This is a genomic window from Campylobacter sp. S4:11 (genome assembly GCF_024723695.1).
Taxonomy (GTDB): domain Bacteria; phylum Campylobacterota; class Campylobacteria; order Campylobacterales; family Campylobacteraceae; genus Campylobacter_D; species Campylobacter_D jejuni_C.
This window is the reverse complement of record NZ_JANQDC010000004.1, coordinates 57459-105761: the sequence shown is the minus strand read 5'-3', so window position 1 is coordinate 105761 and position 48303 is coordinate 57459. Positions and strand designations below refer to the sequence as shown.

General features: G+C 29.8%; 57 protein-coding genes and 3 pseudogenes (1 of these 60 cut by a window edge). 44 read left to right on the top strand and 16 right to left on the bottom strand.

All coding sequences use genetic code 11. The features are described 5' to 3' along the window. Window positions 1-594 (bottom strand): annotated as a pseudogene (locus CAMP5053_RS02460) (hypothetical protein); the annotation flags it as partial. Window positions 595-634: 40 nt separating this feature from the next. Further along, window positions 635-1669: a pseudaminic acid synthase gene (gene pseI / locus CAMP5053_RS02455; protein ID WP_337217202.1), complete on the bottom strand. Its 1035-nt coding sequence runs from the start codon at window positions 1667-1669 to the stop codon at window positions 635-637. A gap of 117 nt (window positions 1670-1786) precedes the next feature. On the opposite strand from pseI, the gene CAMP5053_RS02450 reads away from it, so the two are divergent. The 3 genes from CAMP5053_RS02450 to CAMP5053_RS02440 are packed head-to-tail and all read left to right on the top strand — an operon-like array spanning window position 1787 to window position 3257. Further along, a complete protein-coding gene (locus CAMP5053_RS02450) occupies window positions 1787-2209 on the top strand; it encodes a hypothetical protein (RefSeq protein ID WP_087699344.1) in 423 nt (140 codons plus the stop codon). After that, entirely contained in the window at window positions 2206-2502 is a 297-nt protein-coding gene (gene fliN, locus CAMP5053_RS02445) for a flagellar motor switch protein FliN (protein ID WP_087699346.1), read from the top strand. The genes CAMP5053_RS02450 and fliN overlap by 4 nt, the downstream gene beginning before the upstream one ends. Then, entirely contained in the window at window positions 2499-3257 is a 759-nt protein-coding gene (locus CAMP5053_RS02440) for a hypothetical protein (RefSeq protein ID WP_337217201.1), read from the top strand. The genes fliN and CAMP5053_RS02440 overlap by 4 nt, the downstream gene beginning before the upstream one ends. Here the strand turns inward: CAMP5053_RS02440 and CAMP5053_RS02435 are convergent. The 5 genes from CAMP5053_RS02435 to plsY all read right to left on the bottom strand — a co-directional run bounded on the left by CAMP5053_RS02435 (window position 3254) and on the right by plsY (window position 6783). Next, window positions 3254-4750 (bottom strand): Ppx/GppA phosphatase family protein, encoded by a 1497-nt coding sequence (locus CAMP5053_RS02435; RefSeq protein ID WP_087699350.1) that lies wholly within the window; start codon window positions 4748-4750, stop codon window positions 3254-3256. The genes CAMP5053_RS02440 and CAMP5053_RS02435 overlap by 4 nt on opposite strands. Next, on the bottom strand, window positions 4750-4995 hold the full coding sequence (locus CAMP5053_RS02430) for a YfhL family 4Fe-4S dicluster ferredoxin (RefSeq protein ID WP_012660922.1): 246 nt from the start codon (window positions 4993-4995) through the stop codon (window positions 4750-4752). The genes CAMP5053_RS02435 and CAMP5053_RS02430 overlap by 1 nt, the downstream gene beginning before the upstream one ends. Before the next feature lie 122 nt (window positions 4996-5117). Next, a complete protein-coding gene (gene hsrA / locus CAMP5053_RS02425; RefSeq protein WP_087699351.1) occupies window positions 5118-5792 on the bottom strand; it encodes a homeostatic response regulator transcription factor HsrA in 675 nt (224 codons plus the stop codon). A gap of 77 nt (window positions 5793-5869) precedes the next feature. Next, window positions 5870-6187 carry a dihydroneopterin aldolase gene (locus CAMP5053_RS02420; protein WP_214099809.1) on the bottom strand — a complete coding sequence of 106 codons (318 nt, stop codon included), beginning with the start codon at window positions 6185-6187 and terminating at the stop codon, window positions 5870-5872. Continuing rightward, window positions 6172-6783 carry a glycerol-3-phosphate 1-O-acyltransferase PlsY gene (plsY, locus tag CAMP5053_RS02415; RefSeq protein WP_087699355.1) on the bottom strand — a complete coding sequence of 204 codons (612 nt, stop codon included), beginning with the start codon at window positions 6781-6783 and terminating at the stop codon, window positions 6172-6174. Before plsY ends, CAMP5053_RS02420 begins: the two co-directional genes overlap by 16 nt. Window positions 6784-6982: 199 nt before the next feature. On the opposite strand from plsY, the gene CAMP5053_RS02410 reads away from it, so the two are divergent. The 28 genes from CAMP5053_RS02410 (at window position 6983) to recO (ending at window position 27817) form a co-directional block, all read left to right on the top strand. Beyond that, the gene (locus CAMP5053_RS02410; RefSeq protein ID WP_087699357.1) at window positions 6983-8017 is read left to right on the top strand and encodes a cytochrome-c peroxidase; all 1035 of its coding nucleotides are present in this window, start codon (window positions 6983-6985) and stop codon (window positions 8015-8017) included. A gap of 151 nt (window positions 8018-8168) precedes the next feature. Beyond that, window positions 8169-8477, top strand: coding sequence for a 50S ribosomal protein L21 (rplU, locus tag CAMP5053_RS02405; protein ID WP_039617324.1), 309 nt, complete (start codon window positions 8169-8171; stop codon window positions 8475-8477). 10 nt (window positions 8478-8487) lie between these two features. Then, window positions 8488-8742 (top strand): 50S ribosomal protein L27, encoded by a 255-nt coding sequence (rpmA, locus tag CAMP5053_RS02400; RefSeq protein WP_039649045.1) that lies wholly within the window; start codon window positions 8488-8490, stop codon window positions 8740-8742. A 95-nt stretch (window positions 8743-8837) separates the two neighbouring features. Beyond that, window positions 8838-9881, top strand: coding sequence for a GTPase ObgE (gene obgE / locus CAMP5053_RS02395; protein ID WP_087699361.1), 1044 nt, complete (start codon window positions 8838-8840; stop codon window positions 9879-9881). Then, window positions 9881-10348: a DUF6194 family protein gene (locus CAMP5053_RS02390; RefSeq protein WP_337217200.1), complete on the top strand. Its 468-nt coding sequence runs from the start codon at window positions 9881-9883 to the stop codon at window positions 10346-10348. The genes obgE and CAMP5053_RS02390 overlap by 1 nt, the downstream gene beginning before the upstream one ends. Further along, window positions 10345-11256, top strand: coding sequence for a methionyl-tRNA formyltransferase (fmt, locus tag CAMP5053_RS02385; RefSeq protein WP_337217199.1), 912 nt, complete (start codon window positions 10345-10347; stop codon window positions 11254-11256). The genes CAMP5053_RS02390 and fmt overlap by 4 nt, the downstream gene beginning before the upstream one ends. Then, window positions 11237-11872, top strand: a complete 636-nt coding sequence (locus tag CAMP5053_RS02380; protein WP_337217198.1) for a biotin--[acetyl-CoA-carboxylase] ligase — start codon at window positions 11237-11239, stop codon at window positions 11870-11872. The genes fmt and CAMP5053_RS02380 overlap by 20 nt, the downstream gene beginning before the upstream one ends. Beyond that, entirely contained in the window at window positions 11869-12651 is a 783-nt protein-coding gene (locus tag CAMP5053_RS02375; RefSeq protein ID WP_087699369.1) for a ParA family protein, read from the top strand. The genes CAMP5053_RS02380 and CAMP5053_RS02375 overlap by 4 nt, the downstream gene beginning before the upstream one ends. A 3-nt stretch (window positions 12652-12654) precedes the next feature. Beyond that, a complete protein-coding gene (locus CAMP5053_RS02370) occupies window positions 12655-13506 on the top strand; it encodes a ParB/RepB/Spo0J family partition protein (RefSeq protein ID WP_087699371.1) in 852 nt (283 codons plus the stop codon). Between the two features lie 62 nt (window positions 13507-13568). Then, window positions 13569-13994, top strand: a complete 426-nt coding sequence (locus CAMP5053_RS02365) for a FoF1 ATP synthase subunit B' (RefSeq protein ID WP_087699373.1) — start codon at window positions 13569-13571, stop codon at window positions 13992-13994. Between the two features lie 9 nt (window positions 13995-14003). Continuing rightward, on the top strand, window positions 14004-14516 hold the full coding sequence (locus CAMP5053_RS02360) for a F0F1 ATP synthase subunit B (protein ID WP_087699375.1): 513 nt from the start codon (window positions 14004-14006) through the stop codon (window positions 14514-14516). Beyond that, window positions 14516-15037, top strand: a complete 522-nt coding sequence (locus CAMP5053_RS02355) for a F0F1 ATP synthase subunit delta (protein WP_214126067.1) — start codon at window positions 14516-14518, stop codon at window positions 15035-15037. The genes CAMP5053_RS02360 and CAMP5053_RS02355 overlap by 1 nt, the downstream gene beginning before the upstream one ends. Window positions 15038-15046: 9 nt before the next feature. Further along, the gene (atpA, locus tag CAMP5053_RS02350; protein ID WP_087699379.1) at window positions 15047-16552 is read left to right on the top strand and encodes a F0F1 ATP synthase subunit alpha; all 1506 of its coding nucleotides are present in this window, start codon (window positions 15047-15049) and stop codon (window positions 16550-16552) included. A 9-nt stretch (window positions 16553-16561) separates the two neighbouring features. After that, window positions 16562-17446, top strand: coding sequence for an ATP synthase F1 subunit gamma (gene atpG / locus CAMP5053_RS02345; RefSeq protein WP_087699381.1), 885 nt, complete (start codon window positions 16562-16564; stop codon window positions 17444-17446). Window positions 17447-17460: 14 nt separating this feature from the next. Then, a complete protein-coding gene (gene atpD, locus CAMP5053_RS02340; protein WP_039617358.1) occupies window positions 17461-18858 on the top strand; it encodes a F0F1 ATP synthase subunit beta in 1398 nt (465 codons plus the stop codon). Between the two features lie 2 nt (window positions 18859-18860). Beyond that, the gene (gene atpC, locus CAMP5053_RS02335) at window positions 18861-19253 is read left to right on the top strand and encodes an ATP synthase F1 subunit epsilon (protein ID WP_039625212.1); all 393 of its coding nucleotides are present in this window, start codon (window positions 18861-18863) and stop codon (window positions 19251-19253) included. After that, the gene (locus CAMP5053_RS02330) at window positions 19253-19813 is read left to right on the top strand and encodes a MotA/TolQ/ExbB proton channel family protein (RefSeq protein ID WP_214099815.1); all 561 of its coding nucleotides are present in this window, start codon (window positions 19253-19255) and stop codon (window positions 19811-19813) included. Before atpC ends, CAMP5053_RS02330 begins: the two co-directional genes overlap by 1 nt. Before the next feature lie 3 nt (window positions 19814-19816). Further along, window positions 19817-20203 (top strand): ExbD/TolR family protein, encoded by a 387-nt coding sequence (locus CAMP5053_RS02325; RefSeq protein ID WP_214099816.1) that lies wholly within the window; start codon window positions 19817-19819, stop codon window positions 20201-20203. A 3-nt stretch (window positions 20204-20206) separates the two neighbouring features. Then, window positions 20207-20986, top strand: coding sequence for a TonB C-terminal domain-containing protein (locus CAMP5053_RS02320; RefSeq protein ID WP_087699389.1), 780 nt, complete (start codon window positions 20207-20209; stop codon window positions 20984-20986). After that, window positions 20983-22182 (top strand): Tol-Pal system protein TolB, encoded by a 1200-nt coding sequence (gene tolB / locus CAMP5053_RS02315; protein WP_214099818.1) that lies wholly within the window; start codon window positions 20983-20985, stop codon window positions 22180-22182. The genes CAMP5053_RS02320 and tolB overlap by 4 nt, the downstream gene beginning before the upstream one ends. 70 nt (window positions 22183-22252) lie before the next feature. Next, a complete protein-coding gene (gene pal / locus CAMP5053_RS02310; protein WP_087699394.1) occupies window positions 22253-22738 on the top strand; it encodes a peptidoglycan-associated lipoprotein Pal in 486 nt (161 codons plus the stop codon). A gap of 12 nt (window positions 22739-22750) precedes the next feature. After that, window positions 22751-23740 carry a tetratricopeptide repeat protein gene (locus CAMP5053_RS02305; RefSeq protein WP_087699396.1) on the top strand — a complete coding sequence of 330 codons (990 nt, stop codon included), beginning with the start codon at window positions 22751-22753 and terminating at the stop codon, window positions 23738-23740. 13 nt (window positions 23741-23753) lie between these two features. Continuing rightward, the gene (locus tag CAMP5053_RS02300) at window positions 23754-24335 is read left to right on the top strand and encodes an FKBP-type peptidyl-prolyl cis-trans isomerase (protein WP_214099819.1); all 582 of its coding nucleotides are present in this window, start codon (window positions 23754-23756) and stop codon (window positions 24333-24335) included. Next, window positions 24335-25255, top strand: a complete 921-nt coding sequence (gene fabD / locus CAMP5053_RS02295; RefSeq protein WP_087699400.1) for an ACP S-malonyltransferase — start codon at window positions 24335-24337, stop codon at window positions 25253-25255. The genes CAMP5053_RS02300 and fabD overlap by 1 nt, the downstream gene beginning before the upstream one ends. Continuing rightward, the gene (locus CAMP5053_RS02290) at window positions 25252-25938 is read left to right on the top strand and encodes a 5'-methylthioadenosine/adenosylhomocysteine nucleosidase (protein WP_087699402.1); all 687 of its coding nucleotides are present in this window, start codon (window positions 25252-25254) and stop codon (window positions 25936-25938) included. Before fabD ends, CAMP5053_RS02290 begins: the two co-directional genes overlap by 4 nt. Next, a complete protein-coding gene (locus CAMP5053_RS02285) occupies window positions 25935-26696 on the top strand; it encodes an ATP-binding protein (RefSeq protein ID WP_337217197.1) in 762 nt (253 codons plus the stop codon). The genes CAMP5053_RS02290 and CAMP5053_RS02285 overlap by 4 nt, the downstream gene beginning before the upstream one ends. Beyond that, the gene (locus CAMP5053_RS02280) at window positions 26689-27201 is read left to right on the top strand and encodes a cysteine hydrolase family protein (RefSeq protein WP_087699403.1); all 513 of its coding nucleotides are present in this window, start codon (window positions 26689-26691) and stop codon (window positions 27199-27201) included. The genes CAMP5053_RS02285 and CAMP5053_RS02280 overlap by 8 nt, the downstream gene beginning before the upstream one ends. Window position 27202: 1 nt before the next feature. Beyond that, on the top strand, window positions 27203-27817 hold the full coding sequence (gene recO, locus CAMP5053_RS02275) for a recombination protein RecO (RefSeq protein ID WP_087699405.1): 615 nt from the start codon (window positions 27203-27205) through the stop codon (window positions 27815-27817). Here recO and CAMP5053_RS02270 read toward each other — a convergent pair. From CAMP5053_RS02270 to bamA, 7 genes are all read right to left on the bottom strand, one after another. Further along, a complete protein-coding gene (locus CAMP5053_RS02270) occupies window positions 27801-28121 on the bottom strand; it encodes a hypothetical protein (RefSeq protein WP_039617382.1) in 321 nt (106 codons plus the stop codon). The genes recO and CAMP5053_RS02270 overlap by 17 nt on opposite strands. Before the next feature lie 61 nt (window positions 28122-28182). Next, the gene (locus tag CAMP5053_RS02265; protein ID WP_337217196.1) at window positions 28183-29109 is read right to left on the bottom strand and encodes a tRNA dihydrouridine synthase; all 927 of its coding nucleotides are present in this window, start codon (window positions 29107-29109) and stop codon (window positions 28183-28185) included. Further along, window positions 29106-30089, bottom strand: a complete 984-nt coding sequence (locus tag CAMP5053_RS02260; RefSeq protein WP_337217195.1) for a hypothetical protein — start codon at window positions 30087-30089, stop codon at window positions 29106-29108. Before CAMP5053_RS02260 ends, CAMP5053_RS02265 begins: the two co-directional genes overlap by 4 nt. Then, entirely contained in the window at window positions 30086-30442 is a 357-nt protein-coding gene (gene dksA, locus CAMP5053_RS02255; RefSeq protein ID WP_047207931.1) for an RNA polymerase-binding protein DksA, read from the bottom strand. Before dksA ends, CAMP5053_RS02260 begins: the two co-directional genes overlap by 4 nt. Before the next feature lie 8 nt (window positions 30443-30450). Beyond that, window positions 30451-30906: a 23S rRNA (pseudouridine(1915)-N(3))-methyltransferase RlmH gene (locus CAMP5053_RS02250; protein ID WP_214099823.1), complete on the bottom strand. Its 456-nt coding sequence runs from the start codon at window positions 30904-30906 to the stop codon at window positions 30451-30453. Between the two features lie 3 nt (window positions 30907-30909). Continuing rightward, complete coding sequence (accD, locus tag CAMP5053_RS02245; protein WP_214099824.1) at window positions 30910-31752, bottom strand: acetyl-CoA carboxylase, carboxyltransferase subunit beta; 843 nt, start codon at window positions 31750-31752, stop codon at window positions 30910-30912. Between the two features lie 50 nt (window positions 31753-31802). Then, a complete protein-coding gene (bamA, locus tag CAMP5053_RS02240; RefSeq protein ID WP_337217194.1) occupies window positions 31803-34019 on the bottom strand; it encodes an outer membrane protein assembly factor BamA in 2217 nt (738 codons plus the stop codon). A gap of 77 nt (window positions 34020-34096) precedes the next feature. Between bamA and CAMP5053_RS02235 the strand changes: the two genes are divergently transcribed. The 13 genes and pseudogenes from CAMP5053_RS02235 (at window position 34097) to ribD (ending at window position 47119) form a co-directional block, all read left to right on the top strand. After that, a complete protein-coding gene (locus tag CAMP5053_RS02235; protein ID WP_214099826.1) occupies window positions 34097-34924 on the top strand; it encodes a prephenate dehydrogenase in 828 nt (275 codons plus the stop codon). Window positions 34925-34996: 72 nt separating this feature from the next. Then, on the top strand, window positions 34997-36376 hold the full coding sequence (locus CAMP5053_RS02230; RefSeq protein ID WP_337217193.1) for a M23 family metallopeptidase: 1380 nt from the start codon (window positions 34997-34999) through the stop codon (window positions 36374-36376). A gap of 2 nt (window positions 36377-36378) precedes the next feature. Continuing rightward, window positions 36379-37263, top strand: a complete 885-nt coding sequence (gene lpxC, locus CAMP5053_RS02225; protein WP_337217192.1) for a UDP-3-O-acyl-N-acetylglucosamine deacetylase — start codon at window positions 36379-36381, stop codon at window positions 37261-37263. A 41-nt stretch (window positions 37264-37304) separates the two neighbouring features. Further along, a complete protein-coding gene (locus CAMP5053_RS02220) occupies window positions 37305-37712 on the top strand; it encodes a tRNA threonylcarbamoyladenosine biosynthesis protein TsaB (protein WP_337217205.1) in 408 nt (135 codons plus the stop codon). An 8-nt stretch (window positions 37713-37720) separates the two neighbouring features. After that, window positions 37721-38599, top strand: a complete 879-nt coding sequence (gene thrB / locus CAMP5053_RS02215) for a homoserine kinase (RefSeq protein WP_337217191.1) — start codon at window positions 37721-37723, stop codon at window positions 38597-38599. Window positions 38600-38623: 24 nt separating this feature from the next. After that, window positions 38624-38890: a DUF448 domain-containing protein gene (locus CAMP5053_RS02210; protein WP_080750144.1), complete on the top strand. Its 267-nt coding sequence runs from the start codon at window positions 38624-38626 to the stop codon at window positions 38888-38890. Further along, window positions 38871-41501, top strand: coding sequence for a translation initiation factor IF-2 (gene infB / locus CAMP5053_RS02205; RefSeq protein WP_337217190.1), 2631 nt, complete (start codon window positions 38871-38873; stop codon window positions 41499-41501). The genes CAMP5053_RS02210 and infB overlap by 20 nt, the downstream gene beginning before the upstream one ends. Further along, window positions 41498-41860 carry a 30S ribosome-binding factor RbfA gene (gene rbfA / locus CAMP5053_RS02200; RefSeq protein WP_039625256.1) on the top strand — a complete coding sequence of 121 codons (363 nt, stop codon included), beginning with the start codon at window positions 41498-41500 and terminating at the stop codon, window positions 41858-41860. The genes infB and rbfA overlap by 4 nt, the downstream gene beginning before the upstream one ends. Further along, the gene (gene rimP, locus CAMP5053_RS02195; protein WP_261529616.1) at window positions 41850-42272 is read left to right on the top strand and encodes a ribosome maturation factor RimP; all 423 of its coding nucleotides are present in this window, start codon (window positions 41850-41852) and stop codon (window positions 42270-42272) included. Before rbfA ends, rimP begins: the two co-directional genes overlap by 11 nt. Before the next feature lie 72 nt (window positions 42273-42344). Next, window positions 42345-42632 (top strand): annotated as a pseudogene (locus CAMP5053_RS02190) (hypothetical protein). Between the two features lie 11 nt (window positions 42633-42643). After that, on the top strand, window positions 42644-44803 hold the full coding sequence (locus tag CAMP5053_RS02185; RefSeq protein ID WP_337217189.1) for an AAA family ATPase: 2160 nt from the start codon (window positions 42644-42646) through the stop codon (window positions 44801-44803). Beyond that, window positions 44796-46020, top strand: a pseudogene (locus CAMP5053_RS02180) (McrC family protein); the annotation flags it as partial. The gene CAMP5053_RS02185 and the pseudogene CAMP5053_RS02180, both read left to right, overlap by 8 nt. Window positions 46021-46126: 106 nt before the next feature. After that, the gene (gene ribD / locus CAMP5053_RS02175; RefSeq protein ID WP_337217187.1) at window positions 46127-47119 is read left to right on the top strand and encodes a bifunctional diaminohydroxyphosphoribosylaminopyrimidine deaminase/5-amino-6-(5-phosphoribosylamino)uracil reductase RibD; all 993 of its coding nucleotides are present in this window, start codon (window positions 46127-46129) and stop codon (window positions 47117-47119) included. Here ribD and sppA read toward each other — a convergent pair. Both sppA and mqnF read right to left on the bottom strand, forming a co-directional pair. Continuing rightward, complete coding sequence (gene sppA, locus CAMP5053_RS02170; protein ID WP_337217186.1) at window positions 47116-48009, bottom strand: signal peptide peptidase SppA; 894 nt, start codon at window positions 48007-48009, stop codon at window positions 47116-47118. The genes ribD and sppA overlap by 4 nt on opposite strands. Beyond that, on the bottom strand, window positions 47997-48303 hold the 3' end of the coding sequence (gene mqnF, locus CAMP5053_RS02165) for an aminofutalosine deaminase family hydrolase (RefSeq protein ID WP_337217185.1). 917 nt of this gene lie beyond the right edge of the window; 307 of the gene's 1224 nt are visible here — the last part of the coding sequence; its start codon lies off the right edge, out of view; its stop codon occupies window positions 47997-47999. Before mqnF ends, sppA begins: the two co-directional genes overlap by 13 nt.

The following is a 48303-nucleotide window of genomic DNA, read 5'->3' as shown; positions in this document are numbered from 1 at the left end:
AATGCCTTCGAAGGAGTCTTCTGATGAGTTTCCTTGTCTAATAACTAAAGATTTTATACTTTCTATACACAAAGAATTAGTCATAGCTATGGCGTTTTCGTAAATTTCATAGAAATTTGACATTAAAAGCAAATCATAAGTTTTTACAAAAAAGTGAATTTTTTCTTGCTCAAAAAAACGATAAAAAGTTAAAAAGTTAATATCTTCATATAAATAGATATGAAGTCTTTTATCTTGTAAATCTTGACTAAAATCATTTAAATGCAAAGCAATATATATAAGTTCTATTTCAGGTTCTATAATGCAAATATAATCTTTAAGTGGATTTTTCAATAATTCAAAAATTAACATACCATTGCCAATTCCAAAAAAGATTAAAAAAGGATGTCTTTTGTAATTTTGCTCATAAAAAGATAAATTATCTAAAGCATTTTGCATACAAAATTGTTTTGTTTTGTGATCATAAATATCGTAGTTTTTTTCAAAAAGTTCAAATCTTTCGTTAGATTTTACTTGTAAGATTTTATCAGCTAAGCTTGCATTGATTTCTTTTAAGACTTGTAAATTTTTAGAAAAATTAAGTTCAAGTAGCATTATAGTTCCTTATTTATATTTTTTTAAGCAAAAGCATAAATCATTCCAAAAAATGCTGCTCCTTTAGTGCTGTGCCAAACTTTATATCACAACTTGCTTTTTTACCAAGTATGATAGGTAAAAATTTAGGATGCAAGCCAAGGCTTGGTCTTACACTTTTTACATTTTCTAGTGTAAAAATTTCACCTTTTTTGATGTCTTTGCCAGCATATAAGCTTCTTGCAAAATGGCGGTTTTTTAAGGTTTTTTCATTTATTGTTAAGCTAGCTTTACCTAGTGCTTGCTCGCTTAAGCGCACCATAGAGCACATTTGTTTAAACTCTTCATAGTCAAGGCTAAATTTAGCATCAGCACTATTTAAAGTTTTATCTAATATAAAATGTTTTTCTATAACTCTTGCGCCAAGAGCTACGGCTAAAGTGGGTGCTAAAAATCCCTCGCTATGATCACTTAAACCTACAATAGTATTAAATTTTTCTTGTAAAGTTTTTATGACATTTAGATTTAAATCACAAATTTGTGAGGGATAAGCTGAAGTACATTTTAGCAAAATCAAATTCGGATTGTTTTCTTCTTGAAAAATTTTAGCAATCATTTCAAGTTCTTCTTCATAGGCTATGCCTGTAGAAACTAAAGTAGGTTTGTTTTCTTTTGCTACATAACGCACAAAATCATAATCATTTACTTCAAAAGAAGCAATTTTATAAGCTGGTGGATTAAATTGTCTTAAAAAATTTACATCTTCTTTAGAAAAAGGACTAGAAAAGCAAATTAAACCTTCGTTTTTGGCGCATTCAAAAAGCTTCTCATGCCATTCATAAGGTGTTTTAGCTTCTTCATATAGTTCATATAGTTTGCGTCCATGCCATAAACCACCTTCAATAATGAAATCTTTTTTATTAGAATTTAGTGTTAAGCTATCTGGGGTGTAGGTTTGAATTTTTATAGCATCAGCTCCTGCTTGTTTGGCTGCTTGTATAGTTTTTAAAGCTACTTCAAGGCTATTTGCATGATTAGCTGAAAGCTCGGCAATGATAAAAACTTTTTCATTTATATTAAAATTTTTTATAAACATCAAAGGCCTTTTTTAATTTAAATAAAAATTTACTATATTTTATATTTTAATTATTAATTATGATTAAAGGTTTATGTTAGTAAAATAAATTTATTATAAGTTTCTAAGGAAAAAGCTATGACTAAAACACTTGAATATTCAATTTATCATTTTTGTGAGCATATTTTAAAACTTAAAATTGCACCAACAAGTGTAATTAGAGGTGAGCTTTATGGGGCTTCTATACCTTTATATTTTAAAGATGAAGAATATAGTTTTTATTTGTTCTTCCAAAAAAAAGCTTTAAATGAAATTGCATTATTTTTATTACATGAAGAATTAAAAGAAGACGGTTTGGCAGATTTGGTAAAAGAAGTGGCTAATCAAATCATAGGTTATGCTAAAAAACTACTTAATGATACTAATGGTAAAGATGAGTATCGTTTGGGTGTTCCTGAATATTTAGGACGTATTGATGGGTTTTCAAAAATCAAGCTCAAAGAAAAATTTACCTATGAGATGAAAAACGCTCGTTTTAGAATAGGTTATAAAAAATTATGATAGAAGATCATTTAGGGTTATTGCAATCTTATGAAGATATTTTAGATATTAGCGTTGACTTTGTTAGTGAACTTGGTACGACTAATATGAGTGTAAAAGATCTTTTAAAATTAGAAGTAGGTTCTGTGATAGATCTTGAAAAGCCAGCAGGTGAAAGTGTGGAACTTTACTTAAACAAAAGAATTTTTGGTAAGGGCGAGGTAATGGTGTATGAGAAAAACCTTGCTATAAGGATTAATGAGATTTTAGATTCAAAATCAGTGTTGCAGTATTTTAAAAAAGAATTGCAATGAAATTTATTTGGATTTTGCTACTTGCTTTGCCTCTTTTTGGGGCAAAAATTCTTGATTATAATATCTATCCAAGAGAAGATAGGGTAGATATCACTTTTTCATTTGATGTTCCTTATAAAGAAGGTATTAGTCAAAAGAGAAAAGGCGATATTATTATTTTTACATTAAATGCTCAAAGTGCTAAAGAAGAGAACAAGACGTTAAATTCTAATATTGTTAAAAAAATAAAAATTTTTTCAGAAGATACAAAAACTTTCATAGCTTTAAGTATCGGTGATAAAATACAAATTAATGCAGATGCAATTGGCGAATATGGATTAAGATTACGCGCGCAAAAAGAGGGTGTAAATTTAACTACCAAAAAAAGCTTAGATGAAAAAAACGAGGAAATAAAAATGCAAGAGTATGATTTTACAAATTATATTTTAGTTGTAAGTGTTTTGGTGCTTTTGCTTGTTGGACTTTGGTTTTTAAAAATATATTTAAGACAAAAACATCCTTTGGATAGAAATTTTAATTTAATCTTTCAAAGACCACTTGATAGACACAATCAACTTGTAGTTTTTGAGTATGCTTTGAAGCGTTATACTATGATCATAGGAAATTCTAATGTAGTATTAGAAACAAGTGAAGCTTTGATAAAAGACGAAGAGCAAAATAAAACACCGCAAAAGCCAAAAGAGAAAGACTTTGATTCTTATTTTGAAGAAAACAAACAAAGATTACAAAATTTACTTTTAAAACAAAACAATTAATTTTTTTGATTAAAAGCTAAAATGATAAGTTTTGGCTTTGAAATCTTTTTAATCTCTTCTTTTGAAAAATAAATTTGCTTTTTATCTGAGTAAATATACAAAGTGTGATTTTTTAGCATAAAATCAAGATTTATATCGGTATCTTTTGCAAGTTTCTTTGCTAATGCTAGAATAAAATTAAGCCAAGATAATATATGATTGTTTGGTAATAATTCTTTAATATGTTCAATAACTAAAGGATTAATGCTTTTTCCATTAGCCTTTAAAAGTGTAGATATGAGTAAAATTTCCTTGTGTGAAAAGCCAAAATGCAAGCCATTTAAAGCCATATAAGCACTATGCTCATTAGCAAAATAAAAATTAACTCTTTCTCCAATATGTGCTAGTTTTGCTGCATTTAAAAGATCTTTTTTGAAACTAATATCAACTTTATGAATAGGTAAAAGTGTATCAAATAATTTATTTGCAAAATACGCACTTTTATCATTATAATCTATATTAAAACGATCTTGTAAAGATTTTAAACTTGGATTAAAATTAGGTGGAAATTTAGCATTAAATTTTGAAAAATCAATAGTGTCGTTTTTTATCTTGGCATATTTTTGAAAAAGATTGGACAAAAACACACCCTCTCTTACACCCACTGCTGAGGTGATAATGTTTTTAGCTTTTAGTTTTTTTGCTAAGGCTAGAAAGATCACACAACCTTCTTTTATGGTGTCAAAACGATCTTTTTTGATATTAAAATCAACTAAATTTTTAGCATTTTGAATTTTTTCTATATGATTTTTTTCTTCTTCAAAATCATATATAAAGTTATGGATCATTTTGAAAGGATAGGAATTTTTTTTCATTATAGAATTTGACAATGCTCTTAAACTTCCACCTATAGCAATGATATTTTCATTTTGAAAATGCTTTGGGATTTGTGTTAGTGTTTCTTGTATAAACTGATTTAATGCGTTAAATTTTTTAGTATCATAAAAAATTTCTTTTAATCTTACTGTGCCAAGATCAAGTGAAATGCAATCCACAATTTTACCTTCTTTAATCAAGCAAAGTTCAGTTGATCCGCCACCTATATCTATAGTGGTTGCATTTTGAATATTTGATAGTAAATTTAACGCAGCGAGACCACCTAAAAATGATTCTGTTTTTCCATTAATGCATTTTATATTTAAACCTACATTTTTTGATATTCTAGTAATAAATTCTTTTGCATTAGGTGCATCTCTTAGCGCAGAAGTTCCAACAGCAATAATTTTTCTACATTTTTCTTTTAAAGCTTTTTCTTTAAAGTAGGATAAAGCTTTTTCAGCTTTAAGCATGGCTTCTTCTTGAAGAATTTTGTTATTGTTATAAGCATTTTCTCCAAGTCTTACTTTCTTTTTGTGTTCACTGCAAATAAAAAAACCATATCTTGATGTTCTTTCAAAAATCACCATACGAACAGAGTTAGAACCAAGATCAATTACTGCTGTTTTTTTAGCCATCAAATATCTTTATTTTTATGTTTTAAGCGAAGTTCGTCAATGCTTTCTACATTGTCAGGATCAGGTATGATACAATCTACTGGACAAGCTACTATACAAGCTGGCTCTGAAAATTCATTCACACATTCAGTGCAAAGATCAGGATCTATAACATAAATTGGATCATTATCATAAATTGCTTCATCCGGACATTCTTCTCTGCATGCATCACAGGATATACATTCTCTAGTGATTAATAGTGACATATTTTTCCTTTTATTGAGTAATAAAGCTAACTTTATACTATATAAAAACTTATATGTAATTTAAAGTAATAAAGAAAAATAAAATCTAATTTTTAGAATGAATTAATCATTCTAAAAATTTTTTAGTTAGTTTTTTTAGGAAAACAAAAGCGATATCCCCTACGACGTACAGTCTCTATAGTGGAGATATTAAGCGGTTTATCCATTTTCTGTCTTATTTGATTGATTGCAACTTCTATAACATTTGGAGTTACAAGTTCAGGTTCTTCCCAAATAGCATCTAAAAGTTGTTCTTTTGATACGATTTGATCAGAATGTCTAGCTAAATGAGTTAAAACTTCAAAAGGCTTTCCTTTTAATTCTATATCTTTTCCTTGGTAAGTGATTTTTTCTTCATCAGGATCAATCACCAAATCATCAATTTTAATCACATTAGTTCCACCAAATCTAAGTCTAGCTTCAATTCTTGCCATTAAAATTTCAAAGTCTAAAGGTTTTTTTATATAATCATCTGCTCCAGCTTTTAAAGCTTTGATTTCATTTTCTTTGTCTGCTTTTGCGCATATTGCTACTATAGCAGTTCGCGGGGATTTTTGTTTGATAGCATTGATCAAATCACTTGCATCATTATTACCAATAATCCAATTTGATAATACTAAATCATAATGTCTAATACCTATAAAATACTCAGCGTCTTTAAAATTTTCTGAAGTATCACTTTGGTAGCCAAACTCGTTTAAAGTGTTTGATAAAGTTTTATTAAGTGATGCTTCATCTTCTACAACTAAAATACGCATTTTATTCCTTTGAAGATAGTTTTAGTGCAAAAGTATAACACAAATTAAGCAAATATTCAAAATTCTTTAAAAAAATTTTAATATTTTTTACTTAGACTGGCTCCAACGCATGCATTTTTGATAATATCAGGTTTATAGCAAGTGATATTTATAAATTTAAGCTTTTTATTATGTTTTTTAATATCTTTGCATATGTATTTTAGAGATTTTTCTATAGTTTTAAATTTTTTCTTTTTATAAATTTTTTCTATTCTAGTACATAATTTTGCATAATCTAAAAATTTCTTACTTTTAGCTTCTAATTCTATTGAGACTTTTTGCTCTTGAATTCTTTCAAAATCTAAAAGTCCTATAATGCATTTAAATTCCAAGTTAACTTTTATATGACTTTGCATTCTTGTTTTCCAATTAGTCTTAAAATATTTGGTATATGCTTATAAACTACTATAAAAGCAATGATAAATATCGGTGCATGCGTATTGATTACAGGCATATCATAATGAAATACAAAAGAAGTTATAATTAAAACAACCAAGGCTCCAAGTGAAGCTAAGCTTGAAATTTTAAACACTTTTCCTATAACAAACCAAGCTAAAATTGCAGACATGATTTCAAAAGGTAAAAATACTGCTAAAACTCCAGCTCCAGTAGCTACTCCCTTACCACCTTCAAATTTTAAATAAGGAGAAAAGCAGTGTCCAAATACTGCTAAAACAGCCATAGTCCATAAGATATTTTCATCATAAGCTAAAAATTTTGCCACTAATATAGGTATAATTCCTTTTAGTGCATCTAAAATAATAGTCGCAACAGCAAGTGTTTTGGCAAGTTTAGGGTCGCTTTCTTTTACCACTCTTAAAACATTAGTAGCACCTATGCTTTTACTACCTGCATTTTTAATATTTGTTTTGGCAAAAATTTGAGCTAGTAAAAGCCCAAATGGTATAGCACCTATGAGATAAGCCAAAAGATAGATTATTAAATTTTCCATTTATTTTTTATCCTGATTTTATAAAACTTTATAAAATGATAGCAAAAAACCCTGAAATAAATATTTAAGATATATTTTATCCTATAATAATTTTTATTGTCAAATAGAAATTTTTTATTTTGTTTAAAGAAAATTATAGATATATTTTCAATAAGTTTATTTTAAATAGGCTTTATTTTATCTTATTTAGGAGTGGATAATGAAAAAAATTTCATTATTAGTTGCATCATCATTATTAGTTGCATCAACTGCTTTTGCTAATGATAAAGCTTTGCTTGATGAAGCAAAAGCTGCAGGTTTAGCGCCTTTACCAAAGGATCAAGCAGGTGTTGAAAAATTGTTAAAAGAAATGGGTGTTAAGGCTAGTAAATTCTCTAAAGAAAAAGCTAATCTTGGCAAGAAATTATATTTTGAACCAAGACTTTCTAAAAGTGGCTTGATTTCTTGTAATACCTGTCATAATTTAGGTATGGGCGGTACCGATGGTATAGCAGCTGCTGTAGGACATAAATGGACAGCTAATCCTCATCATTTAAATTCTCCAACAGTTTATAACTCAGTTTTAAATTCGACTCAATTTTGGGATGGTAGAGCAGGTACTTTAGCAGATCAAGCAAAAGGGCCAATCGAAGCAGAGCCTGAAATGGCAACACCTGCTAAATTAGCAGTAGAAAAAATAGCTTCCATGCCAGAATATGTAAAAGAATTTAAAAAAGTGTATGGTAGTAGTGGAGTAACTTTTGATAATATTGCAGATGCTATTGCCACATTTGAAAGAACGCTTTTAACTCCATCTAAATTTGATAAATTCTTAGAAGGTGATACAAAAGCATTGAGTAAAAAAGAAAAAGAAGGTCTAAAAACTTTCATTGATAAAGGTTGTACAGCTTGTCATACAGGAGTAAATTTAGGTGGTAGCATGCAAGCTTTCCAAGTAGCAGCTAAATACAAATTTGCAAATGTAGGGGATTTTAAAGGTGATGCAAATGGTTTGGTTAAAACTCCAACCTTAAGAAATATTGCTGAAACGGCTCCATATTTCCACAATGGTGCTATTTGGTCTTTACAAGAAGCAATCAAAGAAATGGGTAGTGTACAACTTGGTATAGAAATTTCTGATAAAGAAGCAGCTTCTATAGAAACTTTCTTACATGCTCTAACAGGTAAAAAGCCTAATATTACTTACCCTCAACTTCCAAAAGCAACTGAAAAAACTCCAAAGCCAGAGCTTTAATTTAAATCTTAAGACGCTTTTTTGCGTCTTAAGCTTACTTTATATAAAATCAAGATATAATTACTGCTTTTAGCCATTAAAGCTTTCTAAATTTATGTTTATGCATAATGCTTTATGGTGCTACCAAAATATTTTAAGAAAGGATAGCTGTATGTATGCTATTATAAAACACAGTGGAAAACAATACAGAGTAAGCCAAGGTGATGAGCTTAAACTAGATCGTTTTGAAGCTGAAGCAAAATCAAGCGTAGAAGTAAGTGAAGTTCTTGCTGTATGCGATAAAGAATTAAAGGTAGGTGCGCCGTTTGTTGCGGGTGCAAAAGTTGTTTTAGAAGTGATTGCTCATGGAAAAGACAAAAAAGTTGTGATTTACAAAAAAAGACGTAGAAAAGACTCAAAGTTAAAACGCGGTTTTAGAAGACAATTTACTCGCGTTAGAGTAGTAGATATTAAAGCTTAAGGAGTAAAGAATGGCACACAAGAAAGGTCAAGGTTCAACTCAGAATAATCGTGATTCTATAGGTCGTCGTCTAGGTGTTAAAAAATTTGGTGGAGAATTTGTTCGTGCTGGTAACATCATCATTCGCCAAAGAGGAACAGCAACTCATGCGGGTAATAATGTAGGCATAGGAAAAGATCATACAATTTTTGCTTTAATTGATGGTTTTGTAAAATTTGAAAGAAAAGATAAAAATAGAAAAAAAGTTTCTGTTTACCCTGCATAATTTTAAGGCTACTTTGTAGCCTTTTTCTTCTTTTTAATCTTAATATATTAAAAAAAATATAATATCATTTTAAAAATTTATACTTTGGTGATTGTATGTTTATAGATAATGTAAAATTAGTTTTAAGTTCAGGTAATGGTGGTAAAGGTGCTGTGAGTTTTCGCCGTGAAAAACATGTTCCACTTGGTGGACCTGATGGTGGTGATGGTGGAAATGGCGGTGATGTATATTTTATATGTGATAACAATACTCATACGCTAGCACACTTTAAAGGTAAAAAAGAACTTAAAGCACAAAATGGCCAGCCGGGTCTAGGTCGTAATAAAAATGGCAAAAGAGGGGAGAGTTTAGAATTAGTTGTCCCTCAAGGCACTCAAGTAATTGACGCACAAAGTGGGGAAGTTTTACTTGATATGCTAGTAGAAGGCCAAAAAGAACTCTTTTTAAAAGGCGGTAAAGGTGGTCTTGGCAATACTCATTTTAAAAACTCTACTAATCAACGCCCAGATTATGCTCAACCAGGTGTAGCAGGAAAAACCTTAAGCGTGCGCTTAGAATTAAAACTCATAGCAGATGTTGGACTTGTAGGCTTTCCAAATGTAGGAAAATCCACTCTTATAAGTGTAGTGTCTAATGCAAGACCTGAAATAGCTAATTATGAATTTACCACTTTAACTCCAAAACTTGGTATGGTTGAAGTAGATGATTATAATTCTTTTGTGATGGCAGATATCCCAGGTATTATAGAAGGTGCAAGTGATGGTAGAGGTTTGGGGCTTGAGTTTTTAAGACACATAGAAAGAACTTCTTTTTTACTTTTTGTGCTTGATCCATTAAGAGAAATGAGTTTAAAAGAGCAATTTTGTATTTTAAGAAAAGAATTGGAAAAATTTTCAAGCAAGCTTTATGCAAGAAATTTTGGCTTAATGCTTTCAAAAAGTGATAGTGTAAATTTAGGCGAAGAATTTGCACAAAAAATGGAAGATGATTATAATGAGCTAAAAGCTTATTTGCAAAGTCAAAATAATCCACAAAGTTTTTTTGTTAAAGTATCAAGCCTTGAAAAAACAGGTTTAAAAGAGCTTAAATTTATGCTTTTAGAAGAAGTTAAAAAAATTAGAAGTCAAAATAATTTTTGATGGGTAAAAATTTAACTATAGATTTTATTCAAGAATATATCAAGTCTAGTTTTAAAGGCTTGGTGTATAAATTTACTTATAAAGAACATAGCTTTTTTTATAATCCCGATAGGGTTTTAAAAAACGGAGTTTATTTTTGCACTATTAAAGAAAATGATGGCATAAATGATAAAGCTTCGAATTTAAATAGAGAAGGTGTGTTTCGTTTAAGTTGCTCTCTTTGTGATCAAGATTACCAAAATCTTTTTGGTCAAAAACCTAAAAAGGCTTTAAAGGGTGAGGTTGTTAGTTTAAATTATGATTTTTCTATGCTTGATTTTATCATGCCTCATCCAATTTATGCTTATATGGGATATATTTGTATTAATAATCCATCAAGAAAAAATTTTGAAATTTTTAAAGATTATCTTGAGCTTTCATATCAAAAAGCTATAAAAACTTATAAAAAAAGGATAGCAGCATCATGAAAAATATCATTTTTATGGGAACTCCCTCTTATGCAACTTGTATTTTAAAAGAGCTTGTCGATAAAGGATTTAATATCCAAGCTTTATTTACCCAGCCTGATAAACCTGTGGGTAGAAAACAAATTTTAACCCCAAGTGATACTAAAAAATTTGTTTTAGAAAATAATTTAAATATAGAAATTTTTACTCCAAAAAGCTTAAAAGATGAAAATATAATCAATGAAATAAAGAATCTAAAACCTGATTTTATAGTTGTCGCTGCTTATGGGAAAATTTTACCAAAAGAAATTTTAGATATTGCTCCTTGTATCAATTTGCATGCCTCCTTGCTTCCTAAATATCGTGGTGCTTCACCTATACAAAGTGCTATTTTAAATGGGGATAAAATAAGCGGGGTTTGCACTATGCTTATGGAAGAAGGGCTTGATAGTGGTGCAATTTTAGAAAGCATAGAATGTGATATCGCAGGTAAAAATTCAGCTGAGGTTTTTACCATGCTTTCCAATTTAGCAGCTAAGCTTACTATTTCTACGCTTTTGAATTTTGAAAAAATTGTCCCAAAAAAGCAAGATGAAAATTTAGTTACACATTGTAAAAAAATCAAAAAAGAAGATGGGTTGATTGCTTTAGATAATGCAAGTGAAATTTATCAAAAATTTCTAGCTTTTACACCTTGGCCTGGAATTTTTTTAGAAAATGGTATGAAATTTTTAGACATAGAATTAATCGATAATGAAAAAACTCAAAAATCAGGTGTGATTTTACAAATAGAAAAGGAAAGCTTTTTGCTTTCATGTAAAAAAGGCATTTTAAGGATTAAAACTTTACAAGAAAGTGGAAAAAAAGCCTTGGATGCTAAGACTTATTTAAATGGAAAAAGGTTAAAACTTGGAGATAGTTTATTTTAATGAGCTTGAATCAACTCAAATTTATTTAAGTGATAAAATTCGCAGTGGAGAAATTATAGAAAATACCGCTATTTGTGCTTTTATCCAAAGTGCTGGTATAGGTAGTAGGGATAATACTTGGCAAAGTAAGCAAGGAAACTTACATGTATCTTTTTGCATAAAAACTCAAGAATTAGCACAAGATCTTCCTTTGGCTTCTGCTAGTATATATTTTGCGTTTTTAATGAAAGAAGTATTACAAAGAAAAAATTCAAAAGTGTGGATTAAATGGCCCAATGATTTTTATATAGAAGATAAAAAAGTAGGCGGTCTGATGAGTTCTAAAATCAATGATTTTTTGGTTGTAGGAATGGGAATTAATCTTAAATATGCTCCATTTAGTGCTGAAATTTTAGACATAGAGGTAGATGTATCACAACTTTTAAGTGAGTATTTTTCTTATGTAGGTGAGAAAATTTTATGGAAGAATATTTTTAGCAAGTATATGCTAGAATTTGAAAAATCAAGAAATTTTTTTATACATAATGAAGGTAAGATTTTATCTTTAAAAGATGCTTTATTGTATAAAGATGGTTCTATATTGTTAGATAATAAAAGGATATATAGTTTAAGATGAGTGAGATAATAACTATTGCAAATCAAAAAGGTGGAGTTGGTAAAACTACTACCGCTATCAATCTAGCGGCTTCTTTAGCAGTAGCTGAAAAAAAGGTTCTTTTGATAGATATTGACCCACAAGCTAATGCTACAACAGGACTTGGTTTTAATAGAAGTAATTATGAGTATAATATTTACCATGTTTTTATAGGCAGGAAAAAACTTTCTGAAATCATTTTAAAAACTGAACTTCCACAATTATACTTAGCCCCATCGAATATTTCTTTGGTTGGAATTGAGCAAGAAGTAGTAAAAGAAAGTGGAGAATATAGAACGATTTTAAGGGAAAAAATCAAAGAAATTGCTAAAGATTATGATTTTATCATCATTGACTCACCTCCTGCACTTGGAAGTATTACGGTAAATGCTTTTGCAGCAAGTGATAGTGTTATTATTCCTATACAATGTGAGTTTTATGCGCTTGAAGGTGTTGCGATGGTTTTAAACACTATTAAATTTGTGAAAAAAACTATCAATCCAAAATTAAAAATAAAAGGCTTTTTACCAACTATGTATAGCTCACAAAATAATCTTTCAAAAGATACTGTAGAGGATTTAAAGAAAAATTTTAAACAAAAACTATTTAGAACAGGTGATAATGAAGATGATTTCATTATCATACCAAGAAATGTAAAACTTGCTGAAAGCCCAAGTTATGGAAAACCTATTATACTTTATGATATAAAATCCCCAGGCTCAGTGGCGTATCAAAATTTAGCATATTCTATATTAGGATAAAAAATGGCAAAAAAAAGTGCATTAGGAAGAGGTTTAAGTAGTATTTTGGCTGATATTGATGAGGTTTATGAAAAAGAACTAGGTTCCAATGAAGGCAGAATAGAAGAAATTGATATAGATCTAATTAGTCCAAACCCTTATCAACCAAGAAAAAATTTTGATGAACAAGCTTTAGAAGAACTTGCAGGTTCTATTAAAGAGTATGGTTTGATTCAGCCTGTTGTGGTTTTTAAAAAAGATGAATTTGATTATATTTTAATAGCGGGTGAGAGAAGATTTAGAGCATGTAAGCTTTTAGAAAAAGAACAGATTAAAGCTGTAGTTTTAAATGTAGATGATATAAAATTACGTGAACTTGCTTTGATAGAAAATATCCAAAGAGAAAATTTAAATCCCATAGAATTAGCACATTCTTATAAAGAATTACTAGAAATTCATGATATCACTCAAGAAAAACTAGCAGATCTTATTCATAAATCAAGACCACAGATTGCTAATACTTTAAGACTTTTAAATTTAAATGAGCAAACACAACATTTTATTATAGAAGGTAAAATTTCACAAGGACATGCAAAAGTTTTAGTAGGACTTGAAAAAGAAGAAGAAAAAATGATAGTTGATACCATCATAGGTCAAAAACTTAATGTAAGAGATACAGAAAAGTTAATTAAAAATTTTAAAAAAACAAACCAATTGGAAAAAAATATAAATTCAAATAAACAATATCAATCTATAATAAATTTAAAAGAAAAAATTGAATCTTTAGGTTTGAAAGTAAATATAAAAGATTTAAAAATTACTATTAATTTTGCAAACGAAAGTGAAGTTAGAGAATTTCTAAAGGTATTCAATTAAATATGCTTTTAGGTATGTTTTGCTATAATTTCGCGTTAATTTAGATTTATTTAGGAGTATTAATGTTTAATGATGTACATTTTTCCATCATGATAGCCACTGGTGTCATTTTTTTGCTTATGATAGCAATTTTAAATTCTATACTCTATAAACCTTTGATTAAATTTATGGATTCTAGGGATTTAACCATAAAAAATGACGAAGAAAAAATGAAAAAAAATTCTGATGATGTTTCAAATGTAGAAAGTGAGTTGGAAAAAATTCATATTCAAACAAGAGATGAAATTAACCAAATTAAAGTAAAAGCAATAGAAGAAGCTAAATTAAAACAAGAAAAAGAATTATCAACAAAAAAAAGAGAATTGGAAGATCAAATGCTTGTTTTTCTTAAAAGTCTAAGAGAAAAAGAAAAAGAATTAAAAGAAGAAATGCGTTTAAAAATGCCAGAATTTAAACAAAGCTTTAAAAATAGCTTGAGTAAAATTTAAGGAAAGTTAATGTTGAAAAAAATTATATTATTATCAGTACTTCCATTTTTTGCTTTTGCAGCAGGCAATGGAAGTGGTGAATACGATATTATTCCAAGAGCAGTTAATTTTGTTTTATTTGCTGCTATTTTGTATTATTTTATTGCAACTCCTTTAAAAAATTTTTATAATGGAAGAATTGTAAAAATTGCTTCTAAAATGAATGAAATTCAAGAAAAGCTTATTGCGAGTAAAAATCATAAATTAGAAATGATGAAAAAACTAGACTTAGCTAAACAAGAAGCAATCAATGCGATAGCTCTTGCAAAAAAAGAAGCGGAGATTATCACAGATAAAATAGAAGCTGAAACGAAAATGGAAATCAAGGCTTTAGAAAAAACTTACGAAGAACATAAAGAATATGAAATAAGAAGAATGGAAAAAGAAGTTGTACAAGCGGTTTTAGAAGAGATTTTTGAAGATCAAAATTTACAACTTCAGCAAAAAGAAATTCTAAATATCATGATGAAAAAGGTGTCTTGATGGAAAGTGTGATTGCAAAAACCTATGCAAAGGCGATATTAGAAAGAAATGATTTTGAAGATTTTTATTCTAATTTATTAGAGTTAAGTTCGGCTTTTACATCTAATAAATTTATAGATGTTTTAAATTCTTATGAGATAAAACAAGGAAAAAAACTAGAATTTGTACTTTCCTTATTGGATAATCCAAGTGATGCTTTTAAGAACTTTATAAATTTAATTGTAGATAATAAAAGAGAGATGCTAATCCCAGAAATTACTAAAGAATTGAGCGAGCAAAAAGCATTAAAAGAAAATACATTCTTGGGACAAGTTTATTCAAAAGAACAATTAAGTGAAGAAGAAATTAGAAATTTAGAAGAAAAACTTAGTACTAAGTTTAATGCAAAAATTAGATTAGATAGTAAAATAAGTGATAATGAAAGTGTGAAAATTAGCTTAGATGGTCTTGGATATGAAATTTCATTTTCAATGCAAAGCTTAAAAGCTAAAATGAATGAATATATATTAAAAGCAATTTAAGGAGATTTGATGAAATTTAAAGCAGATGAAATTAGTTCTATTATAAAAGAAAGAATTGAAAAATTTGACTTTAATCTTGAAATAGAAGAAACTGGTAAAATTATTTCAGTTGCTGATGGTGTTGCTAAAGTTTATGGTCTTAAAAATGCCATGGCTGGAGAGATGGTTGAATTTGAAAATGGCGAAAAGGGAATGGTACTTAATCTTGAAGAATCAAGCGTAGGTATTGTTGTTTTAGGAAAAGGTCTTGGTCTTAAAGAAGGAAGCTCGGTTAAGAGACTAAAAAAACTTCTAAAGGTTCCAGTAGGCGATGCGTTGATAGGACGTGTTGTAAATGCTTTGGGTGAGCCAATTGATGCTAAAGGTGTGATTGAAGCAAGTGAATATCGTTTTGTGGAAGAAAAAGCAAAAGGTATTATGGCTAGAAAAAGTGTTCATGAGCCATTACACACAGGTATTAAAGCAATTGATGCTTTAGTTCCAATTGGTAGAGGACAAAGAGAGCTAATTATCGGTGATAGACAAACAGGTAAAACAACTGTTGCAATTGATACTATCATTAGTCAAAAAGGCAAAGATGTTATTTGTATCTATGTGGCCATTGGTCAAAAACAAAGCACAGTTGCTCAAGTAGTTAAAAAGCTTGAAGAGTATGGTGCAATGGATTATAGTATAGTAGTAAATGCAGGTGCTTCTGATCCTGCTGCATTGCAATATCTTGCTCCATATACTGGTGTAACTATGGGTGAGTATTTTAGAGATAACTCAAGACATGCATTGATTGTTTATGATGATTTAAGTAAACATGCTGTTGCATATCGTGAGATGTCTTTGATTTTACGCCGTCCTCCAGGTCGTGAAGCTTATCCAGGAGATGTATTTTATTTACATTCAAGATTACTCGAAAGAGCAAGTAAGTTAAGTGATGAACTTGGTGCAGGAAGCTTAACGGCATTGCCTATTATTGAAACTCAAGCAGGCGATGTTTCAGCTTATATTCCAACCAATGTTATTTCAATTACTGATGGCCAAATTTTCTTGGAAACAGATTTATTTAACTCAGGTATTCGTCCTGCGATTAATGTTGGTTTGTCTGTATCTCGCGTTGGTGGTGCTGCACAAATTAAAGCAACAAAACAAGTTTCAGGTACATTAAGACTTGATTTAGCTCAATATAGAGAGTTGCAAGCTTTTGCGCAATTTGCAAGTGATTTGGATGAAGCAAGTAGAAAACAACTTGAACGTGGACAAAGAATGGTTGAAGTTTTAAAGCAACCTCCATATTCTCCACTTTCAGCTGAAAATCAAGTGGTGATGATTTATGCGGGAACTAAAGGGTATTTAGATGATATAGCGGTTTCAAAAATTGGAGAATTTGAAGCAGCTTTGTATCCATTTATTGAAGCTAAATATCCAGAAATTTTTGAGCAAATTAGAACCAAAAAGGCTTTAGATAAAGATTTAGAGGAAAAATTAGCTAAAGCATTGAGTGAGTTTAAAGCAAACCATATATAAGGTTTTTAAATGTCTAATTTAAAAGAAATTAAAAGAAAAATAAAAAGTGTTCATAATACACAAAAGACGACCAATGCTATGAAACTTGTCTCTACTGCCAAATTAAGAAAGGCAGAAGAGGCAGCTAAAAAATCAAAGGTTTTTGCTCAAAAAATCGATGAAGTTTTGTCAGAAATTGCATTCAAGATTAATCAATATGAAGGACTTGATGACAAACTTCCGTTTTTTAGAAAAAAAGATAATATAGAAAAAATGGATATTATTTTTGTCACAGCTGATAAGGGTTTATGTGGTGGTTTTAACATCAAAACTATTAAAACAGTAAATGAAATGCTTGAAGATTGTAAAGCAAAAAAAATCAAAGTAAGACTAAGAGCTATTGGTAAAACAGGTATAGAGTATTTTAACTTTCAAAATATTGAGATTTTAGAAAAGTATTTAGATACAAGCTCTAGCCCTGATTATGAAAAAGCATGTGCTATTATTCAGAGTGCAGTAGATGATTTTGCAAATAAAATAACAGATAAGGTTGTAATCATTCATAATGGCTATAAAAATATGATTTCTCAGGAAATTCGTATTAATAATTTATTGCCTGTGGATGCTATTGCAAGCAAGGAAGAGCAGGAATCTCAATCGTTAATGGATTTAGAGCCAGAAGATGAAGAAATCTTGAATGATTTGTTAAAAACTTATTTTGAATATAATATGTATTTTTCTTTGGTTGATTCTTTGGCAGCTGAACATAGTGCAAGAATGCAAGCTATGGATAATGCAACAAATAATGCAAAAGCAAGAGTTAAACAACTTAATTTAGCTTATAATAAAGCAAGACAAGAATCTATTACCACCGAATTGATAGAGATTATCAGCGGTGTTGAGTCAATGAAATAAATTTAGGAGTGATGATGCAAGGTTTTATTTCTCAAGTTTTAGGACCAGTGGTTGATGTTGAATTTAAAGAATATCTTCCGCAAATTAATGAAGCTATTATTGTTAATTATGAATTAGAAGGAAAAGAGTGTAAGCTAGTTCTTGAAGTAGCTGCACATTTGGGTGATAATAAAGTAAGAACTATTGCTATGGATATGACTGATGGTCTTGTTAGAGGTTTAGCAGTAGAAGCAACTGGTAATCCAATTAGTGTTCCAGTAGGCGAAAAAGTTCTTGGAAGAATTTTTAATGTAACAGGTGATTTAATTGATGAGGGTGAAGAGATTAATTTTGATAAACATTGGTCAATTCATAGAGATCCTCCTCCATTTGAAGAGCAAAGCACAAAAAGTGAAATTTTTGAAACAGGTATTAAGGTAGTTGATTTATTAGCTCCTTATGCTAAAGGTGGTAAAGTTGGTCTTTTTGGTGGTGCAGGTGTTGGTAAAACCGTTATTATTATGGAATTAATTCACAATGTTGCATTTAAACACAGCGGATATTCAGTTTTCGCAGGTGTTGGTGAAAGAACTCGTGAGGGTAATGACCTTTATAATGAAATGAAAGAAAGTAACGTTTTAGATAAAGTTGCATTGTGCTATGGTCAAATGAATGAACCACCAGGGGCAAGAAATCGTATTGCTTTAACAGGTCTTACTATGGCTGAGTATTTTAGAGACGAAATGGGACTTGATGTTTTAATGTTTATTGATAATATCTTTAGATTCTCTCAATCAGGTTCAGAAATGTCAGCACTTTTAGGAAGAATTCCTTCAGCTGTTGGTTATCAGCCAACTTTGGCTAGTGAAATGGGTAAATTCCAAGAAAGAATTACTTCAACTAAAAAAGGTTCTATTACTTCAGTTCAGGCAGTTTATGTACCAGCAGATGACTTAACAGATCCTGCTCCCGCGACTGTTTTTGCACACTTAGATGCAACTACGGTTTTAAATAGATCAATTGCTGAAAAAGGTATTTATCCAGCTGTTGATCCACTTGATTCTACTTCAAGAATGCTTGATCCACAAATTATAGGTGAAGAGCATTATAAAGTAGCGCGTGGCGTGCAATCAGTACTTCAAAAATACAAAGATTTACAAGATATTATTGCTATTTTAGGTATGGATGAGTTAAGTGAAGAAGATAAATTAATTGTTGAAAGAGCAAGAAAAATTGAAAAATTCCTATCTCAACCATTCTTCGTTGCTGAAGTATTTACAGGAAGTCCTGGTAAATACATTAGTTTAGAAGATACGATAGCAGGCTTTAAAGGTATTTTAGAAGGAAAATACGACCATTTACCAGAAAATGCTTTCTATATGGTAGGTGGAATTGATGAAGTGATTGAAAAAGCAGAAAAACTTAAGGCTTAATAATGGATAATTTAATACATATAGAGGTGGTAACACCTCTTGGTATGATTTACAATGATAATGTAAAATCTATTGTTCTTCCTGGAAGTGAAGGTGAATTTGGTGTTTTAAAAGGACATGCATCTTTAATCTCTTCTTTAAAGGCAGGAATTATAGACATAGAAAAATCAGATTCAACTCATGAGTTAGTTGCTATTGATTCAGGCCATGCAAAGGTATCTGAAACTAAAGTAAGTGTTTTAGCAAAAGGTGCTGTTTGGGTTGGTGGAAATAGTGATAGTGAAATAGCAAAAAGATTGGAAGAAGCAAAAGATTTGATTAAATCTATGAGTAGTGATAGTGTTGCTTTGGCTTCTACTTTTGCTAAGATGGATAATAACGTAAGGCAAAAATAGTGGATTTTCAAGCAATTTTTCATTTTTTTGAAAATACAAGTTTAATCACTTATATCGTATTAGCTTGGCTTTCAGTGTATTTTATACTTAGTTTTAGTATTTTATTTTCAAGATTAATACTTATTAATAAATGGACTCAAAACGAAAGTCAAGCTTTGGAAGCTTTAATGAGAGGGGAAAAAGATTTAAGTCAAAGTGCGTCAATTTTGAAAAAGTGCATGGAAATTGATGAAACTAAAATGAATATTTATAAAAATTCTGTAGAAAAAAAAGCTACAATAGGATTAACTTGGCTTAGCATCATAGCTTCAACTTCTCCTTTTATAGGACTTTTTGGTACCGTGATTTCTATTCTTGAAACTTTTGGTGGCTTAGAAATGCAAAATTCCTTAAGTATTATTGCTCCTAAAATTAGCGAAGCTTTGGTGGCTACTGGATGTGGGATTTTAGTTGCGATTCCTGCATATAGCTTTCATTTGATTATCAAGCGAAAAGCTTATGAGTTGATTAATATCTTAGATAGCGAGATTAAAGTATTGATAAGTTCTGCAAAGGTCTAATTTATGTTTATGGAAGAAAAACCTGAGTTAAATATTACACCTTTAGTGGATATTATGCTTGTATTGCTTGCTATTTTAATGGTGACTGCACCAAGTATTACATATGAGGAAAAGGTGCAGCTTCCTCAAGGTTCACAAAAAACTTCAAGCGCTCCAAATATTAAAAGTTTAATTATAACAATTAACGCAAAGAAAGAAATTTTTATAGGAAAAGATAAATTTAATTTTGTAAGTTTTGCAGATAATATGAATGCTTTAAAGCTTCAGTATAATACCCAAGAAACAGTTTTCATTAGAGCGGATAAAAATTTAAAATATGATGATGTAATGAGTGTTTTAAGAACAATGAAACATTTAGGTTTCCAAAAAGTTGCTTTGCAAACTGAGTAGAAAATGGAAGAAAATTCTATACACAATTTTAAATCCTTTATTTATGCAACTTTAGTTTATTTTTTTGTTGTTTTCTTAGTTTTTTTTAAATTAATTGAATATAAACCAAAAGCTATCGAATATACTGATGATCCTAATAGTTTTATTAATGTAGAGCTTGGTGATAGTATAAATCAAAATCAAATTAATATGATGCAAGAATTGCAAAAAGAAAATTTGCAAAGTTTGTTTGAAGAAAATCTTTTGCAAAAATATACCACAAACAAAAGCGTCAATACGCAAAATATAGAACAACAGGCAAGTGTTTTTAATGAGTTATTTGGAAAAATAGAAGATTATCAAGAAGAAAAAACTACAAAAGTGCAATCTTCTATGCCATCAAAAAAACCTACTTTTACCCAAAGAGAAAAAATCAATGATTTTTCCAAGCAACTTAATGAAAATTTGCAAATTAATCAGGAATTAGGACAATCTGTTATAGAGCAAAAAATAGGTGTTTATGATCAGTTTTTAGGTGCTGTTAGAAAATACCTTGAAGATAGATGGAGAATTTATAATCCTAGCGGTAATTTAAGTATAGAAGTAGAATTTGTAATTGATAACAATGGTTATTTTTATTTACTAAGTGCCACTAGTGCGCATAGTGATAATTTTGATAAAAAAGCAAAAGAATTTTTGCAAAATTTAGAGGGAAAATATATAACTTTACCTCCAAATGGTAAAATAAGAAAAATCAAAATGCAACTTAGTGATATAATTGAGTTTAAAATGGAGAAACAATGAAAAAAATACTAGTATTTTTATTTTTTTGTTCAGTATTATTTGGACAAGATGCAACAATATCTGTTGTAAATAAAGGTATGCAATTACCTAAAATTTATATTAAAGACCAGTCTAAACTAAATGATTTAGATCTTAAAAAAAGTTTTTACAACATGCTTGTTAATGATGTAAAAGTGAGTTCAAATTTTGAGATAACTCAAGATGAAAAACAAGGTGATTATATTTTTTCTTATATATTAAATAAAAATGGCAAACTTTTAGATATTGATGTTGAAATTTTAGCCGCAAATGAAACTAAAACAAGATTTTATGAGCAAATTCTTTCTATTGAAGAGTATCCATTTTTAGCACATAGAAGTATTGCTCAAATGAATAGAAAATTAGGCTTTGCACCAGTTGATTGGATGGATCATAAAATTTTAATAGCTAGAACTCAAGGTAATAAGCAAAGTGATATTTTGTTAGCAGATTATACTTTAACTTATCAAAAAGTGTTAATTTCAAAAGGCTTAAATTTATTTCCTAAATGGGCAAATAAAGAACAAAACGCATTTTATTTTACTGCCTATGAAGATGAAATTCCAACGCTTTACAAGTATAACATGAAAAATAAAAATATTACAAAAATCATTGCTAGTAAAGGTATGATGGTTGCTTCTGATGTGAGTGATGATGGTAAAAAAATTTTACTAACCATGGCACCAAAAGATCAACCTGATGTATATTTATATGATGTAGATTCAAAAAATTTGACACAAATTACAAACTATATGGGTATTGATGTAAATGGTAATTTTGTAGATGATGAGAAAAAAATTGTATTTGTATCTGATCGTTTGGGTTATCCAAATATTTTTATGCAAAATTTAGAGTCCAATTTAACAGAACAAGTTGTTTTTCATGGTAAAAACAATTCTTCAGTTTCTACTTATAAACACTATATGGTTTATTCTAGTAGAGAAGCAAATCAAAGTGGAGTTTTTAATCTTTATTTAATGTCAACTCAAAGTGATTATATAAGACAACTTACTGCAAATGGTAAAAATCTTTTTCCAAGATTTTCTAGTGATGGAGAAAGTGTTGTATTTATTAAATATTTAGGTTCGCAAAGTGCATTGGGTGTTATTAGAATTAATGCAAATAAAGCCTTTCACTATGGTTTAAAAGTAGGTAAAATTCAATCAATTGATTGGTAAAATATCAAAATAGCATTTTTTTTGTTATAATTAAATATGATTTTTAAATAAATAAAAAAGGGGAAAAGCAATGAAAAAAATCATTTTTGCTTCAATTACTGCGTTTGCTGTTATTGTAAGTGGTTGTGCTACAAAAAATACTAGTGTAAGTAGCTCAAGTAGTGTAGATGGTTCAAAAGGTAGTGGTGGTTCTGATAGATTTGAAAATCTTGAATCTTTAAATTCTGTAGCAAATGTATATTTTGATTTTGATAAATTTAATGTTAGAAAAGATATGCAAAAAGTTATTGCAAATAATGCTGAAATTTTCAATAAAGAAGCTGCGAATGCTGCAATCGTAGTTGAAGGAAACTGCGATGAGTGGGGAACTGATGAGTATAATCAAGCTTTAGGTTTGAAAAGAGCTAAAGCAGTAAAAGAATCTTTAGTAGCTCAAGGTGTTAGCGCAGATAGAATTAGCGTAAAAAGCTATGGAGAAACTAATCCTGTATGTACTGAAAGAACTAAAGCTTGCGATGCTCAAAATCGTCGTGCAGAATTTAAAATTGCAAAATAAAGCTTTAAATAAATGAAATTAAACTTATTATCAGTAGCTCTTTTAGGAGCTACTTTCTTACACGCTGAAATTTCAGCATTTGATGCAGGAAAAGTAGATACAAAAACACCTTATGGTTTAACTCAAAATGAAAAGTTGCAATATGAAAATCAAGAACGCTTGAAAGCTTTAAATGAATATTATACAAATTTGACAAGTAAAATAAATACAGCTGTAGAAAACATAGAAGGCTTACAAAGTGTAACTGAGGGTTTAAATGCTCAGTATTCAAAAGCTAACACAAAATTACTTTCACTGGAAGAAAACTATCAAAATTTTGATGCAAATATTACCCAAGAAATTCAAAATTTAAGAGCTTATGTTGAAGAAAATAGACAAATTCAAGAAAAAAATCACCAAGAAATTCAAAAGGTTTTAGGTGAAATTACAACTTTAATCAATAAGATCAATGATGATTATATCTCAAAAGAAGATATGAATCAAACTATAACTTTTTTTCAATCTGAAATAGCTAGAGTGCAAAATCAGGCAAAAGTTATTTCTGCTGTCCCTATTGTAAAGGATGATAATAAAACACAAGAAGTCATTCAGGATGTAAATGAAACTCAAGAAGAAGTGACTGAAAAAAAAGATGATAGTTGGAAAAAATTACAATCTAGTGAAATTTTGAAAAAGGCAATTGATGAAACCAATAAAAATCAATTTGAAGATGCAAAAGAAAAATTTGAACATCTAATTAGTATTCATTATAAACCTGCTAGATCTACTTTTTGGCTTGGAGAGATAAGATATAAACAGCAAGATTATGCAGGTGCTTTGGGATTTTATAAGAAAAGTTCTGCTATAAGTACTAAAGGTGATTATGTACCAAAATTGCTTTATCACACAGCTATTAGCTTAGATAAGGTTGGAGATCCAAAAAGTGCAAATAAATTTTATAAGGCTTTAAAGACAGCTTATCCTGATAGTCCTGAGGCAAAAGTTTCACCAGATAGAAAATAACAAAGGAGATAAAATGGCTATAGAAAAAAATAGTGTAGTTTCAATGTTTTATGAGTTAAAAGATGCAAATACTAATGAAGTTTTAGAATCAAATATTTATGCTGAACCTATTTCTTTTATTTTGGGTAAGGGTCAAATTTTAGAAGGATTAGAAGAAGAAATTCAAAAGCTTAATGCCCCATGTAATGCTGATATTGTAATAAAAAAAGAAAATGCTTTGGGTGAATATGACGCAAATGCTTTGCAAACTTTACCAAAAGAGCAGTTTGCAGGAATTGATTTACAAGTTGGTATGGAGCTTTTTGGCGAAGGTGAAGATGGTAATACCGTAAGAGTAATTGTTAGAGAAATTACTGAAAATGAAGTTACTATTGATTACAATCATGCTTATGCAGGAAAAGATTTGTTATTTTCATTAAATATTGTAGATGTGAGAGCTGCAAGCGAAGATGAAATTTTAACAGGAATTATTGCAGGTAGTAGAAGTTGTGGATGTGGTGGCGGAGGACATCATCACGATCATCACGGACATGGTGGCGGCGGATGTTGTGGAGGCCACGGACATGGCGGCGGTGGTTGCTGCGGTGGTCATTAATGAATAGTGCATTTATTTTCCCAGGTCAAGGCTCTCAAAGCGTTGGCATGGGTTTGAGTTTTTATGATAATTCTAAAAAAGCAAAAGAATTACTAGACAATGCTAGCGATTTTTGTAAAATTGATTTTAAAAATTTGCTTTTTAAGGAAAATGAAAATTTAAATAAAAGCGAATTTACGCAAATGGCCATAGTATTAAACTCGCTAATGGCCTATGAAGCTTTAAAAGAGCAAGTTAATATAGAAGCTAAGTATAGCTTGGGTCATTCATTAGGAGAATTTAGTGCTTTAGCAACCCAAGATGCATTTGACTTTTTAGATGTAATAGCACTTGTTAATAAACGCGGTAAGTTTATGCAAGAAGATTGCTCTAAAATCGAAGCTGGTATGATGGTGGTTTTAGGGCTTGAAGATAAAGTGGTAGAAGAACTTTGTCAAAAGGCATTAAGTGAACAAAAAAGTATTTTTGCTGCTAATTATAATTGTGATGGGCAAATTGTAGTAGCAGGTTTAAAGCCTGATTTGGCTTCTTATGAGAGTGAGTTTAAAAATGCAGGAGCTAAAAGAGCTATGCTTTTGAACATGAGTGTTGCAAGCCATTGTCCATTGTTAAAAAATGCGTCTTTGAAACTTACAAAAGAATTAGAACCTATTTTAAAAGAGAGTTTTAAAAGCGTAGTATCAAATGTCAATGCAAAAGTGTATAATGATAAAAATCAAGCTCTAACGCTTTTAAGCGAGCAACTTATTAAGCCTGTTCTTTATAAACAAAGCATTAAGGCAATAGATGAAGAAGTGGATTTTTATATAGAATTTGGTGCGAGCGTGTTAAAGGGCTTAAATAAAAAAATCACTCAAAAAGAAACTTATGCCTTAAGTAAAATAGAAGATATTGATGAAATTTTAAAGGTAATTAAATGAAAATAGCTATTTTAGGAGCTATGCCTGAAGAGGTTACTCCTTTACTAGAAACATTAAAAGAGTATCAAACAATCGAATATGCAAATAATACTTATTATCTTGCAAAATATAAAAATCATGAATTAATAATCGCTTATTCTAAGATAGGGAAGGTAAATTCTACTCTTAGTGCGGCTATTATGATAGAAAAATTTAAAGCTGAGCTTTTACTCTTTACAGGTGTAGCAGGAGCTTTTAATCCTAGTTTAGAGATAGGGGATTTAATCTATGCTACAAAATTAGCTCAATATGATTTAGATATCACAGCTTTTGGGCATCCGCTTGGCTATGTTCCTGGCAATGAAATTTTTATAAAAACAGATGATAGGCTAAATAATCTTGCCATAGAAGCTGCTAAAGAACTTGGTGTTAAATTACAATCAGGTATTATCGCTACGGGCGATGAGTTCATTTGCGATGAAAATAAAAAAACAAAAATTAGAGAGATTTTCAATGCAGATGCTTGCGAAATGGAAGGAGCTAGCGTAGCTTTGGTGTGCGATGCTTTAAAAATTCCATGTTTGATTTTAAGATCAATGAGTGATAAAGCAGGTGAAAAGGCTGAATTTGACTTTGATGAGTTTGTAGAAAAATCAGCTAAAATTTCAGCTAATTTTGTCTTAAAAATTTGTGAGAAATTATGATAAATCTTAGTAAAAGACTAATCAGAGAAGTTGCAAAAGCAAACGCTAAATTTTCCTTAATAGGAGATAATGATAAGGTTTTATTAGGACTTAGTGGTGGGAAAGACTCTCTTGCTTTAGCCCATCTTTTAAAGCGTATGCAAGCACACGCGCCTTTTAAATTTGAACTTAAAGCAGTAACTTTAAGCTATGGTATGGGTGAAGATTATACCAAACTTCATAATTACTGCAAAGAACATGGTATTGACCATGAAGTGATTGATTCTAATATTTATGAAATTTCAGGTGATACTATTAGAAAAAATTCAAGCTTTTGTAGCTATTTTTCAAGAATGAGACGCGGAGCTTTATATACTTATGCTTTGGAAAATGGTTTTAATAAACTAGCTATAGCTCATCATTTAGACGATGCAGTGGAAAGTTTTTTTATGAATTTTATTTATAATGGTGCTCTTAGAAGTTTAGCTCCAAAATATAAAAGTAAAAGAGGTGTAGAGGTTATTCGACCTTTGATTTTTGTAAGAGAAAGACAACTAAGAGAAAATGCTATTAATAATGAATTAGAAGTTATTGGTAATGAATTTTGTCCTGGTATGAAATTAAGTGAAAAAAATGTAAAATTTCCTCATGCTAGAGAAGAAGCTAAACAGCTTTTAGCAAATTTAGAAAAAGAAAATCCAAAATTATTTACAAGCTTAAAAACTGCATTTGAAAATATCCACACGGATAGTTTTTTCATGGTTAAGGATAATGACTAAACTTTTGGTTGTTGTTGATTATCAAAATGATTTTATCGATGGTAGCTTAGGTTTTGAAAAAGCTACCAAGATAAAAGATAATATTCTTACTCTTTTAAAAAATCATCAAGGTGATATCGTTTTTACTTTTGATACGCATGATGAGAATTATTTAAAAACCCAAGAAGGAAAAAATTTACCTATTTATCATTGCATTAAAGATACTTTGGGTTGGCAAATGCCAAGTGATTTTGATATGTATTTAAAAAATGCAAAAAAAATCTTTTATAAGAATGCTTTTGGTAGTTTAGAATTGGCTAATTTTTTAAAACAAAATCATTATGAAAGTATAGAATTTTGTGGTTTGGTTTCGCATATTTGTGTATTTAGTAATATTATTTTAGCTCAAAGCGCTAGTATCAACTCAAAAATCATATTGTATAAAAATGCAACAGCAAGCTTTAGTAAGTCTTTGGAAAATAGTGCTTATGAAATTTTGCAAGCTTATGGCGTAGAACTTTTATAAAATGCAAGGTTTTATCTTACACACTCAGAGTGTAAAAGATGAGGACTTAATCGTTTATCTTTTAAGTGCTAAAAAAGTTATTAAAAGTTATAGATTTTATGGAATGAGACATTCTAATATTTTAAGTGGATATAAGATTGATTTTGAGCTTGAGGAAAGTTCAAGGTTTTTACCACGTTTAAAAGATGTTTTGCATATTGGTTTTTCTTGGATTTTAGATAGAGAGAGAATGTTTTTTTGGCAAGAATTTATCAGACTTTTTTATTGGCATTTAAAAGATGTTGAGGAAATTGATAGTTTTTATTTTGAGCTTTTAGAAGATTGTGCTAAACGTTTTGAAAAACAAGATTGCAAGCGTGTTATAGTAGATGCTTATTTAAAAATTTTAAATTTTGAAGGACGTTTACATAAAAGCTTTGTATGTTTTTATTGCGATGAGTATATACAAAAAAACGTTGTATTAGTAAGAGCTTTTTTACCTGCACATAAAAAATGTGCTTTTGGTTATGAATTTAAAGCTGAAGATCTTGCAAAGTTTTATGAAAATTTTAATTCATCGCATTTTAGCGATGAATATATTGATAATTTATATAAAATCATTAAAGAGGGTTTTTAAGGGTAATATCATACATCATAATAGCCTCTTGTCTTAATTTTGCGATGATATTTGCACTATCAATATGTGTATTTTTTATAATAGCTTCCTTGCTATTTTTAATATCTTCCAGTAAATTTCCAAGTTGTTTTTGAGAGCTTTGTAAGCAAGTACTTATACATTTTGGTTGTGTTTGTTGTAAAACTTGCTCGAAATTTAAACTTTGATTGTTAAGCTTTGAAGCATGTGCTGCTAAATTGTTTGCACTTGTTCTAATGCCACCTAATGCTTTGTAAATCCCTTTTGAATTGATATGAGCTGCCATGAACCTTCCTTGTTTTATGGTATCTCTTCATTCATATTGCTTAGAAATTTACAAGCAAATATCATTCCTTATTGAAAAATTCTTGAATATATTTTCGCATAATATCTGCATCATTAACACGATTAACACAATCTCTAAAATTAGAAGCATCGTCATAGCCTTTAGAATATTCATGCAAGTGTTTTCTAAATATGCTTATGCCTTGTTCTTTATAGTGTTTTAGCATTTCTTCAAAATGTGCAAAAATGATTTTATTTTTCATAGCTTTTTCTATTTTTTTGCCAGTTTTTATCTCATAAAATATCCAAGGTTTTCCTATGCTTGCACGTCCTATCATCAAAGCATCACAATTTGTAATTTTAAATACTTCTTTAGCATTTTCTGCGTTAATATCACCATTTGCTACTAAAGGAATTTTGATATTTTCTTTGGCTAAAGCTATGGCTTCATAATCAGCATTTCCACTATACATTTGTTTTCTAGTGCGACCATGCATACTGATAAAATCTACTCCAGCATTTTCACACGCTTTAGCAATAGCAATGGGATCTTTTTTATCAAATCCTAATCTTACTTTGACACTAGTTAATTTTTTATTACTTGTTTTTTTGATAAGTTCTAAAATTCTTTGTAATTTATCAAGATCTTGCAAAAGAGCACTACCTGCACATTGTTTTATAACTTTATTTACAGGACAACCGCAATTAAAATCAATTCCATCTATAAAATCAAAACGATTTAATATTTCTACCGCTTTTTGAATCACGCTCTCATCTGAGCCTGCAATTTGAACTATGTAAGGATTTTCAAGCTCAGCTTTTTCTAGCATTTTAAGAGTTTTTGAGCTCTCATACACTAAGGCATTAGAGCTTATCATTTCACTAATGGTTACATCAGCCCCAAATTGCTTAACTAAATTTCTCAAAGGCAAGTCTGAAAAACCTGCCATAGGGGCTAAAAATAAAGGTTTTTTGCTAAAATCTATCATTGTATTAATTTTTCAAGCTCTATTTTTTTATTATGTTCTCTTAAAAAGAGCAAGATCCTAAAGTCTTTATGCTCATTTTGATCATTTCCTAATTCATTAAGCAATTCATCATACATACCAAATTCTGCCAAAGTATAAAGATAAGCTCTTAAAGCTTGAGAATGATTATCTTTTAACTTTTTAAATAAAGCAATTAATATTTGAGGTTCTATTTTTTTGCAAAGTATTTTAGCACAGTGCAAATATGATTTATCATCTAAGGTATTCATACTAAGTAAAACTTCGATTTCAGCATGATTTAAATCTAAGTTTTCTTTTTCAAATCTACTTAAAAGCAATAAAATATCATCTTGATTTTTTTGAGTTTTTAGTGTTTTAATTTGACTATAGGGCGCATTTTCTAACACCATTTTATAAGCAAAAATTTCTAGTTCACCTGCTAAGGTATCTTTGTTTTTGATAAAAGAAAAAGCATAATTGCTATCATTTTGAAAGTGATTTTTTTCATTTAAAATAAAAATTTCATTATTTGGATCTAGCTTGTATTTTTTTAATTCCACAAATTCCTTTTTGTCTAAGTTCTCAAAAATATCAATAATTTCATCTATTTTAGGATTTTGAATTTTTTCTTTAAAACAAAGAGCTTGAGTGTTTTTTGCTATATTTTGAAATTCTTGAGTTTTAAATTTAACCTTGCTTGCTTTTTTTAAAAAAATATCAATAATAAAATTTTCATAATTTTTACTATCTTTAATTAGATTTTTATATTGTAAATGTTTTAAAAAGCCATAAAAACTCATATGTGCTAAAGCTAGTATCATTAAAAATAAAGCAGGCAAAACAACCCATAAGCTAATAGGCAAATTTAATTCAAAAGTAGAAATTGTAAAAGTATAATTTCCTAAGTTTAGATTATAAACTAAGGCTGCAACAATTAAAAGATAAACTAAACTTGCAAAGAAAAATAATCTTATCTTCATAGCTTTTTCCTTTTTTCTAGGGTTTCACGGCAATTTATGCAATATTTTGCATGAGGTTTAACCTTAAGTCTTTCAGGATGAATATCATCTTCACAATACTCACAGATACCATAAGTATTGTTATCTATTTTGCTTAATGAATGTTTAATTTCTTCTAGTTCAGCTTTTAAATTTTCATTAATTTTAAAATCAATATGAGAGCTATTGTCAATTTGTTGTAAATCAACTTCATCTCTAGGTTCGCTATCTTGTAGATTATGGATATTGTCTATATTACCTTGTAGTTCTTGTAAAATTTCTTTTTGTCTTTGAAGTAATATATTTTTAAATTCCTCAAGATTTAATTCTTGCATAAATGCTCCTATTTGTGATATGGGTGATTTGTATTAATGCAAAATGCACGATAAATTTGTTCTAAAAGCATGGTTTTGGCAAATTTATGCACTAAAGTCATTTTGCTAAGGGCTATACTTGTATGCATTTGTGTAATAAATTCTTGCTCAAACCCATAAGCACCGCCTATAAAAAATGAAATTTCATTTTTATCTAGTAATAATTTTGCAAATTCTACACTCGTAAGCTCTTTACCTTTTTCATCTAAGGCTATGCAAAAACCTTTTTTATAAGGACTTAGTGCATTTGTATAAGATTTTTTTGCTTCTATGATATTAGTGTTTTGTGCTTGATTGATTTTATTATTAAAAATACATATATCATTAAAACTGCAAAATTTTTTGATGAGTTTGATATAATGCTCATCTATCTTGCTAAATTCATCATTATTGTTTTTTTGAATGCTTAAAAGATTGATTTGCATTTTTTAGTTTTTAGAAAAAAATCTTAAAAAGTCTGCTATAAATTTTTTATGATCACTTCTTTCTACAATCGCATCAATCAATCCATGCTCGAGTAAAAATTCAGCTTTTTGAAAGCCTTCTGGTAAATCAGCTCCTATAGTTTGTTTAATTACCCTAGCCCCTGCAAAACCTACTAAAGCGCCAGGTTCGGCTAAGATGATATCTCCAAGCCAAGCAAAAGATGCACTTACTCCACCCATGGTTGGATCCGTTAATACTGAAATATAAGGAAGTTTTTCTTCTGCTAGTAGCTTTAATGCTGCACTTGTTTTGCTCATTTGCATTAAAGAATAAGTACTTTCTTGCATTCTAGCTCCACCGCTTGCACTAACTATAACAACAGGTGTTTTTTTCTCAATTGCTCTTTCAATCGCTCTAAGAATTTTTTCACCTTCTACTGAGCCCAAACTTCCTCCCATGAAAGAAAAATCAAAAACAACTAATTGAGTTTTAATGCCATCTATATTACACTCGCCACTTATTATGGCGCTTTTTCTTCCTGTTTTTTCTTCGTTTTCTGCTAATCTTTTTTTATATGATTTACTATCTACAAATTTAAGCGGGTCGATTGCATGTAAATCTTTATCCATTTCTATAAATGTGCCTTCATCGCTAAGTAACTCGATGCGTTTTAAAGGGTTTAATCTCATGTGAAAATTACATTTAGGGCAAACATTATAACAAGTTTCTATTTCTTTATAATACATTAACGCATGACAAGAATTACATTTAACCCAGTGGTTTGGAGCTTCACTTGGAGTAGCTTGTTTGCGTCTTATACTAGAAAAAATATCTAAAAAATTCATTATCTCTACCTAAAATAAAATTTCAAAATTATAGCAAGATTTTATTACTTTTAGAATCTTGCGCCTAACATAAATTCAAATTTACTTATGTCGTCTTTTGAGTTAGTATTAAATGGTTTAGCAAAAACTAAATTTAAAGCACCCAGTGGGGTTAGCCACTCAAAACCAACGCCTGTACTCCATCTTTGAATTTGACTTAAAGAGCTTTGTCCTATGGCACCATAGTCAAAAAATACACTTCCTCTTAGTTTGATTCTATCAAAGATTGGAAAGCTAAGTTCTACAGAGTTTGCAAAGGCAACTGTACCACCTGTCTCATCGCCCCATTCGTTTTTAGGACTCACGCTTCTTCTATCAAAACCTCTAATGGTTCCTATACCTCCAAGATAGAGTTTTTCGTTAATTGGTAAATAGCCTTGGTCCCATACTTTATAAAAACTTGCTTTATAACGATAAATCAAATCCCAGCCTATAAATTCTTCTAAGCCTTGATAATAATTAAATTTAGTGATAGAGCTTATAAATTCTTGATCCCCACCTAAGCCTGCATATTCAAGTGAGGTTGAGGCGATAAAACCTGATCTTGGTAAATAATAATCATCTGTATTGTTAAATACTATTGAAGGAGTAATAGAGCTTTTGTAAGTTTTTCCAAGTTTATATCCTTGAGCGATTAAGCGATCACTTAAATGATAAATATCACTTTGTTCAAGATTATAAGTTAAATCTATGCTTGTATATCTTCCTAAAGTTTTACCAACGCTTATATCAAAACCATAATTTCTCTCATCATAGCTATCCCACTCTAAACGGTCTGAATATAATGATCCTCCAAGAGAATAATCGCTATCATTTACTCTAGGATTTCTTAAAGATACTCTACCTGAAAGTGTATCATCGCCTTTGTCTATACTTACACTTCCTTTCATACCAGAGCCTAAAATATTTGCATCAGATAATGAAGCACTAAGTAAAATTCCATCACTAGTTCCATAACCAATACCACCTGAAATAGCTCCGGTTGAAGCTTCCTTGACTTCTACTATTAAATCAATATGTGTATCATCCACTCTTTGTTCTTTAATGTCTACATTTTCAAAATATGCAGTTCTTCTTAGAGCATTTCTTGAGTCCATTAAATCAGTTCTATTATAAAGATTACCTTCGGTTAAATAAAGCTCTCTACGAATAACCCTATCAACTGTCTTGGTATTGCCTGAAACGATGACATCTCTTATATATACTTTTTCATTCGGTATAACTTTAAAAATAATCATAGCTTCATGATTTTCTTTATCTTTTTGTATATCAGGTATAACTTGTACAAAAGCATAACCTAAATCTGCTGTTTTGGTTTCTATAGTTTTTATATCTTCTCTTAGTTTTTCTATATTGACTATTTTTCCAACACTTAATTTTAAATCATTTGCCAAAGCTTCATTTTCTTCATTGCTAAAAATTGGATTAAAAATTTTAATCTCTTTGACTTTATAAACCTCGCCTTCATTGATAAAATAAGTCAAATCAGCTTGATAAGTATCTGTGTAAGTATTTAAAAAAGCAGGAGATACGCTCACATCAAGATAGCCTTCTTTTAAATATACATCTGAAATTCTTGAGCTATCATTTGCTAGATCAAAAATTTTAAGCTTACCATCATTAAAACCCCACATCCAACCCAAAGCTTCTCTTTGTTTATTTGCTATTGCAGGTTCAATATCTGAATAACTTAAATTTTTTGCGCCGCTTAAATGCACTTTTTCTATGATGATATTTTCCCCACGATTTACCACAAAAGTAAGTTTTAATGAGCTTGAATTACTTAATTTTTCATCTTTGATTTCTACAACAGTATCATAAAAACCTTTGGCTTGATAAAAAAGCTTGATTTTTTCGGCCGCATCTTTAGCTGAATTTTCGTCATACAAAATTCCAGGTTTTAAACCAACAAGGCTTTCTATTTGTTTTCTATCGTTACTCGCTATACCTTGAATATCTATTTTTCCAATAGATGGTTTTTCTACCATTTTAAAAGTTAGCACTCCATTTTTTTCTTCTACTGCTATATCTTTAAAATAATTTCTATCAAAAAGATTTTTAATTGCTATATCTATACTAGCAGGATCAATTTTTTGTCCTATTTTTAATTTAGAAATCGCAATAGCACTTTCTTTAGAAAGTTGCGATAAGCCTTCAAATTTTATATCTTTAATCGTAGCTGCACATAAAGAACTTGAGAGTGCAAAGAAAACAAACCATTTTTTCATCATTTTACCTAAATTTTTATATACAAAATCGTTATAATACCAAAATATTTTTAACTAATGCTTTTTAAGGAAAATTTATGAAAGTAGGTATAGTTGGACTTGGCTTAATAGGCGGATCTTTGGGTCTTAGTTTAAGAGAGAATAAATTAATAGATTTAGTTTGCGGGTACGATATAAATAAGGAATTTGAACAAATCGCACTAGAGCGAAAATTAATAGATAAAATTGTTTCTTTTGAAGAGTTAAAAAAATGTGATGTAATTTTTTTAGCTATCCCTGTAAGAGCTATTGTAAAAATTTTAAAAGAATTTCAAGGCATTTCCAAAGATTGCACTATCATTGAGCTTGGAAGTACAAAAGAAGAAATTATTAAAAATTTACCATCTGATTTACAAAGTCAATTTATCGCAGCTCATCCTATGGCAGGAACGGAAAATAGCGGTCCAAGTGCAGCTATAAAAGATTTATATAAAAATGCAGTTTGTGTTTTGTGTGATGTGCAAAATGCTGATCATATTCACCAAAAAAGGGCTATAGAAATTTTTTCAGATTTAGGAATGAAACTTGTATTTATGGATAGTATTGCGCATGATCATCATGCTTCCATCATTTCACATTTACCGCATGTAATTAGTTTTTCTTTGGCGAATTTTGTAATGAAAGAAGAAAATAAAAAAAATATAGCCCACCTAGGTGGTCCTTCTTTTAAAGATATGTGCAGGATTGCTAAATCAAATCCTCAAATGTGGAGTGGTATTTTTGAGCAAAATAAACAAAATTTATTAAATTCTATTGATTTGTTTCAAAAAGAATTGCAAGAATGTAAAAAAATGATAGAAAAATGTGATATAAATGAGCTTGAAACTTGGATTAAAAGTGCAAATAAATTAAGAGAAATTTTATAAAATTTTTTATAATTTACTCTTAATTTGCTAAAGAATAATATATTTTTAAAAAAATAGATTGAAAGTGAAAATATGGTTTTTGCACGTAAAAGATCAAATAAAAAGTGGATTTTGGCAGTTTTTTTAATACTTTTAGCCTTTGTGGTGTTTGTTTTAAATACAAAGTTATTTGAAAAAAATCCTCCGCTGATTCAAACAAAATCAGATATTATTTATAGTAATTTAACAGATCCTATATCCATAGAAGTAAGTGATGAAAGTGCTTTAAAAGATATAAAAGTTACTTTATTTAAGGCAAATGAGTTAAATGGTGAAATACTTGTTAATGAGCATGTTAAGGGCAACAAAAAAAGCATTCATTTTGATTTAAAATTACCAAAACTAGCTTATAAAGAAAAAGTCGATTCTTATAAACTTGTAATAGAAGCAAGTGATAGTAGTTTTTGGAATTTCTTTTTAGGAAATCAAGCACTTAAAGAAGTAAAAGTTATCATTGATACCAAAAAACCACTTGTAGAAATTTTAGACAATTCTTATCAAATTGAACAAGGCGGAGTAGGTAGTGTGGTATTTAAAGCAAGTGATGAGAATTTGCAAGAAGTTTATATCATAACTGATAAAGATAAAATTTTTAAAGCAACTCCTTATGTGAAAGAAGGATATTATGCTGCTTTGATTCCTTGGGAAGCAACTGATGAGCACTTTAGAGCTTATGTAGTGGCAGTAGATAAAGCAGGTAATGTAAACAAACAAAGAATTAGATATTATTTTACTAATAAAAAATACCGTGTATCTAATATAAAAGTAAGTGATAGATTTTTAGATGGTAAGATTGAATTTTTAGCACAAAAATATGCTCCAAAAGATAGAGAGTTAAGCAGGCTTGAAAAATTTAAATTTGTTAATGAGGACTTAAGAGCTTCTAATGAAGTTATCATTCATGATATTACAAGTAAAGTTCCTGATACTATGATTAATAATTTTAAAGTTAATCTTTTCAAACCTTTAAAAAATGGCCAAAAAGTAGCTGATTATGCTGATCATAGATTTTATTCTTATAATAATCAAGCATTTAGTAGTTCTTATCATATGGGGCTTGATTTAGCAAGTGTAAAAGAAGCGCCTATCATTAGCAATAATGATGGTGAAGTGGTATTTGTACAAGAAAATGGAATTTACGGATTAAATATTATTATTTATCATGGCTTTGGTATTTATACTCTTTATGGACACTGCACTAATGTGGATGTAAATGTAGGAGATAGAGTTAGAGCAGGTGATGTTATAGGTACCACAGGTACTACAGGCTTAGCGCTTGGAGATCATGTGCATTTTGGTGTTTTAGTGCAAGGAGTTGAAGTGCGTCCTGAGCAATGGCAAGATGCAAAATGGATAAAAGAAAATATCTATAATGTATTAGAATCAAGTAAAAAAAGAATTTTGAGTGAATAAAGATGAATCAAACAACAATAGCAAAAGAAGTTAAAGGTGTTGGCATAGGTTTGCACAAGGGTGAGCCTATTAGTATAAAATTAGAGCCATTAGAAGCTGGCAGTGGTATAGTGTTTTATAGAAGTGATTTAGGAATTTCTTATGAAGCAAAGCCTGAAAATGTCATCGATACACAAATGGCTACTGTAATAGGCGATCATAGGGGTTATGTTTCTACTATAGAACATTTAATGAGTGCGATTAATGCTTATGGTATTGATAATGTGCGTATAGTTTTAGACGCAAACGAAGCTCCTGTAATGGATGGTAGTAGTATAGGCTTTTGTATGATGCTTGAAGAAGCAGGCGTAAAAGAGCTTGATGTGGCTAAAAAAATTTTAGTGATTAAAAAAAGTGTAGAAGTAAAAGAAGGTAATAAATTTGTGCGTTTAAGTCCTACGGATATGCCTATTATAAACTATACAATTGAATTTGATAATCCTATCATAGGTAAGCAAAATTATTGTTTTGAATTTAGCAAACAAAACTACATAGAGCAAATAGCAAGAGCAAGAACCTTTGGATTTTTAAAAGATGTTCAAGCTTTAAGAGCTATGAATTTAGGTCTTGGTGGAAGTTTAGAAAATGCTGTTGTGATTGATGATAATCGTATTTTAAACCCTGAAGGTTTGCGTTTTAAAGACGAATTTGTGCGCCATAAAATTTTAGATGCTATCGGGGATTTAACCTTGCTTGGATGTAGAGTTTTTGGAGACTATACTTCTTATGCAGGTTCGCACAAACTTAATCATCTTTTAACCAAAGAACTTTTAAAAGATCCTAGTACTTATGAAGTGGTAAGTTTAGAAAAAAGTGCATATAAAGTTTATGAAAAGGTTTTTGCATAAAAAAGGTTACTTTGCTTTTAAATGCTATAGCAAAACCTTTGATGCTTGGTATTTATGAAAATGATGTATTGATAAAAACCATTAAGGATGATTTAAAAGTTAGTGAAGTTTTGCCAAAAATATTGCAAGATTTACTTTCACAATATGAGTTTGAAAAGCTTATTTATGTGCATGGACCAGGTTCTTACATGGGTATAAAGATTTCTTATGTTTCTTTTAAAACTCTAGCTATAGTTAAAAACATTCCTTTAAAAGCTATTAGTGCTTTTGAGTTAAACAATAATGCTCCTATAGCCGCTAATAAGCATTTATGTTTTGTAAAAAAAGATGATGATGAAGTTGTTTTAGAAAAGACACAAGCGGGAAGCTTTTTTATGCCCCAAAGTTTAAAAGGTTTAAATTTTAGTAAAGAAAATACGCCTTTTTATGTTTTAGATGCGATTAATTAAGGTAAAAAATGAAGATTTTAGTTCCTGCTACAAGTGCAAATTTAGGTCCTGGTTTTGATTGTTTGGGTTTGAGTTTAAAATATTTTAATCAAACCATAGTTGAAAAATCTAAATTTTTTAGCATTAGCATACACGGAGAAGGTGAAAATAATATTTATCTTAAAAAAAACAATACCTTTGTTAATATTTTTTATGAAATTTATCAAAGACTAAGTGGTAAAAAAGATAATTTCCGCTTTGTTTTTCAAAATAATATCCCTTTAGCTAGAGGTATGGGAAGCTCTTCTGCTGTGATAGTTGGAGCTATTGCTTGTGCTTATGAATTAAGTGGGTTTAAAGCGGATAAAAATATCATTTTAAATGAAGCTTTAAAATATGAAAACCATCCAGATAACATAGCTCCGGCAGCACTTGGCGGTTTTGTATGTGCATTAACTCATAATGAAAAAGTTTTAGCTATAAAAAAAGAAGTGGATAAAGACTTACAAGCTGTTATAACCATACCAAATGTAGCGATGAATACTCAAAAATCAAGAGCAGTTTTAGCTAAAAAAATCAACCTAGAAGATAGTGTTTTTAATCTTTGTCATGCTTCATTTTTAACTGCTTGTTTTTTAGAGAAAAAATATGATTTATTAAAATATGCAAGTTTGGATAAACTTCATCAAAACCAAAGAATGAAACTTTTGCCTGAGCTTTTTGAGGTGCAAAAACTAGCTTTAGATAATAATGCTCTCATGAGTACGCTTTCAGGCTCAGGCTCGAGTTTTTTCACTCTAGCTTATAAAGATGATGTCAAAAAAATCAAAGAAAAAATCAAAAATAAATTTGCTAAATTTAGAGTTGAACTTTTAGAATTTGATGATGAGGGCTTTAAAATTTGCTAAAAATTCCAAAAAAAAGATATAATTTTGAAAAATCATATACCCATTAGAATGTGCATTGTTTGCAAAGGCCGTTATGAAAAGCAAGGTTTGCATCAATTCCAAATAAAAAATTCTCAAATTATCACTAAAGTGGAATTTGGCAGGAGTTTATATATTTGTAATTCATGTTTTGATAAAGATGAAAAAACATTGCAAAGGGCTTTTATGAGAGCTTGCAAAGGCAATTTTCATGGTAATATAAATCAGCAGGATTTAAAGGAGATATTTTTTAATGGCAGATGTAAAGATTAGCGAGATTGCTCAAGAGTTAGGATATACAAGTAAAGAAATTATAGAAAAAGCCAATGAAATGGGCTTAGAAGATATCAAATCCCCTAACAAAAAAGTATCTTCTGAAATCGCAGAAGCGATTTATCAATATGTTCAATCCGGTGAAATATTAGATGTAGTAAAAAAAGTAGCCAAACCTAAAAAAGAAAGTACAGCAAAAAAAACTACTAAAAAAGAAGAAAGTAAGAAAGAAGAGAAAAAAACTACTAAAAAAGAAAGTAAAAGCCCTGCTAAAGCAGTAAGTGAAAAAAAAGATGAAATAAAAAAAGAAGATAAACAACCCGAAAGTCCTATAAAAAATGAAGTATTAGAAGAAAAAAAAGAAGAAATTAAACTCGATGAAAAGTTAGGTTCTAATTTAAATTTAGCTAAAAGAAGAGGCTTAGTCATCGTTAAAAAGAAAAAAGAAGAAAGCAAAGAAGCTCAAATAAATAAAGAAGAAAAAGCTAGCACACAAACTACTCAGGGTCTAAGCCTTAGTATGATTTTTTCAAATTCAGATGAGAATTTAAAAAGAAAGAAAAAAGAAAAGAAAAATCATCCCGCGACAAGTAAAAAAGAAAACACTACTAAAATGGATCTTTTAGGAGATAAAGACTTTGCTGATATTTCTTTAGAAGATGATGATATGGTAGTTTTACCTGATTTTAGTGTAAAAGAAAACAAACCAGCACAACCAACAAACAAAAAACAACCAAATATCTTAAAACAATCTTTAAATAATTCTATCAACCCATTTGGCGAGGGTGGTATACAAAGAAGAAGTCGTAAAAAGCCACCTAAAAAGATAGAGAAAAAAGAAAGCGAAGCTATAACAAGTGTAAGCATACCTAAAGAAATTCGTGTGTATGAGTTTGCTGAAAAACTTGGTAAAAACACCGGAGAAGTTATCTCTAAGCTTTTCATGCTTGGTATGATGACGACTAAAAATGACTTTTTGGATGAGGATGCTATAGAAATTCTTGCAGCTGAATTTGGCGTGGAGATTAATATCATTGATGAGGCTGATGAGTTTGATTATGTAAAAGATTATGATGAAAATCAAACAGAAGAAAATTTAAGCCAAAGAGCTCCGGTTATCACTATCATGGGGCATGTGGATCATGGTAAGACTTCTTTGCTTGATTATATAAGAAAATCACGCATTGCAAGTGGTGAAGCAGGTGGGATTACTCAGCATGTTGGTGCTTACATGGTGGAAAAAAATGGTAGAAAAATCACTTTTATCGATACTCCAGGTCATGAGGCATTTACTGCTATGCGTGCAAGGGGAGCTAGTATAACGGATATTGTTATTATCGTAGTAGCTGCAGATGATGGGGTAAAACCACAAACTAAAGAAGCGATTAATCATGCAAAAGCAGCTAATGTACCTATCATCATCGCTATTAATAAAATGGATAAAGAAAACGCAAATCCTGACATGGTAAAAACCCAACTAGCAGAAATGGACATCATGCCAGTAGAATGGGGCGGAAGCCATGAATTTGTGCCAGTTTCAGCTAAAAAGGGTGATGGTATAGAGGATTTACTTGAAATTGTATTATTACAAGCTGATATTTTAGAGCTTAAAGCAAATCCAAAAGCCCATGCTAAAGCAAGTATTATAGAATCTTCAGTGCAAAAAGGTAGAGGTCCTGTGGCTACTATCATCGTGCAAAATGGTACTTTAAGAGTAGGAAATACTGTTGTAGCAGGGGAAGCTTATGGTAAAGTGCGTGCTATGAGCGATGATCAAGGTAAAGCTTTAAAAGAAATAGGTCCAGGTGAATGCGGAGTGATCATAGGTCTTAGTGAAGTAGCTGATGCAGGAGAAACGCTAATAGCCGTAGATAGCGATAAACAAGCAAGAGAATATGCTAATAAACGCCATGAATACAACCGCCAAAAAGAATTAAGCAAATCCACTAAAGTAAGTATAGATGAGCTTGGTGCAAAAATCAAAGAAGGCAATTTAAAAGCCCTTCCTGTGATCTTAAAAGCAGATGTGCAAGGTTCGCTTGAAGCGATTAAGGCTAGTTTGGAAAAACTCAAAAACGATGAGATTAAGGTTAATATCATCCATAGTGGCGTAGGTGGTATTACTCAAAGTGATATAGAGCTTGCAAGTGCGAGTGAAAACTCTATCGTTTTAGGCTTTAATATACGTCCAACTGGTGAGATCAAAGAACGCGCTAAAGATAAAGGCGTGGAGATAAAAACTTATAATGTTATTTACAATTTGCTTGATGATGTAAAAGCCTTACTAGGTGGTATGATGAGTCCTATCATCTCTGAAGAGCAACTTGGTCAAGCTGAAATTCGCCAAGTGATCAATGTGCCAAAACTAGGCCAAATTGCAGGTTGTATGGTAACAGAAGGCACGATCAATCGTGGTGCGAAAATCAGACTCATTAGAGATGGGGTTGTGGTATTTGAAGGTAATGTAAGCTCACTTAAACGCTTTAAAGATGATGTAAGAGAAGTTGCAAAAGGCTATGAATGCGGTGTAGGCATAGAAGGTTGTAATGATATGAGAGTGGGCGATTATATAGAAAGTTACAAAGAAGTTGAGGAACAAGTAAGCCTATGAACCCAGCTGAAATCAAAAAGCTACGCACAGAAAGCATTTTAAAAGAGCTTATACCAGAAGCTTTAGCAAATTTAGACAACGAAGCTTTAAAAAATTTGTGCGTAGTGGATGTAGAGTGTAAAAAAGGCAGATATGATGCTTTTGTGTATTTAGATAAAATGTTTTTTAATATCCAAGAGCAAGAAATCATACTCAATCAACTTAAAAAAGCTGCCCGTGCTTTGCAAAATTACTGCATGAGCGAGCAAGGGTGGTATAGATGTCCGAATTTTCACTTTAAATTTGATGATAGATTAGAGTATCAAAACCATATGGATGCTTTATTTGAAAAAATCAAAAAGGAACAAAATGAATCTTGAAGCACTTTGTAAAGAAGCAGGGCTTAGCTTTTATGATGATGAGCTAGTAAGTGAAAATGGTAGAAAGATTTATAGAATTTATGTGCAAAAAGAAGGTGGGGTAAATCTTGATGATTGTGCTAGACTTAGCGAGATTTTATCGCCTATTTTTGATGTAGAGCCACCTGTGGGCGGGGAGTATTTTTTAGAAGTATCAAGCTGTGGGCTTGAGAGAAAACTTAGTAAAATCGAGCATTTTGCAAAAAGCATTAACGAACTTGTAAAAATCACAACTAGTGAAAAAGAAAAAATAGAGGCAAAAATTATCGCCGTAGATGATGAAAATATCACTTTAGAAAATTTAGAAACTCAAGAAAAAACTACTATAAATTTTAGCGACATAAGAAAAGCTAAAACCTTCATACAATGGTAAAAATTTAGAATTCTAAATTTTTACTTATCTTTTGTATAATTAAATTTAAATGTAAAAACAAAAAGGCGTATAATGCTTGAAAATAAATATGATTATAATATAAGCAAAAAAGATAAAAATGGCAATGTGTATCATCATTTTCCAAAAGATAGCGATGAGTTTAAAGAAGCAGTTGTAAAAAATGGCGGCATGAGCGTGTATGTTTATCAAGATGATAAGTTAATAGATGAATTTCATACAAAAAGTTAAGGCCATAAATGGACTACACCTGTTTTTAATTATTTAAAAACTATGCATAAAGATAGTGAATATTTTTATAGATATTATAAAAATTGCAAGTTATTTGCGATTATAGATTAAAAGGAAATAGTATGAATGTTGTTGAATTTCACTTTTCAAATGGAAATAAAATACAAGCACAAATAGAAAACTCAAACGAAAAAATTTTTAGAATATTTTTGGAAAAAAGATTAAAGACTGTTAATCAATATATCAAAGCTACAAAAGATACAGTTAAAGAATGCAAAAGATTGCATATTGTCAATAGAGATGATTTTGATATATTTCAAATAAACTCTATGGAAGTTTTAATAAATTTGTTATTTGAGTTAAAAAATGGATTATTGCAAGAATTTAATGACAAAAGTGGTAATGGATGTCCGCATGCTTGTATTAAATCTCATTATTTTGGATTTGTAAAATATATCAATGCTTATAAAAATTATGTTTCAAAAGATATGGTTAAGTATTTGAAAACAAGAGGCGGCGAGAAAGAATTTAAAGTAGAAATAAAAAATCAAAAGATAGAAGTTATAACGAGTGCTGATGCTGTTGGGCTATATTCTTTAAATAGGTTTTTAGAATATAGTGTTTTAAGTAAAAATGAAGATGATTTATATGCTAAACCATTATTTGGAGATATATTAAGTAGCTCAAATCTTAGTGTAGTTAAGCAAAGTGAAAATGAAAAATTTTACAAAGAGCATTTTTTGAAAATGAAAAAAACGCCAAATGAAAATCAAAATCCACCTTTAAATCAAATTCTTTATGGACCTCCAGGGACAGGAAAAACTTATCATACTATAGATAAGGCTTTGGAAATCTTGGGTGAAAATTTAGCAAATAAAGATAGAGATGAGAAAAAAGAAAAATTTGATGAGTATGTAAAAAATGGGCAAATAGTTTTTACCACCTTTCATCAAAGCTACGGATATGAAGAATTTGTAGAAGGTATAAAGCCTCGTATAGATAGCAAAGAAAATTCTAAGGAAGTAGAATACGAAATAAAAGACGGAATTTTTAAAGAACTTTGTAAAAAAGCTTTGGATAATTACAAAGTATCTTTATTAACACAAGAAGAATTTGTAAAGAGTGAAGATTTAGAAAACAAAATAGAAATTTTTTTAGATGAATTAGTAGATCAACAAAAATTTATAGAAAAAACTCAAAGTGGTGGATTTAAATTAGAAGAATATAATGAAAAATATAGAATTATCACAGATGATACTAATGCAAATTTGTATTTAAATTTAGAAATTTTTAAAACGCTTTTGGAAAATAAAGATAAGATTATAAACGGAAGAAGCATTAAGCAAATTTTAAATAATAAACATAGAAGACAAATCGATAGTTACTATTTTCAGCTAGTTAAATTGTTTAAAGAACGAGAACAAGATTATAAAGTAGATAATAATCCTAGTGAAAAACCAGAATTAAAACCTTACATAATTATCATAGATGAGATTAATCGTGGAAATGTAAGTAAGATTTTTGGTGAACTTATAACTTTGATAGAACCTAGCAAAAGAATAGGTAAAAGCGAGGGATTAAAAGTTACTTTGCCTTATAGCGGTGAAAAATTTGGAGTGCCTAAAAATGTTTATATCATCGGCACTATGAATACAGCTGATAGAAGTATAACTTCTCTTGACACAGCTTTACGAAGACGCTTTGAATTTGTCGAGATGATACCTAAACCTAATTTGCTTTATAATATATTTGTGTGTAAAAATGTTGAAAATCCAAATAAAGATGAAGATTATTTGGGTGATGATCGTAAAACAGAAGGCGATGCAGAAATACTTCAAAAAATCTTGATAAGTATAAACAAGAGAATTGAGTTTTTATTAGATAGAGAAAAAACAATAGGACATGCATTTTTTATAAGTGAAGCTGTTAAATTTGATAAAAATAATTGGATCAAACCAGGTAAATATAAAGAAGATTGGTATGTTTTGAGTATTTCAAAATTAAAAAGTATTTTTCAAAATAAAATTATCCCGCTATTGCAAGAGTATTTTTACAATGATTATGCTTTAATAAAAGCAGTTTTAAATGAAAATGGTATGATTCTTGAAGATAAAAAAGATGATAAATATCTTCAAAAAATAAAGAATTTATATAATGTTGATAATGAGAGAAATATTTATAGTATTGCTCCATTTAACGATGGAATTTGGAACGATATAAAAACATATCAAGCAATTTATGATGATAAAATAACAAATAAAACAAAAAACGAAAATGAATAACACCTTTTCTATCATCGAATACCAAGCTTTTTCTAAAGAAGATTTAAAAGAAAACTTCAAAGAAAAGGCTGAAAGATTTTATAAAGAGCTAGAAGACTTTGCAAAAAATAATGAAAGTCTTCTAGGTTTTAAAAATAAAAATGCCTTAAAGGCTAAAAATTATGTCGGCATTATACAGACTAAAAACGGTGTTTTAGAAATCTTGCCAAAATGTACGAATTTGGATAGCTATAAAAAAGAAGATAAATCCTCAAAATACGATAAAGAAAAATTAAAAAAATGTTATAAACTAGATAATATCTTTAAAAATGATGATTTTAGCGAAGATGATCTTAAAAATGATCCTAGAAATCTTTTGATCAACATGTTAAAAACCTTAAAAAATTCCCCCTTTAAAAAATCTCAAATTTCATCTTTACAAATTGCTAAAATGCCTTTGTTTGAAGTATTTATCACGATGTTTTTAGATGAATTTGATAGTGTGTATAAAAAAGGTTTGATGAGATCTTATGTAAGTAGTGAGGAAAATAGAACTTTTTTAAAAGGAAAATTACTATTCAATGAGCATATAAAATCAAATTTAATACACAAAGAAAGATTTTTCACAAGTAGCGATGAGTTTGTTTTAGACATAGCTCCAAATCGCTTGATAAAATCAACGCTAAATTTTTTAAAATCAAAAACTTTTATAAATAAATTTAGAATTATAAAAGCCATACAAATGCTTGATGAGGTAGAATTTTCTACAAATTACGAAAAAGATTTTAGTTTTAAAATTTCAAGACATTTTGATTATTATGAAAATATACTTTCTTGGTGTAAGATATTTTTGCAAAATCAAAGCTTTGCTCCATATAAAGGTAAAAACGAAGCCTTTGCTTTACTTTTTCCTATGGAAAAACTTTTTGAAAACTATGTGGCTTATATGTTTAAACTTGCTAATCCTAGCAAAAATATAAAAACCCAAAGTAGTGGAAAATATCTAATTTCAAAAAATGATGAAAAATGTTTTATGTTAAAGCCTGATTTATATATAGAAAATAAAATGATCTTAGATACCAAATGGAAAATTCCAGATGATAGTGAAGATGAGAAAAAGCATGGCATATCGCAAGGCGATTTATACCAAATGTTTGCTTATGCAAATAAATACGAGATAAAGGAAATTTATCTTATTTATCCTCTATGTGAGAGAACTTTTGACTTAAGAGAGAAGTTAAAAACTAAAGATATTAAGTTTTTAGCACAAGGTTTTTTAAAAGCTTGCGATGAACATGTAAAGCTTAAGGTGTTTTTTGCACCTTTACCTTTTTAGGAAGTAATATGAATCACGAATTTTATATGAATTTAGCTATAGATAAAGCTTGGAAATATCAGCTTTTAACCTACCCAAATCCAGCCGTAGGTTGTGTGATTTTAGATAAAAATGGTAAAATTTTAAGCATAGAAGCACACAAAGAAGCAGGCAAGGCTCATGCAGAACTTGAAGCAGTAAGCAAAGCCTTAAAAGTGCTTAATCCAAATTTAGATTTGCCACAAAATGCAAATGATTTGCATGAGTTTATCTGTAAAAATCATCAAGGCTTGCTAAAAGGTGCTAGTGCTTATGTGAGTTTAGAACCTTGCAATCATCAGGGTAAAACCCCACCTTGTGCGAAACTTTTTAGCACGCTTGGTTTTAGTGAAGTTTTTATTGCTACTAAAGATGAGCACAAGCTTGCAAGTGGTGGAGCAGAGTTTTTAAAAGATCAAGGCATAAAAGTTCACATGGGAATTTGTGAGCAAAGAGCCAAAGAGCTTTTAAAACCTTTTTTAAAATGGCAAAAATCAAGCTTTAAATTTTTTAAACTAGCCCTTTCTTTAAACGGCTCTGCTTATGGTAAAATCGTAAGTTCTAAAGCAAGTAGAACCTATGCCCATGCATTACGCTCAAAGCTTGATTTACTTGTAGTAGGTGGAGAAACTATAAGACATGATAGGCCTATTTTAGATGCAAGGCTAGCTCAAACTAAAGCGCCAAATTTATGCATACTAAGCCGTCAAAATTTAGAAAGTTTTGATTCAAACATTCCTTTATTTAGCGTGCCCAAAAGAGAAATTTTTACAAGCATTCCTAGTGAAGCAAAGTTTATTATGTATGAGGGCGGGGAGAATTTTTTAAAAGCCTTTAAAGATGAGCTAGATATGCTTTTAATTTTTTCAAACTCAAATTTAAATACCTTTGAAAATATTAAGTTAGATTTAAAGCTAAAGCCTTTATACAAAGGCTTTTTAGAAAATGATACTTATGGGTTTTATGAGATTATTAAATCTTAGTAGATTTTTTGTGAGCTTACTTGTGTGAAAAATCGTGCTAAAGTGTTAGCAAAAAAGCTAGCACTTTGCTCTTCTAATCGTTTTAAAAACTTATCTATAGCATCTTCTTTTTGCCAGATAGGGTTTTGCACTTTGGCTAGTTTTTCTAACTCTTTTTTGGCTTGCTCGTAATTGCCTATTTTATCAATGAGTTTTAATTTTAAAGCCTCATTTGCTAAAAACACTTTCGCATCAGCCCATGAGCTTGTTTGGTTTAAGTTTAGCTTGCGATTTTTAGCGACAAATTGTGTGAAAAGTTCATAGCTTTGATTAGCTAAATTTTGTAAAAAGTCTTTTTCTTCTGTGTTCCATTTACGCATAAAAGTTCCTGCTTCTTTATAACTTCCTGCTTTGATAGTTTGCTCATTTATACCAAGTTTTTGTGCAAGCTCACTTACTTCAAAGCCTTGCATGATTACCCCAATAGATCCTACAAAGCTAGCAGGATTAGCGATGATCATATCAGCTCCCACTGCACTTAGGTAGCTTCCACTTGCTATAGTTCCACCTGCATACACTACCACAGGCTTTTTAGCTTTAAGATCTTGTATAGCTAAAGCTATTTCCATGCTTGGTGCAAAAGCCCCACCAGGGCTATCTATAAAAAGCAAAACCCCTTTTATAGCTTTATCATCTTTGACTTTGTAAATTTGTTCTAAAAGATTACTCGCATCGCTAATTTCACCTTTAAGATTAATTTGTGCTAAGTTTGCATTAGAAAGTTTGGCATTATCCCCACTTGGAGTAAGGATCAAAAACACGATAAATAAAAACACAAAGGTTTTAAAATAAGTGTTGATATAAGAAATGATTTTTCCAATTCCTTTAAAAAATGATTTTATAATTTGCATTCTTTTCCTTCTATAAAAAGTTTTAACACTTCTTTGCTTTGTAAGATAAATTGCAAAGGAAGTTGTTTTAAATTTACACTATTTGGTAAAGCAAAAAGACTAAAATCTGCTATTTTGCCTTTTTGAATTTGACCTAGGTTTAAATTTAAAGCTTTTGCGGCTTTGTTTGTTGCCATTAAAAGCAATATTTTAGCAAAATTTTCTAACTCTAAATCATCATGTATAAGTAAATTCGCTCTCATTTCATCAAGCATACTTAAAGAAGTATTTGAGCTTAAGCCATCAGTTCCTAGA

What these genes read in the sequence shown, in the direction of transcription:
- pseI (WP_337217202.1), bottom strand. Translation starts at nt 1,669, where the DNA reads ATGTTTATAAAAAATTTTAATATAAATGAAAAAGTTTTTATCATTGCC.
- CAMP5053_RS02450 (WP_087699344.1), top strand. Translation starts at nt 1,787, where the DNA reads ATGACTAAAACACTTGAATATTCAATTTATCATTTTTGTGAGCATATT.
- fliN (WP_087699346.1), top strand. Translation starts at nt 2,206, where the DNA reads ATGATAGAAGATCATTTAGGGTTATTGCAATCTTATGAAGATATTTTA.
- CAMP5053_RS02440 (WP_337217201.1), top strand. Translation starts at nt 2,499, where the DNA reads ATGAAATTTATTTGGATTTTGCTACTTGCTTTGCCTCTTTTTGGGGCA.
- CAMP5053_RS02435 (WP_087699350.1), bottom strand. Translation starts at nt 4,750, where the DNA reads ATGGCTAAAAAAACAGCAGTAATTGATCTTGGTTCTAACTCTGTTCGT.
- CAMP5053_RS02430 (WP_012660922.1), bottom strand. Translation starts at nt 4,995, where the DNA reads ATGTCACTATTAATCACTAGAGAATGTATATCCTGTGATGCATGCAGA.
- hsrA (WP_087699351.1), bottom strand. Translation starts at nt 5,792, where the DNA reads ATGCGTATTTTAGTTGTAGAAGATGAAGCATCACTTAATAAAACTTTA.
- CAMP5053_RS02420 (WP_214099809.1), bottom strand. Translation starts at nt 6,187, where the DNA reads ATGCAAAGTCATATAAAAGTTAACTTGGAATTTAAATGCATTATAGGA.
- plsY (WP_087699355.1), bottom strand. Translation starts at nt 6,783, where the DNA reads ATGGAAAATTTAATAATCTATCTTTTGGCTTATCTCATAGGTGCTATA.
- CAMP5053_RS02410 (WP_087699357.1), top strand. Translation starts at nt 6,983, where the DNA reads ATGAAAAAAATTTCATTATTAGTTGCATCATCATTATTAGTTGCATCA.
- rplU (WP_039617324.1), top strand. Translation starts at nt 8,169, where the DNA reads ATGTATGCTATTATAAAACACAGTGGAAAACAATACAGAGTAAGCCAA.
- rpmA (WP_039649045.1), top strand. Translation starts at nt 8,488, where the DNA reads ATGGCACACAAGAAAGGTCAAGGTTCAACTCAGAATAATCGTGATTCT.
- obgE (WP_087699361.1), top strand. Translation starts at nt 8,838, where the DNA reads ATGTTTATAGATAATGTAAAATTAGTTTTAAGTTCAGGTAATGGTGGT.
- CAMP5053_RS02390 (WP_337217200.1), top strand. Translation starts at nt 9,881, where the DNA reads ATGGGTAAAAATTTAACTATAGATTTTATTCAAGAATATATCAAGTCT.
- fmt (WP_337217199.1), top strand. Translation starts at nt 10,345, where the DNA reads ATGAAAAATATCATTTTTATGGGAACTCCCTCTTATGCAACTTGTATT.
- CAMP5053_RS02375 (WP_087699369.1), top strand. Translation starts at nt 11,869, where the DNA reads ATGAGTGAGATAATAACTATTGCAAATCAAAAAGGTGGAGTTGGTAAA.
- CAMP5053_RS02370 (WP_087699371.1), top strand. Translation starts at nt 12,655, where the DNA reads ATGGCAAAAAAAAGTGCATTAGGAAGAGGTTTAAGTAGTATTTTGGCT.
- CAMP5053_RS02365 (WP_087699373.1), top strand. Translation starts at nt 13,569, where the DNA reads ATGTTTAATGATGTACATTTTTCCATCATGATAGCCACTGGTGTCATT.
- CAMP5053_RS02360 (WP_087699375.1), top strand. Translation starts at nt 14,004, where the DNA reads ATGTTGAAAAAAATTATATTATTATCAGTACTTCCATTTTTTGCTTTT.
- CAMP5053_RS02355 (WP_214126067.1), top strand. Translation starts at nt 14,516, where the DNA reads ATGGAAAGTGTGATTGCAAAAACCTATGCAAAGGCGATATTAGAAAGA.
- atpA (WP_087699379.1), top strand. Translation starts at nt 15,047, where the DNA reads ATGAAATTTAAAGCAGATGAAATTAGTTCTATTATAAAAGAAAGAATT.
- atpG (WP_087699381.1), top strand. Translation starts at nt 16,562, where the DNA reads ATGTCTAATTTAAAAGAAATTAAAAGAAAAATAAAAAGTGTTCATAAT.
- atpD (WP_039617358.1), top strand. Translation starts at nt 17,461, where the DNA reads ATGCAAGGTTTTATTTCTCAAGTTTTAGGACCAGTGGTTGATGTTGAA.
- atpC (WP_039625212.1), top strand. Translation starts at nt 18,861, where the DNA reads ATGGATAATTTAATACATATAGAGGTGGTAACACCTCTTGGTATGATT.
- CAMP5053_RS02325 (WP_214099816.1), top strand. Translation starts at nt 19,817, where the DNA reads ATGTTTATGGAAGAAAAACCTGAGTTAAATATTACACCTTTAGTGGAT.
- CAMP5053_RS02320 (WP_087699389.1), top strand. Translation starts at nt 20,207, where the DNA reads ATGGAAGAAAATTCTATACACAATTTTAAATCCTTTATTTATGCAACT.
- tolB (WP_214099818.1), top strand. Translation starts at nt 20,983, where the DNA reads ATGAAAAAAATACTAGTATTTTTATTTTTTTGTTCAGTATTATTTGGA.
- pal (WP_087699394.1), top strand. Translation starts at nt 22,253, where the DNA reads ATGAAAAAAATCATTTTTGCTTCAATTACTGCGTTTGCTGTTATTGTA.
- CAMP5053_RS02305 (WP_087699396.1), top strand. Translation starts at nt 22,751, where the DNA reads ATGAAATTAAACTTATTATCAGTAGCTCTTTTAGGAGCTACTTTCTTA.
- CAMP5053_RS02300 (WP_214099819.1), top strand. Translation starts at nt 23,754, where the DNA reads ATGGCTATAGAAAAAAATAGTGTAGTTTCAATGTTTTATGAGTTAAAA.
- fabD (WP_087699400.1), top strand. Translation starts at nt 24,335, where the DNA reads ATGAATAGTGCATTTATTTTCCCAGGTCAAGGCTCTCAAAGCGTTGGC.
- CAMP5053_RS02290 (WP_087699402.1), top strand. Translation starts at nt 25,252, where the DNA reads ATGAAAATAGCTATTTTAGGAGCTATGCCTGAAGAGGTTACTCCTTTA.
- CAMP5053_RS02285 (WP_337217197.1), top strand. Translation starts at nt 25,935, where the DNA reads ATGATAAATCTTAGTAAAAGACTAATCAGAGAAGTTGCAAAAGCAAAC.
- CAMP5053_RS02280 (WP_087699403.1), top strand. Translation starts at nt 26,689, where the DNA reads ATGACTAAACTTTTGGTTGTTGTTGATTATCAAAATGATTTTATCGAT.
- recO (WP_087699405.1), top strand. Translation starts at nt 27,203, where the DNA reads ATGCAAGGTTTTATCTTACACACTCAGAGTGTAAAAGATGAGGACTTA.
- CAMP5053_RS02270 (WP_039617382.1), bottom strand. Translation starts at nt 28,121, where the DNA reads ATGGCAGCTCATATCAATTCAAAAGGGATTTACAAAGCATTAGGTGGC.
- CAMP5053_RS02265 (WP_337217196.1), bottom strand. Translation starts at nt 29,109, where the DNA reads ATGATAGATTTTAGCAAAAAACCTTTATTTTTAGCCCCTATGGCAGGT.
- CAMP5053_RS02260 (WP_337217195.1), bottom strand. Translation starts at nt 30,089, where the DNA reads ATGAAGATAAGATTATTTTTCTTTGCAAGTTTAGTTTATCTTTTAATT.
- dksA (WP_047207931.1), bottom strand. Translation starts at nt 30,442, where the DNA reads ATGCAAGAATTAAATCTTGAGGAATTTAAAAATATATTACTTCAAAGA.
- CAMP5053_RS02250 (WP_214099823.1), bottom strand. Translation starts at nt 30,906, where the DNA reads ATGCAAATCAATCTTTTAAGCATTCAAAAAAACAATAATGATGAATTT.
- accD (WP_214099824.1), bottom strand. Translation starts at nt 31,752, where the DNA reads ATGAATTTTTTAGATATTTTTTCTAGTATAAGACGCAAACAAGCTACT.
- bamA (WP_337217194.1), bottom strand. Translation starts at nt 34,019, where the DNA reads ATGAAAAAATGGTTTGTTTTCTTTGCACTCTCAAGTTCTTTATGTGCA.
- CAMP5053_RS02235 (WP_214099826.1), top strand. Translation starts at nt 34,097, where the DNA reads ATGAAAGTAGGTATAGTTGGACTTGGCTTAATAGGCGGATCTTTGGGT.
- CAMP5053_RS02230 (WP_337217193.1), top strand. Translation starts at nt 34,997, where the DNA reads ATGGTTTTTGCACGTAAAAGATCAAATAAAAAGTGGATTTTGGCAGTT.
- lpxC (WP_337217192.1), top strand. Translation starts at nt 36,379, where the DNA reads ATGAATCAAACAACAATAGCAAAAGAAGTTAAAGGTGTTGGCATAGGT.
- CAMP5053_RS02220 (WP_337217205.1), top strand. Translation starts at nt 37,305, where the DNA reads ATGCTTGGTATTTATGAAAATGATGTATTGATAAAAACCATTAAGGAT.
- thrB (WP_337217191.1), top strand. Translation starts at nt 37,721, where the DNA reads ATGAAGATTTTAGTTCCTGCTACAAGTGCAAATTTAGGTCCTGGTTTT.
- infB (WP_337217190.1), top strand. Translation starts at nt 38,871, where the DNA reads ATGGCAGATGTAAAGATTAGCGAGATTGCTCAAGAGTTAGGATATACA.
- rbfA (WP_039625256.1), top strand. Translation starts at nt 41,498, where the DNA reads ATGAACCCAGCTGAAATCAAAAAGCTACGCACAGAAAGCATTTTAAAA.
- rimP (WP_261529616.1), top strand. Translation starts at nt 41,850, where the DNA reads ATGAATCTTGAAGCACTTTGTAAAGAAGCAGGGCTTAGCTTTTATGAT.
- CAMP5053_RS02185 (WP_337217189.1), top strand. Translation starts at nt 42,644, where the DNA reads ATGAATGTTGTTGAATTTCACTTTTCAAATGGAAATAAAATACAAGCA.
- ribD (WP_337217187.1), top strand. Translation starts at nt 46,127, where the DNA reads ATGAATCACGAATTTTATATGAATTTAGCTATAGATAAAGCTTGGAAA.
- sppA (WP_337217186.1), bottom strand. Translation starts at nt 48,009, where the DNA reads ATGCAAATTATAAAATCATTTTTTAAAGGAATTGGAAAAATCATTTCT.